Below are 57671 nucleotides of genomic sequence, written 5' to 3' on the forward strand. Positions count from 1 at the left end.
CAGGGCCATCCGGTAGGCGACCGCCGCCCCCTCGCCGCTGCCGACCAGGAAGATCCGCTCGGAATGGACGTGGAGGGCCTTGCGGGTCTGGCGGACGGCCGAGAAGATCCCGTCTTCCAGGGCGTCGATCGGGTCGGGCGTGGCGGACGACATCCGGCGGCGGAACGCCTCGGCGTCGGAGATCGTCGGGGCGGGGGCGGGCCGGTCGCGGTCGCGGCGGCCGAAGCCCGGGCCCCAGCCGTGGCCCACGGGGGTGCCGTGGCGGGTGACGACCTCGGGGCCGCGCAGGCTCAGGCCGACGTAGTTCCGCCAGCTCATCGCCGGCATGGACCTCACCATCTGCTGCTCGTCCCCGCCCCGTTGGTGGAGCAGGACCAGAAGCGGATAGGCATAGTTCGGCTCATACCGCTGGGGCACGAACCGAGCCTCGACGAGCGAGTCGGTCCCGGCGTGCGCGTCGGAAGGGGGGGCGTGTCGCCGGTCGATGGACATCCCGGGTGCTCCTGAATGACGGCGGGGCCAATCGGTGCAGATCCCGGGAGGGCCCGGGTCCGGGCCGGCCTGGCCCTGGGGGGGCGACCCCGGCCAGCCTCGGCTAGCGTCGGTCGCTCGTACGGCCAAGCATAGCCACGAATTTACCGATCTTCAACAAAACCCCCAAACAATTTCGATTTTCTCTCAAGTTTTCCCTTGCATCTTCGTCAATCTGGGCAAAATGACGCAAACTTGACCAGTACTGCGAATTATGACCGGCCCCAACATCCCCGAGCTTCGCCAATCCCATCCCGTCCTTGCCAATCGATGATTCCTGCCCAGCCCCCGCGACCGGCGTGGTTTTCGCCGGTCGCGTGTCGGGCGGGGCTCAGGTGTTCCTGGCGGCGGCGCGGGCGGCGGCGGCCTGCTTGGTGGCGAGGTTCAGGGCCTTGAGCTTGGCCTTGGCGACTTCGAGCTTGAGCTTCTGGGCGGCCTTGACCTGGGCCTTGGTCGGCTTGTTCGCCTTGCCGGCGTTGGAGTTCGACCCGGCCGGCTTGGGCTTGCCGATCTCGGGGTGGCGGCGGGCATAGTCGGCCTCGAACCGGGCCTGCTTGGCGGCCAGTTGCGCGGCCTTCTTGGCGGCGACCTTGGCGGCCTTGCCGGCGGCGATCTGGGCCTGCTTCTCGGCCTTGGCGGCGGCGGCGGCGGTGGCGGCGGTGTCGTAGACGTTGGCCGGGAAGGTGGGGACCCTGGAGCTGGGGTCGCCGTTGGCCACCGAGAGCAGCACCGGCGTCGACGAGGCCATGTTGTTGGTGCGGAGCGCCTGGTTGATCACGTCCTCGGGGTCGACGATGGCATAGACCCGGGCGTAGGTGGCGCCCCCGACCTTGGTGCCGTAGGGCAGCTTGGCGGGGAGGCGGACCGTGGAGAACACCGTGGTGGCGGCCCCGGCGGCCAGCCCGGTGACGGTGGCGTCGCCCAGGAAGAAGCCCTTGGAGACGTCGCCGGCGACCCCGGTGGCCACGAACCGGACGGTGAACGTCCCGGCGTCGGCGCGGCCCACGTTCTGGACCGTCGTGCTGACGTCGAAGGTCTGCCCCCAGTTCAGGGTGGTCGACGAGACGTTGACGGCGGCCGGCGCCAGGTTGGCCAGGGCGGGCACGGGGCTGTTGGCCTTGGGCCCGGGGGCGATGGCGATCGACAGCGTGTCCTTGCCCGTCCCCTGGGTGGCCACCCGGGGATAGATCGGCTGGGTCAGGAAGTCGCCGTCCTGGACCAGCGACAGGGTGTACTGGGTCGCCCCGCCCAGGGTGGCCGGCTGGATGTCGTCCAGGGCGAAGGTCTTGACCAGGTTGACCGACTGGAACGCCGGGATCGCCGGGACCTCGATGTTGGCGATCGTCACGTCGTTGTACGCGCCGGGCGTGGCCCCGAGCGGGGTCAGGACGACCCGGGCCCGGGTGGGCGGGGCGTTGCCCTGTCCATCATTCTTGACCTGGGCGGTGATCGTGATCGTGTCGCCCCAGGACAGGACGCCGGCCGTCGACTGCTCGATCGGCGTCAGGCCGAGCGACGTGCCGACCAGGTCGGCCGGCATCTGCGGGGCGGCCGTCATGACCGACGCGTCGACCCCGAGGCCGTTGCCCTCGTTGTTGGTCTCCGACAGCTCGGCCACGTCGTTGCTGGCGTCGACCCGCATGGCGATGTAGATCGGCTGCGCGGTCGAGCCAGGGATCGCCGAGGTCGGCATCCCGACCACCTGGTTGAAGTTGTACGAGGTCCCCGGGGCCAGCCCGGCCGGCACCTGGATCTCGCCCATCAGCACCGAGGTCGCGTTGATCCGCGGCTCGGTGGAGGCGTAGATGTCGACCGAGGTCGGCACCACGGTCGTGGCCGTCCCCTGGTTGCTGACCGTGCCGGAGGCGGTGACCCGATCGCCCCAGTTGGCCGTGTGCACCGTGTCGAACTTGACCGGGATCAGATCGGCCATCGGCGTGTCGGCCGAGAGGAGCTGGCGGCCCTCGAGCGGTTCGAAACGGAGGATCGCGGGACCTCGCCCCCAGGCGCGACGGCGGCCAGCCGCCCGACGGTCGTAGCTCGACATGGAGTTCTCCTCCTTGAGAACGCAATCGCGCCGTCGCTGGGCCGGACCGACCCCCTCCGACGCCGACGCCACACCTACCCATCCTTGGGAAGTACGGGGAACGATAATCATCACGACCCTCACGGTCAACCCCACCCGCAAGCGAATCCGCCCCGGCGGTGGGTTCGTTTCGCCCGCGGGCTGCCCCGGGCCGGGGTTCGCCCCGACCCTTCCCCAACCGATCCTCACCCCCGGCCGATCCGGGCGATGGGTTCGTTTGGCCCGCCTCCCTCCGGCGGGATCGCCGACCCCGGTGGGTTCGTTTTGCCCGGCACCTCGGGCGGAGCGACGACTCCGTCGGTTGGGTTCGTTTCGCCCGACCCACCGAGGGGGATCGCCGACCCCGGTGGGTTCGTTTCGGCGAGGCCGGGCGGCATGCCGCGTCCGGCCCGGTGGGCGACCCCGGCCGGATCCGGGATGCCTCGACGACGCGGGCGATGGGTTCGTTTTGCCTTCGGCCATCGCGACGAGAACTCCTCGGGTCCGGGACGCGGCTCAACCCCCGACGACCGGCCGTCGGCCCCCGTGCCGAACTTCGCGGCCGGGCCGCGTGTCGAACGGTGCCCCTATCCTTGCGAGAAGGCCGACGCGTGATGTTCGCCCGGGCCACCGGCCGGCGGGCCCCGACCCGGGCCGATCGGCCCTCCCGGCGACGATCGCGACCCGTTCGGCCCGCTCACTTTCCGGGGGGCCGGTCGGCCCGGGCGCGGGCGATCCGGCGAGTGCGGACATGCCAGGACGAGGCGGGAGGAAGCTGCGATGCCCCTGAGATTGGTGCCCATCGATCGGAGCCTGCTCGACGCCCATCGCCGCTCGGAGGCCGAACTGCAGGCGAGGCTCGGGGGCGACATCGGGCCGGCCGCGGAGGTCCTCGGACCGGTCCTGGAACAGGTCATCACCCTGATCGAGGCCCGGCCACGCGCCCCCGAGTGGGGCTGCTTCCTGGCGATCGACGTGGCCGGGCGGCGACTGGTGGGCACCTGCGGCTTCAAGGATGGCCCCGGCGCAGACGGCTCCGTTGAGCTGGCCTACTTCACGTTCCCACCGTACGAAGGCCGGGGCCACGCCACGGCGATGGCATCCGAACTCCGGGCCCGCGCCTGCGACCGCCCGGTCATCGCCCACACCCTCCCCGAGCGGAATGCCTCGTGCCGCGTGCTGGAGAAGGCCGGCTTCATCCACATCGGCACGTTCGACGACCCCGAGGACGGCCCGGTCTGGCGCTGGCGTGCGGAGGGGCGGGGATGACCTCGGCGATCGCACTCGGATCCGGCCATCCGAATGGTTCACGGTAGGGCCGGGCTACTGTCTCGCCAGGAAACGTGAGAGCCGCCCGTCGAGCCAATCATGGCTGACCCAGAAATCGGTCCGCTTCACCGCTTCGAAAGCCTCTCCCAGATCGAGAAGCCCCCGCTCGGCCGCGGCTTCGAGAACTCCAATCGTGCCGATGACATTCAGGCCCCGCTTCGGGTCGCTGGCGGCATTCCGAGCCCGTCTTTCGTCGAGGATGATCCGATCTGCCCCGATCTCTCGCGCGAGTGCGATGGCCCCCGTCTCGCCCGGGTGAAGCCCTTCGATGACCTCGACCGTCGCGGCATCGCGAACGACGAGCCAGGCCGGCCTCGTCGCGATGAAAGAGCGGACCTCAGGCGAACGCCTGCGGCTGGACAGTTCGGCTTCCACCTCGCTCGGGATGGCCTACCGTTCGAAGAGCGCCGGGAGGATTTCGACCCGGCCGACCTTGATCAGGACGACGAAGGGGGAACTGTCGGCGACGACGATCATGGAGACGGCGGCGTGAGGAGGGCGTTGATGCCCGTCACATCGGCATCGACTTCCTCGTCGCTCAAAGTCCGCTCGTCGACCCGGTGCCGCATGAGCAAGGCATTGGTTTCGAATCGGTCGAGTTCGAGGGCCTGTCCGAGTTCGTGGTGGCCGATCACGCCGCGGCGAAAGAGGTCGATGAGATAGACCTCCTTCGCCTGGCGGTTCAGGTCAACCCCGCTCGTGCGGGCCTGCTCCTCGATCTTGGCCGGCAACTCGAAGTGGATGATCATGGTGCCATCTTAACCGGCTGATCTCGGACTCGACAGGGGCGGCATCGCTCCCGCCCCGGAAGTGCGATCAGATGGCGGGGCCGAGGAGGTCCTTGACCGCGTCGCGCTCGGCGATGAGTTCCTGGGCCGAGGCGTCGATCTTGGCCTGGGCGTCGGCGTCGATGGGCAGGTCCTTGACGATCGACCAGGTCTTGCCGTCCTCGGTGCGGAGCGGGAACGAGTAGATCAGGCCGGCGGGGACGTTGTAGGAGCCGTCGGACACGACGCCGGCGCTGAACCAGTCGCCGGCCGGGGTCGGGACGACGCAGGAGCGGACGCCGTCCAGGGCGGCGTTGGCGGCCGAGGCGGCCGAGGAGGCGCCGCGGGCCTTGATCACGGCCGAGCCGCGCTTGGCGACGGTCGGGACGAAGGTGTCGGCGAACCACGAGGCGTCGGTGATGACCTCGGTGGCCGGCTTGCCGTTGATCCGGGCGTTCTTGTAGTCGGGGTACTGGGTGTCCGAGTGGTTGCCCCAGATCGTCACGCGGTCGACCTGGCCGACCGGCACGCCGGCCTTGGTGGCGAGCTGGGCGGCGGCGCGGTTCTGGTCGAGCCGGGTCATGGCGAACCAGCGGTCGGCCGGGACCTTGGGGGCGTGGGAGCGGGCGATCAGGGCGTTGGTGTTGCAGGGGTTGGCCACGGTCAGGACCCGGACGTCGGGGCCGGCCGCGTCGTTGATCGCCTTGCCCTGGGCGGTGAAGATCGGGCCGTTGGCCCGGATCAGGTCGGCGCGGGTCATGCCGTCCTTGCGCGGCATCCCGCCGACGAAGATGACCCAGTCGGCCCCTTCGAAGGCGACCTCGGCCTTGTCGCTGGCCTGGACGTCGGCCAGGAGCGGGAAGGCGCAGTCGTCCAGCTCCATCATCGTGCCGGTCAGGGCGGGCAGGGCGGGGGTGATCTCCAGCAGGCGGAGCGACACCGGCTGGTCGGGGCCGAACACGGCGCCGGAGGCCAGGCGGAAGATCAAGGCGTAGCCGATCTGGCCCCCGGCCCCGGTGACGGCGATGCGGACGGGCTTGCTGCTCATGGTCGGACGATCCCTTGCTTGGGCTGGACGGAGGACGGGTGAGTCGGAACGGCCATCATACCATTAATGAAGCGAGGGCTGGTCGGCGGGGGCGGCCTTGAGCTTGGCCCGCATCAGGTCCATCTCGCGCGACAGGTGCCGCGCCCCGGCGATCAGGACGATGCCGGAGAGCAGCAGCGCCGGCGTGATGAACAAAAGCCCGGCGACGAGGTTCTCCGGCTTCTGGCCGGGCAGCTGGGTCGGCACGGCCCCGACCGAGGCGAGGAATCGGCCGATGGCCGACTTCATCAGCTCGGGGTCGCCGAACATGTCGGCCGCCTTGCCGATCAGCCAGGGGGACCAGATGTCGCCGAGGAAGTGGATGGCGAACGTCGAGACCGCGAACGCGGCGGCCCTCAGGTTGGGCTGGACCACGTTGCCGATGATCGCGTTGCACGGCCCGGTGCTGACGAACATCAGCGCCTCGGCCGCGAAGATCGACGCGAAGATCACCGGCTCGGTCTTGGAGAACAGGCAGAGCAGGACGAACGGGATCGACAGGATCATGGCGACGCCCGGCACCACGAACAGGGCCCCGGGGCGCTTCTTGCCGAAGTGGTCGGCGAGCATCCCGCCCAGGGTCATGCCCACCAGGGCCGCCGCGAAGGTCATCACCCCCAGCAGGCCGCCGGACCGCACCTGGTCGAAGTTCCGCGTGCTCACCAGGTAGACCGGCACCCACACCAGCATCCCGCCGATGGCGAAGGTGTAGGCGGCCTGGCCGAACACGGAGTAGGTGTAGGACGAGTTGACCATCAGGTCGATGTAGTCTTCCTTGGTCGCCCCGGCCCGCTCGTGCTCGCGGAGCCGTTCCGGGTCCACCCCCTCGCTGGCCCCCCGGATCGGCTCGGGCAGGAACAGGGCGATGATCGCCGCGAACACCCCCGGCGCGCCGACGATGTAGAAGGCGTAATGCCAGTGGTAGCGGTCGGCGATGTACGACCCGAGGAAGATGCCGATCGCCGCGCCGATGGGCATGGCCAGGTAGAAGGTGGACATCAGCCGCGACCGGCTCTCTCGGGAGAACAGGTCGAACAGGATCGTGGGGGCGATCACGCCATAGGTCGCCTCGCCGATCCCCAGGACGCTGCGGGCCCAGACCAGGTGCTTGTAGTCGGTGGCCAGCCCGCTGGCCAGCGTGGCCAGGCTCCAGACGCCGACCCCGGCCGCCAGCAGCCAGGTGCGCTTGAAGCGGTCCCCGAGCCAGCCCATGACCGGGCTGAACACGGAGTAGCTGACCAGGAAGACGGTGGCCAGGAAGCCCCAGTCGGCGTTGTCGAACTTCATCTCCGCCTTGATCTGCTTCTGCATGTTGACCAGGATGTTCCGGTCCACATAATCGAGCAGATTCATGGCGAACAGGACGACGAAGGTCGTCATCGCCAGCCGCGAGGTGCGACCCGCGCCGATGCCCGCCAGCCCCGGCTTCGTCGCCGCATCGTCCCCGTAATCAACGTGAATCACCGGCACCCCTCCCGGACCGCTTCGCATCCCGGCCCGATGCTAATCGGTCGGGCGCGGCCCGTCCAGGGTCCGGGCGGCGGCCCGGGGATGGGCCGCGCGACCGGGATGGCACCGGGGGGGATCAGAAGGCGTCGGCGCTGATGATCTCGCCCCCCTGGGTCGAGGCCAGGGCGCGCCAGACGGACAGGGCGACCGTGTTCTTGAAGAACTTGACGCTGCCGTCGACCATCGCCGCGTTCACCCCGCCCGGGTGCCGGCTCCGCGAGGCGCTGGCCAGCAGGAGGGGGGTGGCCTGCTCGACGCAGGGGGGATTGGACCCCACGCCGTTGGCGCAGTAGCCCGCGCCCAGGACGTCGGGCTGGGGGCTGTTGGGGGCCAGGTAGGCGGTGAAGCCGGCGGCGTCGCCCCACCAGGTGTAGCCCCGGAGGTCGGTCTTCACCGGGGTGCCCCCCTTCTCGCCCTGGATGACCTCGGCGTACATCAGGGTGTTGCTGGTGCCGTCGGTGATGTCGGCGAAGCTGAACGTCTTGCCGGTGGGGGCCGCGGGCGGCAGCGTCCCGGCCGACACGTTCATGAACGGGGCGCCCAGGAAGGCCACGCCGTTGTACGGGGCGGTCGGCTGGGTGTAGGCGGAGCTGCCGAAGTTGGCGACGTAGTTGTGCGACTTGATCTCGTAGGTGACGCTGCCGATCGCGCTGCTGATCGGGGCCTTGGGGCTGTCGCTCGGGCAGGTCAGCGAGGAGATCCGGTTGGCGGCCGCCGTCAGGTTCGCCGCCCCGGCGTAGCGCAGGGTCCGGCCCGAGTCGGTCGTGCCCTCCGTCGCCTGGTTGCCCATGTAGTTGTAGGCATTGGCCATCGACCCCTGCTCCAGGTAGGGCAGCAGGAAGGTCTGCCAGGTGCCGAAGCAGCAGCCCTGCTTGCCCGGCGGCAGGGTGTTGGTCACGCCCACATAGTTGTGGGTGGCCAAACCCACCTGCTTCAGGTTGTTGACGCACTGGGCCCGCCGGGCGGCCTCGCGCGCCGCCTGCACGGCGGGCAGCAGCAGGGCGATCAACACGGCGATGATCGCGATCACCACCAGCAGCTCGATCAGGGTGAAGCCACGCCTCGATTTCGACATGCCAGGTGCTCCGGGACGGATGGAAGAGGGATCGGGGGACGATGACGACGGCCGGAGGGGCCGGGGAGGAGATGATTCGGCGGACTTGCCCCGCCGGCGAGACGGAGGGTCGAACGGGCCGATCAGGGGGCCAGTTCGAAGTCGAAGGTGTTGGCCTCGCCCGCCTTGACGTCGCGGGTTAGGGTCGTCTTGGTGTTGTACTTGGCGGGGATCGACTGGGGGGCGGGGCGGGGGGATTCGCCGGGCATCGCCTCGGGCGGCGGGCCGTCCACCGCCTCGGTCACGGAGACCGAGTATTTGCCCGGGACCGGGCCCTGGGCCTTGGCGACCTCGTATCGGCCGTCGGTGATTGGAGCGACGATCGGGGCGACCTGGCCCTGGCCGTCCGGGATGAACTGGATCAGGCCCTTGGCCAGCGGCTGGCCCTTCCAGGTCACCCGGCCCGAGACCGGCTCGCGGGGCAGGCCGTCGTCGGTGATCTCGCCCCCTCCGCACCCGGCCATGAGCCCGATCAGCAGCGATCCCAGGCCCCGTGCCCACCGGATCGAATCCGGACGCCGCATCGCGTTTCTCGGTGAGAACATCTCGAAATCTGGCCCTCGGTCCGCAGGCGATGAAGACATGCGCATGAACCGTTTTGCAAATCGCTTGCCGACGCCCCCGGCGGGGCTCGCCGCATTTTCACATTCTTTAACTCCTGCAAAATCAAGACTTAGGGCGTCGCCCATCGGGGCCTCCCGAGACGGCGCCGACGCACTCCGGCCGGGGCTGCCTCGAATCGAGGCAGCTTGCCCCGGCAGGGCCGGTGCATCGGGCAGGACGTTCGTGATGGATTTCGGAAAAAGTTGGACGAGAGGCCCCGCATCGTGACATCACTCTTGTCGGGAGGCAAGGGCTCGGGGTCATGGGAGGCCGAGATGATGATGGGTCGGCGGTGCGACGAGGTCATCCGGGGCGCATCGGCCCTGTTCCGGCAGGGACCGATCGGCGACCTCTCCGACCGCCAGTTGCTCGGCCGGTTCGCCTCGCTCGGCGGCGACGCGGCCGAGTCGGCGTTCGCCGCGCTGGTGGAGCGGCACGGGCCGATGGTCCTGCGCACCTGCCGGTCGATCCTCCGCGACGGCCACGACGCGCACGACGCCTTCCAGGCGACGTTCCTGGTGCTGGCCCGCCGCGCCGGGTCGGCGTGGTCGGGGGACTCGGTGGCGGCGTGGCTGCACCAGGTGGCCCGCCGCACCTCGCTGTGCGCCCGATCGGCGTCGGCCCGGAGGCGGAAGCACGAGGCCCGGGCCGCCGCCCTGGCCCCGACCAGCGTCCCCGACCCGCCGCGGGACGACCTCGGCGAGGCCCTGCACGCCGAGATCGCCCGGCTGCCCGACCGCTTCCGCGCGGCGGTCGTCCTGTGCCTGCTGGAAGGCTACACCCACGACCAGGCCGCGCGTCAGCTCGACGTGCCGGTCGGCACCCTGCAAAGCCGCCTGTCCCGGGGCCGCGAACGGCTCCGATCCCGGCTCACCCGCCGGGGCCTGGCCCCCTCGGTCGCCCCGTCGGCCCTGCTCGTCCCCCCGTCCTGGATCGACGGCGCGGCCCAGGCCGCGACCCGGTTCGCGACGGGCCAGATGAAGGTCGGGATGGTCCCGGCCACGGTCCTCTCCCTCGCCCAGGAGGTGTGCAACGCGATGATGACCTCGAAGCTGAAGCTGATCGGCGCGGCGGTGCTGGGCCTCGGCCTGGGGGTGTCCGGGGTGGGGGCCCTGGCCCAGCAGCAGGGAACCCCTCCCGGGGCCGAGGATCGCCCGGAGAGCCGAAAGCCCCCGGCGACCCGGCCCGTACCCGCCCCGGATCCATCTGCTATCCTCACGCCACCCCTCGAAGGATACGAGCGGATCACGATCCAGTACGAACGGGTCGACGGCTCGGGGCGCGTGTCCTACGTGCAGGTGGTCTCTTCGGAACTCGACGCTTCGGGGACGGTCCGGATCACCTCGGACGAGCGATCGGGCGATGACCGCCGGCAAAACAGAATTCAGGGCAAGTCGGCCTCCATCCAGATCACGAAAGACCAGGCGAGCGACCACTTCGACATCAAGATCGGGGCGAATGATTCCCCCTGGGCCATCCCGCGCCAGGGTCGGTCGACGACCGCTCCCCCCCCGGGCGAAGCCCAGGACGTCGAAATCCCCGGGCTGGCCAAGCCAGGGGACAGAAGGCCCGCACCGGCCGGGCTGCTCGAAACCAGCCCGGCCGCCGACCGGCCATCGCCCGATCCGACCACCGACGCCGACACGCCCCGGCGGAATGCCGACTATCGACGATCGGAACTCGACGCCCGCCCGATCCTCCCCCGACGCCATTCAAGCCGCATCCCCCGTCCTGAACCCGACATGCCCATCGTCATCCATCCGGGAGGTTCGGACCTCGCACCGATCTCCCCGGGCCCGGAGGACGGCAACCCGGATTCGCTCCCGAGTTCGGCAGTCGGGACGGCGCCCGAAGGCATGGAGTGGGTACGCGAGAAGATCGGCGGGGGTAAGACCCTGGACCGGCTGATACCGATCCGATCCCCCCGCCCGACGCGCACAGACGCCGACCCGGCCCCCGACCCCTTATTCGAGGCGGACCCGGCCCCTTTCGCTCCCGCGAACGACCGGACCAGCGAGATCCCGTCCAATCCCCAGGATGAGAATCATCGGGCCAGGCGGGCGCAGGATCGGCGGATGGACGAGATGGAGCGCAAGCTCGACCTGATCCTCCGGAGGCTGGACGGGCGGAAAAACGACTCGTACTGAACGACGCGAGCCCGGCCGAGGGGGCCGGGCTCGCCGAGGATTCGATGCATCGCGGGGGATCGCGGGGCTTATTCGGGGCGGGCCGGGCGGTCGGCGCCGTTGGTGCCGCGGCCGCCGGGGCGGTACTTGTCCATCACCTCGTCGAGCCGTTCGGGGGAGACGCCCAGGGCCTCGGACAAGGCCTTGCGGTTCTTCTGGCGCTGCTCGCGGGTCGGTTCCTCGCCGGGGCGGGCCGGGGTGACCTTGCGGAACGCGGCGCGGAACTGGTCGGGGGTCACGCCGAGCTCGCGGGCGACCGCCTCGACGGGCCGGCCCCGGTCCTCGTCCTCGCCCGCCGGGGGGCGGGGGACCTCAAGCTGCTCGCGCTGGGCGGGGGTGAGGATCCGCTCCAGCTTCGCCCGGACCTCGGCCTCCAGGTCGGCCAGCTGCTTGCCCTGGTCCTCGGTCAGCGTCAGGCGGTCGCGGACCTGGGGCGGCATCAGCTCGCCGAGCCGGTAGCGGGGCGGGGGAGGCGGCGGCGGGGGCGCCCCATCGCGGGGGCGTTGGGCGGAAGCGGACAGGGCCGCCGCCATCAGGGTCGCCAGCGTCAACGATCCAACCAGGGCACGCTTCATCGGGCGGATCTCCGGGACTCGGGGGGGAGGTTCGCAGCACGGAGGCCGATTCGCCCGCGGGCGGCGATTATTGTCGGCCGGGGGCCTGGGATGCGGGAGGGGACGGGATCGGCCCCGCCCCCTTCTCATAGGTCGCCGATCAGGCTTCGAGCTTCCAGGGCGAGCGCATTTCGCGGGAAAGCAGCTTGTTGCCGGCCTCGGCGTCGGCCCCGGTGAAGCGGTGGGCGGCCGGGTCCCAGGTGAGCTTCTTGCCGGTCATCAGGGCGATCACCCCGAGGTGGCAGACGATCACCGAACCGCCGCCGACCGTGACGTCGGCGATCGGCGTCCCGCGCGTCTTCACGCAGTCGAGGAAGTTGCCCATGTGGTCGGTCGGCCGCGACGGGTAGAGCATCGGGTCGTCCTTGAGCGGCTCGGACAGGATCTTCGCGTCGCTGGCCAGCAGCAGCGACCGGCCGACGAAGATCGTCCCGTTCTCGCCCTGGATCAGCAGGCCGTTCTCGTCGCCGTCGATCCCGTCGACCTCCTTGCCCTTCTCCTTGCGCTTGTTGCCGTTGGCGTCCACCAGCCCGCCCACGGTGGAACCGCCGCCGGACATGGCGAAGACCTCGGTCCCCTCGGGGTAGGTGTAGCGGACCTTGAAGTCGGGGTGGGTGTTGTAGCCGTCGGTGCCGTGGTGGGGCTCGGTGGCGGACACTTTCTCGACCCCGGTCGGGCCGCTGCCGTCCTTGCCCAGGCACCACTGGGCGATGTCCAGGTGGTGGGCGCCCCAGTCGGTCATCTTGCCGCCGCTGTACTCGTAGAACCAGCGGAATTCATAGTGGCAGTTGGTCTTCTTGTCGCTCTCGAAGCGATAGGGCACGGCGGCGGTCGGCCCGAGCCAGGCGTTCCAGTCCAGCTCGGCGGGCGGGGCCACTTCCTGGATCGGCCCGCTGACCGGGTTGGTGCCGACCCGGCACTCGATCGACTTGACCTTGCCGATCCGGCCGGAGCGGACCAGCTCGGCGGCCAGGCGGAACTTGCCGCCCATCTCGTCGCGCTGCTGGCTGCCGGTCTGGAGCACCCGGCCCGAGTCCTTGACCGCCTTCATCAGGACCAGGGCCTCCTGGACCGTCAGGGTCAGGGGCTTCTCGCAGTACACGTCCTTGCCGTTGCGGAGGGCTTCCAGGGCCATCAGGGCGTGCCAGTGGTCGGGCACGGCGATGATCAGGGCGTCCACGTCGGGGCGGGAGCAGATCTCGCGGAAATCCTTGTACGCCCGGACGTCGTAGCCGTCCTTGGTGTACTGCTTGGTGGCGTGGTCGAGGTGGCGGCCGTCGACGTCGCACACCCCGGTGAACTTGACGTGCTTGAACTTCTTGGCCGCGCCGTACAGGGCGTTGGAGCGGCGGGGGTTGGGGCCGACGCCGATCACGCCCATCTGGAGCTTCTCGTTCGCCCCGACCGGCTTGTCGTCGGCCGCGGCGGCCTCGGAGGCCCCGAAGAACTGGCCGGCGTACCAGGCCGGGAGCCCGGCGGCGGCCAGCCCCGCGAGCGAACGATCCATGAATCCACGGCGCGAGAGATTTCCGCGGCGAGACATCGCTGTTGCCTTTCGGTCGGGGATCGGAGTGGGTCGGGTGGGGCGCCGGGGGCGGCCTGCCGCCTCCATCGCGACGCGATCCTAGCCGATCCCGACGGGCGCCGATATGACCTACCCGGGGCGGGTCGTCGCCCGGGCGAACGGCACCACGGCCGCCACCGCCAGCGTCGCGGCGGCCAGCAGGACCGGCGGCAGCCGGAGGGCCAGGCCCGCCGCCGCGATCGGCACGGCCAGCGCCAGCATCAGGCGCCAGGGTCGATGGCGGACCCCCTGCCGGATGATCGTGGCCATGATCCGCAGCCCGTCCCGGGCGGCGCGGAGCTTGCTGGCCGTCCCGGCGATCCGGGGATGGTAGGAGACGGGGACCTCGGCCACGCGGAACCCGCGCCCGACCGCCTCGCCCGACAGCTCCGCCTCGATCTCGAACCCGGTCGACCGGGGTTGCACGGCCCGGAGGAACCGGGGGCCGAACGCGCGGTAGCCCGACAGGAGGTCCCGGCACCCCGGCCCGACCAGCAGGCCGAACGCGGCGGTGATCGCGAAGTTGCCCAGGGCATGGGTGGCGCTCATCGCCTTATCCTCGGCGACCGGCCGCCGGGCCCCGACCGTCATGTCGGCGCGGCCGTCCAGGATCGGGCCGAGCAGCGGCCGGACGGCCGATGCCGGATAGGTGCCGTCGCCGTCGGTCATCACCACGGCGGGGCGGCCGGCCAGCTCGCGGAAGATGGCCCGGACGGCGTTCCCCTTGCCCCGGTCGGGCACCTCCACCACCCGCACGCCCAGCCCCCGGGCGAGGTCGCCGGTGCCGTCGGTCGACCCGTTGTCGAAGATGATCACCTCGGCCTCGGGCAGCGCCTCGCGCCACGCCGCGACCACGGCCGCGATCGCGTTCGCCTCATTGAGGCACGGGATCGCCACCGCCACCTTCGCGGAGTCTGCCTGCTCGCCCGGTGTCGTCACGCCATCGGCCCGCCGCGAAGAATCCTCGGAGATTGATCCGGCCGGCCCGCCGGATCGCGACCGACCGAATTCTAGCGCACGAACCGCCTTCGTGTCGCCGCGAACTTCCCGAGGGGCGACCGCACCCCTTCGGCCGTGGCCCCGGATGGGCTCAGAACCAGAAGTGGGTTGCTTTCCAATGCTCGATCGCGGCCCGCGCCTCGGCCTCTTTGCGGGTCCAATCGGCGAGGTCGTTGCGGTGCCTGGCAAGGTCGAAGATCGGCGGAGGTTCGGGCCGAGCAAGATCCCCGATCGACCGAACCGCCGAGTCCCATTCCTCGGTGGCCGGGGAGCCATCCGTTCGACCCGATTCGTCGCCGGCGGGCTGCGCCGAGGTCGCGGCAAACCGACGGGCGATGTCCCGCTCGGAAGCCGCGAATTCTTCCATGATCTCGGCGACCTTCGCCGAATATTGCTTCATCATCTCCGCGGTCTTGTGCGTGTAGATCAAAGCCTGGAACTGCACCCGGTCGGCCCGATATTGGCGATAGATCCGAAAGGGCACGATGCAGGCCGCACAGACGGCGACCGCGATCATCAAGGCACGCAGGGTGATCCGCTTCGGCATGCCTCACCTCCTGCCGAGCCCGGTGTACTCACGATCGGTGGAAGGGCCGGGGGGCCTGCGATCGGCCCCCCGGCCTCGGTCGAGGAGATCAGGGCGTCACGGCGTCTTCGGGGCGGACTCGCCGGAGCGGAACTCCAGGGGCTTGGCGGCGACGAAGGTGGCGACCAGCCCGGGGGCGGTGCCGCCCGCGACGCGGACGACGAGGTCGTTGTCGCCCTTCGCCAGCGACAGGTCGACGGCGCGGGGCCGGTCGGCATCGGCGGCGGGGACGGGGATCTCCTTGCCGCCGAGCCAGACGCGGACGTCGGCCTTGGTGTCGAGCACCAGCTTCGCGGCCATCGCCTCGTGGGCGAGGACTGGGGCGTGGAGGAAGGCGGCCTTCGACGGGGCGGTGCCGGCCGTGGCGGACAGGTCGACGAGGCCCTCGGCATCCGCGTCGATCCGCCGCCACGAGAGCCTGGCCGGGGCGGCCATCCGAGGGGAGACGGGGCCGGCGTCGGCCATCGGCCCGGCGGCCTGGAACTGGCCGACGATGCTGACCGGCTGGCGGAGCGTGGACAGGTAGGCGAGCAGGTCGACGAGGTCGCCGTCGGTCATGGTCTCGGCCAGCCCTTCGGGCATCAGCGAGACCTCGCTCTGCTTGCGGTCCTCGACGTCGGCGGGGCGGGCCGAGGTCCGCTTGCCGTCGGCCATCTTGAGGACGATCCGGTCGGGGGCCTCCTCGACCACCAGCCCGGTCAGGACCCGGCCGTCATTCATCGCCAGGATCGTCGACCGGTAGTTGTAGCCGATCGCGGCGGAGGGGTTGAGGATCGACCGCAGCAGCTCGTCCTTGCCGTACTTGGTGCCGATGGTCGACAGGTCGGGCCCGACCCAGCGGCCCTGGCCCTGGACCCGGTGGCACCCGGCGCAGCTGTTGGCGGCCTCGCGGAAGAACACCGCCCGGCCCTTCGCGGCGTCGCCGTCGCGGCGGAGCAGCTCGCCCGGCGAGGGCAGGGGACGCCCGCCGGTGGTCTTCGGCAGCGGGAGGACGTCGGCCGCGTCGCGGCGCACGTTGCGGTCGGGGTCGGCGTAGACGATCGAGACGGCCTCGGACTTCAACTCCTCGGGGAGCTTGCCCGACCGGGCCAGTTCCAGGATCCGGTTCCCCCCGCCGCCCCGGGGACGGCCGTAGGTCCGCAGGGCCTCGCGGCGGACGGACAGCGAGTAGGCGGGATCGGTGGCCAGGGCCAGGAGCCGGGCGTTGGCGTCTTTCTTGGCATCCGGCAAGGTCCGGACGGCGGCCTCGGCCAGCGCCCCGGACGCGCCCTTGCCCCCCTTGGCGGCGGCGATCAGCGAGTCGAAGAACTCGTCGGACTTCGGCAGGCGGAGCCGGCCGATCGCCTCGACGGAGGCCACGCGGACGTCCTCGGGCACCTGCTCGTCGCGGGCGAAGGCCATCAGGGCGGGGCCGTACCGGCCGTCGGCGGCGGAGGAGGCCAGGGCGATGCCGGCGATCCGCCAGGCGGGATCATTGAGGCTGTCCTCGATCAGCCGGATCACCGGGGCCTCGGCCCGCGCCGGGAGCCAGTCGCCGCCGATCTTGCGGCCGAGCGTCTTCATGAGCGACTGCCGGCGTGCCGGCTCGACCGTCTTGAGGGCGAGGTCGGCCACGATCAGGGCGGCTTCCTTGTCCTTGAACTGGGTCAGCACGTCGTCGGCCGCCTGCTGGAGGTCGGTCGCGGCCAGTTCCGGCAGGATCCGGGCGAGCAGGGGCAGGGCCTCGGGGCGGTGGATCCGCCAGGCCAGGCCCAGGGTCTTCGCCACCGGCGAGGACGGGGCGTCGGCCGTGCCCGATGCGATGTACGCCTCGTTGCGGTCGGCCGGGAAGTAGGGCGGCACCGCCTGCCCCTCGGCCGCGCCGTCGCGGTCCAGATTGAGGGCGCCGAACAGGGTGCCGTCGAACAGGCTTTCCAGGTAGGGGGTTTCGCGATCCTGGAGCGCCAGGCCCAGGGCCTCCAGGTACCAGCGATCCTGCCCGTCCCAGCCGGCGGCCAGGGCCTTCAGGGCGTCGCCGACCTGCGCGGTGGAGAGCCAGCGGAGCGAGGTGATCAGCTCGCGGCGGACGCCGGGATCGGGGTCGTTGGCCAGCGGCAGGAGGTCGTTGAGGTGCGACTCGGCCCGGGGGGCGCGCCGGGCCTCGGGGTTGGTGAACTCGACATCGCCGTTGCGGGACAGGTCGCGGCCGAGGATCTTCACGGCCTGCTCGCGGATCCTGGGATCGGCCTCCTTCAACGCGGCGACGGCGACGGCGTCCCCCTCGATCGCGTGCCGCACCCACAGGGCGCGGGCCTTCTCGACGGGCGTGCCCTTGTCGGACAGGGCCTTCAGGGCGGGCGTGGCCTCGGCACCGCGTGCGATCAGGGACCGGCGGGCGGCGTCCTGGGTGGCGACCACCGGGGACCGGAGCGCCGCGATCAGGCCGGGCACGGTGCTGAAGTCCGCCGGGACCTTCTTGTAGGCCGCCCCCTTGGGGGCGACGCGGTAGATCCGCCCGGTGGTCTGGTCGCGGAACGAGTGACCGCCCACGCCGGAGTCGTACCAGTCGGCCACCAGCACCGAGCCGTCGGGCAGGGCGGCCACGTCGACCGGGCGGAACCAGTTGTCGTCGCTGCCCAGCAGGACCTTGTAGGTGGTGCGGAAGTGGGCGCCGTGGCGCTCGATCGGGAAGAAGTTGATCTGCCGGGAGCCGGCGTCGGCCTCGAACAGGCCCCCCTGGTAGTCGCCGGGCAGCAGCGAGCCTTCATACACGGCGATGCCGGTCGGGCTGCCGTTGCCGGTGCCGACCAGCTTGGGGGAGTTGCCGGGGACCTCCTCGCCCCAGTGCCGGGGGCTGCCGGGGGTGTGGTAGCCGTAGGTCCCCCCGTCCATCGCCCAGATCACCCGCGAGCCGCGGTTGCCGTCGTCGTCGTTGTCGCTGGTGAAGGGGTGGCCCCAGGCGTCCAGGGCGGTCTCGTAGTTGTTGCGCTGGCGGTCGGCGATCACCTCGAACTCGGTGCCGTCGCGGTTGACGCGGAGGGTGTTGGCCAGGTTCGACGACTTGACGTGGCGGCCCGAGCGGTCGACCACGTCGAAGTTCTGGGGCTTCTCGCTCTTGCGGTCCTCCTGGACCGAGCAGCAGCCGTCGCCGTGGGTGAAGTAGAGCTTGCCGTCCAGCCCCAGCGTCATCCCGTGGACGCCGTGGTCGGAGTCCACCCCGCCGAACCCGGTGAGCAGGGCGGACCGCTTGTCCGCCTTGTCGTCGCCGTCGGTGTCCTCGAAGACCAGCAGGTCGGGGCTGTTGCCCACGTAGACGCGGGCCCCCTTGTACTTGCCGGCCTTGTCGTAGACCTCCTCGACGGCGATCCCCATCGGCACCGGGAAGATCTTGTCGGCGAAGACGGTGACCTTGTCGGCCTTGCCGTCGCCGTCGGTGTCTTCCAGGATCTTGATCCGATCGGCGTCGGCGATCCTGGGGTGAGTCTTGTTGGCCCCGCGATGGAGCCGGTAGTTCAGCCCCTCGGTCACCCAGACCCGGCCGCGCGAGTCGATGTCCATGTTGGTCGGGTTCTCGACCATCGGCTCGGCTGCCCACAGGGTCGCCTCCAGCCCCTCGGCCGGCCGGAGCATCGCGGTCGCCCGCTCGGGCGGGGACTGCGCCGGGGCGACCGGGGCCCCGGCGATCAGGGCGATGGCAAAGAGCATCGCGCGGGGCCCCGTGCGGGCCCGGTCAGGGGACTTCATCGTCGTCGGCTCCTGGATGCGTCCATGGGAAGGCGGATGGGCTGCCATTCTGTCACGCCTGGCATGGGCCGTCCAGGGGCTGAGAGGGGGCGGCCCCCTTCGCGATATAAAGCCTTACGACAAAAGTAGGAACGATTGACAATCATCCGGGTCCGTTCATAATGGCAACCGTGCTCGAAGAGATCGAATTCAGATGGCAGCCCCTGACCCAAACTGCCTCTGCAATTAATCTTTCGACGCACGCCACATCTCAACCTATTCCCATCTGAACACAGTCATTCAATCGAAAGCGATTGCCGTATCGCCGCGCGCCCGTCCCCCCTCGCGCTTCCCGCATCGGCCACCGACTCGACTGGATCGGCGTCTCTCCCGGAAAGGGGTCCCGGTATGCGCAGGCACGTCCATCGCGGATTCACACTGATCGAGCTGCTGGTCGTCATCGCCATCATCGCGGTGCTGATCGCCCTCCTGCTGCCCGCCGTGCAGGCGGCGCGCGAGGCCGCCCGCCGCGCCCAGTGCACCAACAACCTGAAGCAGATGGGCCTGGCCCTGCACAACTACATCTCGGTGCAGAATTGCTTCCCGCCCCTCTGCGGCAACATGTGGCGGAGCGGCACGGCGACTCCGAATGGGGAAAAGGGCGACTGGCCGCTCGGCTGGGCCACCATGCTCCTGCCGATGATGGAGGGGCAGGCCCTGGCCAACGCCGCGAACTTTTCGTTCGGGGCGAACTCCGAGGTCAACTATCTCACGGTCTGCCGGGCTCAGGTGGCGTCGTTCCTGTGCCCGTCGGAGAGTCGCAGCGTGGGCCCCTGGCAGCCGCAGACGTGGATCAATTACGCCGCCAGCATCGGCGGGCCGGCGTCGATGGGGACCTGGAGCGGCATCATCGTCCCGATGCGGGAAGACTCCCAGGTGATGATCGCCACCAACTACCCGCAGAACGCCGGGACGGCCACCATCGCCTCCGCGACCGACGGCACGTCGAACACGGTGGCCTTCAGCGAGCGCCTCATCGGCCTGCCCAACGGCGACTACACGATCAATTCGCCGAACGCGAAGCGGGTCATGTTCGGCCCGGTCCCCGGCATCATGAAGGCGGACTCGGGCGGCGCCGCCACGGCGATGGCGTTCGTCCAGGCCTGTCGCGCCCTGCCCGGGACCAATTCCACGGCCGGGTCGCAGAACAATGTCTGGATCTCCGGGGCGGTGTGGGCGGGCTCGCACGGCAACACCCTGCGATTCAACTCCTACTCCCACGTCAACACGCCCAACGGGATCTCGTGCCGGGCCGAGGACTACCCGGTGGGGCAGGCCATCGACGCCATGTCGCCGAGCAGCAACCATCCGGGCGGCGTGAACGCCTGCATGGCGGACGGCTCGGTCCGCTACATCAAGGACACCATCAACCTGCCGACCTGGTGGGCCCTGGGCACCCGCGCCGGCGGCGAGGTGATCAGCTCCGACGCCTTCTGATGCCCGATCCCGGGCGGGGGGGATGGCGGCCCCGGCCACCTCCGCCCGCCATCGTTGGGGCTTTCCCGATCTCGACCCTATCCGAGGATATTCTCTCCATGTCCCTCGAACGCCATGCGAAGATTGTCGGCCTGTTGATGCTGGCGGGCCTCCTTTCCGGCTGCGGTGATGGCACGGGCGGCGCCCCGCAGGCCCCCGTCGCCAGCGACCAGGCCGATGGCGGCCAGGCCGCGGCCCAGTCGATCAAGAGCATGCAGCCCCCGCCCCCGCCGAAGTCCAATCGACGGTAGGCCCCGCCCCGGCCCCCGACCCCGCTCGATCGAAGCCCGCCGGCACCCGGCCCCCTGGGGATCCGGGCTCGCCGGCGATGGACTCGCGGGCGGGATGCCGGCATCTCCGGAATCGGGTGGGCAGCCCATCCCCGCGATCCCCGCGATCCCCGAGCATCGCCGGGCGACCCGCAGCCCGTCGCCGATCTTGCCCCGCCCGGTTCGGTGGGGTAGCTTCAATAAGAGGGGATCCGGAGACGAGCGGGCGAGCAGGGGATGGGCCGCGATGGCTGACACGAGGGGATTCGGCTCGCAGATCGCGATCGGGGTGGCCGCCATCGCCGTGGCGTTGGCCTGGTTCGGCGGGCAGGGGGGCCTCCCTCGCCTCCTGCCGGTGGCGCAGGTCCCGCGCCCGCCTGCGCCCGGCGCACGGGCCCGCCCCCCCGCCAACCCGGCCCCGCCGTTCGACTCCGGGGCGGTGCCGCCGGAGATCCCCGCCGACCTCGCCCGGGCCGCCGTGGTGGACGAGCAGATCAACGTCCGGATCTATGCCGGGGTGAACAAGAGCGTGGTGAACATCACCACGGCCGCCACGGCGGTGGGCCTGTTCGGCGACGAGTCGACGTCGAGCGGGTCGGGCTCGGGCTTCGTCCTGGACCGCGAGGGGCACATCCTGACCAACTTCCACGTCGTGGAGTCGGCCGACACGCTCCAGGTGACCTTCCACGACGGCACGACCATCCCGGCGCGGGTGGTCGGCGCCGACGCCTCCAACGACGTCGCGGTGATCCGCGTGGAGGCCGAACCGGGCCGGCTGTTCCCGGTCGCCCTGGGGGATTCGTCGCGGCTCCAGGTCGGCCTCAAGGTGCTGGCCATCGGCAACCCGTTCGGCCTGGAGCGAACGCTGACCACCGGGATCATCAGCAGCCTCGACCGCTCGATCCAGGCCAAGAACGGCCGGACCATCAAGGGGATCATCCAGACCGACGCGGCCATCAACCCCGGCAACTCGGGCGGGCCGCTGCTGAACGCCCGGGGCGAGGTGATCGGCATGAACACGGCCATCCTCAGCCAGGTCGGCCAGTCGGCCGGGATCGGCTTCGCCGTGCCGATCAGCACCATCCGCCGGCTCCTGCGGCCGCTGATCGATCACGGCCGGGTGATCCGGGCCGACCTGGGCCTGACCCGCGTGTTCCGGACCCGCGAGGGGCTGCTGATCCTCGGCGTGGCCGAGGGCGGGGCCGCCGACCAGGCCGGGCTCCGGCCGATCCAGGCCCGGCGCTATCGCGTCGGCAACCGGGTCGTCTCCCGGCTCGACCCCGAGTCGGCCGACCTGATCGTGGCCATCGACGGCAAGCCGGCCGCCGCCTACGACGACCTGCTCACCGAGGTCGAGTCCCACGCCCCCGGCGATTCGGTGGTGGTGACCGTGATCCGGGAGGGCCGCCGCCTGGACGTCCCGGTGACGCTCGGCCAAGATTGATCGTGAGCAACGGCGGTCGACGCCTGGGTGCCGGGGGGCCAGCGGGATGATCGGGACCTTCGCCTGCCCGGAGTGTGGCCGGGAACTCGAGGTCGAAGGGATGGCGCCGGGCGGCCTGGTCCGTTGCGAGGATTGCGCGACCTGGGTGGAGATCCCGTTCCTGCCCCGGGCCGCCCCCTCGAAGCGGTGGCGGTCCCCCCGCAGGCGGGCCCCCTGGGAGCGGACGGCCCTGCGGGCGGGCCTGGTCCTGATGGGCCTGGCCCTGGTCGCGGCGACCGCCAGCCGGATGGTCGGCGACCGGCTCCGCGCCGGTCGCGAGCGCGTCCTGGCCGAGCTGATCGCGTCGGCCGACGCCGCCGAGTCCGAGAACCGCCCCGATCGGGCGCTGATCGAGATCGAGGCGGCCGTGGCCCGGGCCCGCGCGATCCGTTCGGATCGGCTCGACGCCCTGCTGGAACGCCGCGACGCGGCCTCGCTGCGCGAGGCGAGGTCCCGGCTGGCGGCGCTCGCCTCCCTGGACCCCGCCAGGGCCGTCGGCGAGGCCCTGACGCTCCGCGATCGGGCGGCAACCGACCCGGCGCTCGCCCCGCTGGCCGGGGCGATCGCCGAGGCCCTGGACGACCAGCGGATGCGGCAGGCCGGGGCCGACCGCGACGCCGCCCGCGCCGCCCTGGACGCCGGCCGCGCCTCGGATGCGTTCCTCGCCGCGGCCCGGCTCCACGACCATGCCGGGCCACTCCCGCCGGGCGAGGCCCGCAAGGCCCGCGACGAGGCCGAGGCGCTGATGGACTCCGCCGTGTCGCGGTTCGGGGTGGCGCTCCCCCCGGCCTCGGGCCGGTTCCTGTTCGGGTCGATCGAAGCCTACAACGCCCGGCTGGACGGGCCCTGGTCGGAGGCGCTCCGGGCCAAGGGCTACCTGCCCCAACCCCGCCGCTCGCCCTGGCGAGACCTCTGGGATGCCCGGGCCCCGTTCCGCGCCACGACGGAGATCGTCGAGACCCCGGGCCCCCCGTTCCTCCAATCCAGGAACCTGACCACCGAGATCGACGGCACGTTGCAGCTGGAGCAGCTGGGCCGGGTCCTCTGGGCGAACCGCGTGGCGGTGACGGCCGACGCCTTCCCGCCCAGCTTGTCCGTCCACGGGGGGGCGGGCTCCGCCGCGTCCAACCGCCGCGACCCCGAGGTGGAGCGGAGGCTCCACGAGTCCACCCTCGCCCGGTTCGTGGAGCGGGCCTCGCGGAAGCTGACCGGGCTCCCGGATCGGGCGACCGTCTCGCCCGCCCCCTGAGCCCGCCCAAGGCCGATCAATGGCGGTCGACGGCCTCGTCGACGGCCCGGACCAGGCTCTCGCCCAGCCCCTTCTGGCGGATCGCCTCGACGTCGCCGCGACACGCGAAGAGGGCATCGACGACCCGAGGGTCCCACTGGGCCCCGGCCCCCTTGCGGAGGATCTCGTCGATGGCCATCGGGCCGAGGCGGCGGCGATAGGGCCGGGTGCTCGACATGGCGTCGAAGGCGTCGGCCACGGCCAGGATCCGGGCGGGCAGCGGGATCGACTCGCCCGATAGCCGGTTGGGGTAGCCCTTGCCGTCGTAGCTCTCGTGGTGGTGGGCCACGCCCGGCAGGAGGTGGTGCAGCTTCTTGAGGTCGGACAGGATGTGGACGCCGATCTCGACGTGCGACTGGACGATCAGGTACTCCTCGGGCGTCAGCCGCTCCGGCTTCTTCAGGACGTCGTCGTTGATGCCGATCTTGCCGACGTCGTGGAGCAGGCCCATCAGGTAGAGGTCGCTCCGGTGGTTGGCCGAGAGGCCCATCTCCTCGGCGATGCGCACGGCGATCCGGGCCACCCGCTCGGAGTGCCCCGAGGTGTAGGGATCCTTGGCGTCGATCGCCGAGGTCAGCGAGCGGATCACGCCGAACATCAGCTCCTTGAGCTCGCCGTAGAGCCTGCCGTTGGTCCTCTGGGTGCCGATCAGCGAGGCGACCGGCTGGATCATCTCGACCTCCCGGATGGCGAACGGGTGGTCATCGATCGGGTTGATCGCGATGATCCAGCCGCTCGGCGCCGGGGCGTCGGCGGCGACGGCCACCAGGCGCCGGATCGGGTCGGGCGTCGATGGCGACGGGGTGTTGACCAGGCAGACGCCGTCGCTGGCCCCACGCCAGGGGACCAGGTCGCGATAGGAGGACGTGGAGAGGCCGGCGATGGCGCCGTCGGCGACCACGGCCTCATCCTTCTGGGTCGGGACCCAGGCGACCGCGGCGACGCCGAGGGCCCCCCGGAGCGCGTGCAGGGCCAGGTCCTGGAATTTCTGGGGCGGGTCGGACACCCGGAGCCGGCGGATCAGCCGCGAGGTCAGCAGGCGATCCCCACCGTCGCCCCGGAACGGCGATGCCGCCTTGGGCCGGGGGAAGGCCTCGCCGCGGAGGGCGTCGGCCATCGATTGGCCCCAGGCGCGGAGCGCCCGCTCGGGGCAGGGGCGGCCCCAGCCCGGCCGGGACTCATCTTCGCCGGAGAATCCGACCAGCGCGACCACGTCGTCCCCGGCGGGCAGGGGGACCGGCAGGCAGAGCCAGGTCGGCCCCCGATCCCGGTCGGGCCGCCAGGGCGAGACCCTGCCGTGCCAGAGCAGCCCCGAGGCCAGCACGGCCGTGAGGCTCGCGTCCGCATCGGGGAATTCGTCGGGGTCGATCCCGACCCGGGCCCGCCAGATCAGGGTGGCCGGGTCGAGCAGCCCCACCGGGGCGGCGAACTCGCGGGCCAGTCGCAGGGCGAGGGCCCGGTCTCCGCCCGGGTTGCTCGATTCGCCCGATCGGCTCGGGACGACCTTGGCTTCGCTCTCCGCCGAATGTCTCGTCGCCATCCCGTCCCCCGCCGCGATCGCGGTCATCCCGCACCGTCCCGACCGCCCACCTTCCCGGCTTAACCTAGGACACGAATCCGAGTCGTGCAACCGGGACCGGCACCGGGCCCGACGCCGGATCGCCCCGCCCGGCGGGCCCGGCCCTCGGGAAAACTGGGGCCGGGCGCCGGCCCGGTTGGACAAGGCAGATGGCGTGCCCTATAGCCACGTGGAGGGCGCGAGCCATCCCCGCGATGAGGATCCGCGACCCGGCGTCGAAGTCGATCCAGCGTCCCGCCCGACCGGAAGGTGGCCCCAGTGAATCGGCCTCCGTCGAACGAACCGTTCCTGAACTGGAATCTCGTCGGGAGCGATGAGGCGTCCGGCACCTCGGCCGACCTGACGATGAACTGGCCGGGCCAGGCCCGCCCGACCGAGGATGGGGCCTGGGACGCAGCCTTCTCGGGCGGGCCGGGCCCCCGCCTGGCGGACCCCGCCGCCGACTTCACGCTCCACCCCGGGGCGATCGCCGAGGATCCCCCGACGCTCGCCCGGCCCTCGGACGCCGAGACGCTCGGGCCCCCGGCCTTCGACGAGGCCGTGACGGTCGACCGGGCGCGGATCGGGGCATCCGAGGGGGGCGAGGCGATCGCGTTCCCCCGCAAGGGCGACGGGATCGGCGGCTTCCGGCTGATCTCGGAGTTGGGCCGGGGTGCATTCGGCCGGGTCTTCCTGGCCGAGGAGTCCGGCCTGGGCAACCGCGCCGTGGCCCTCAAGGTCTCGCTGGCCGAAGGGGACGAGCCGCGGATCCTGGCCCGGCTCCAGCACACCCACATCGTCCCGATCTACTCGGTGCAGGACGACCCGACCACCGGCCTCCGGCTGATGTGCATGCCGTACTACGGGGGGGCCAACCTCGCCCAGGTCCTGGAAGCCGCCGGCACCTCGACGGCGGAATCGGGGCCGACGGCATTCGGCGTCGAACGGAGCCTGATCGAGGCGCTCGACCTGGTCGGCCACCCGGCCGCGGCCGAGCCGGGCCGGTCGGTCATGGCCGGCGCGGCCCCGCCCGGCGGCGACGACGCCGGGCCGGGCGCGGCCCCGCCCGGCCCGACGGCCGCCGGCGAGGACGAGGTGGGCCCGGCCCAGCCGGCCCGGCAGTTCCTCCGCCAGGCCAGCTCGATCCGCGCCGCCGTGTGGATCGCGGCGCGGCTGGCCGAGGGGCTGGAACACGCCCACTCGCGCGGCCTGCTCCATCGCGACCTCAAGCCGTCCAACATCCTCATCGCCGCCGACGGCACGCCGATGCTGCTCGACTTCAACCTGGCCACCGACGCCCCCGGCCCGGACGGGGCGAATAAGGCGATGATGGGCGGGACGCTCCCCTACATGTCGCCGGAGCACCTCGACGCCTTCAACCCCCGGGGCTCGACCCGGCCGGAGGCCGTCGACGAGCGATCCGACCTGTATGGGCTGGGGCTGATCCTCTTCGAGATGATCGCCGGCCGCCCGCCCTTCTCCGGGGCCCCGCCCGACATGAAGCTGATCGACGCGGTCGCCGCGATGACCGAGGAGCGGCGGAAGCCGGCCCCGTCGCTCCGGTCGATGAACCCCGACGTCCCGTGGAGCCTGGATTCGATCGTCTCCAGGTGCCTGTGCCCCGACCCCCAGGGCCGCTATCAGCGGGCGGGCGAGCTGGCCGAGGACCTCCGCCGGTTCCTGGACGACCAGCCCTTGCGGTTCGCCCCCGAGCCCAGCCTCCGCGAGCGGGCGGCGAAGTGGGCGCGGCGCAACCCGAAGCTCGTCGGGGCGACGCCGGTGGCACTCCTCTCGGTCATCCTGCTGGCCCTGGCCGGCGGGTCCGCCTGGTCGCTGTCCCGCCACCTCCAGCGGGCCTCGGCGCGGCTGGGGCACGACGAGTTCCGGTCCCGATTCCAGGAGTGCCAGTTCCTGCTCAACACGACGGCGGGCTCGACGGGCTACATTCATCGGGGGATCGAGCGGGCCGAGGAGGCCCTGGCCCTGGCCGGGGTCGAGGACCGGGGCCGGGGCCGGGGCCGGTCCTGGGTCGACGCCCTGGATGCGGAAGAGCGCGAGGAAGCCCGCCGCGACCTCACCGAGTTGATCCTGCTAGTCTGCCGGGCGCGGGTCGTCCGCGCGGAGAAGACCCGCTCCGAGGCCCAACTCCGCGCCGCCCTGGAGACGGCCATCGCCCGGCTGGATGCCGCCGAGCGGCGCGACCCCAGCCCGCCCCGGGCCCTGTTCGCCGACCGGGCCCGCTATCATGCCTCGCTGGGCAACGCCGGATTGGCGGACCGGGATCGGCGGCGTCGCGACCAGATCCTGCCGGCCTCCGGCCGCGACTTCTACATGATCGGCACCGCCTGGCTGGCCGAGGGGCGCCTGGACCGCGCCGAGGAGGCCCTGGATCGGGCGGTCCGGGCCGATTCGCGGCGGTTCTGGTCCTGGTTCTCGCTGGGCCTGTGCCACTACGAGCAGCGGCGCTTCCCGGCCGCCGCGGGCGACTTCGCGGTCTGCACCGTGCTGGCGCCCAAGTTCGCCTGGCCGTGGATGAACCGGGGCCTGGCCCTGGCCCATGACGGCCGGCTGGTGGAGGCCCGCGAGGCCTACGGCCAGGCCCTCAAGGTGGACCCCGACTTCGCCGAGGCCCTGGTCAATCGCGGGCTCGCCCACCTGGAGTTGGGCGACCCGGCCGCCATCGACGACTTCAAACGCGCCATGGAGCTGGGCCGGCGCGAGGCGTCCGTCCGCTCCGCCCTGGGCGAGGCCCTGGCCCGCCACGGCCGCCACGAGGAGGCGCAGAGCCTGTTCGCGAAGCTGATCGAGGAGAATCCCGACGCGCCGAGCTTCCGCGCGGTCCGGGGCATGGCCCTCCTCAAGACCGACCTCCAGGGGGCCGAGGCGGACTTCGCCCATGTCCTGCGGCATCACCCGGGCCATCCCCTGGCCCAGCTCGGCATGGCGCGGTTCCACCATCGGAAGGAGGATTACCGCGCCGCCCTGGACGCGGTCGAGGCCGCGCTCCGGGCCGACCCCTCTCGGATCGATGCCGTGGAACTCCGCGCCTGGCTCCGGGGCCGGCTCGGCATCCCGTCGGCGGTGGACGACGTCGACCGCCTGGTCGCCCGCCCCACCCGCGACCGCCTGTATAATGCCGCGTGTTCGCTGGCCCTGCTGGCGCAGGCCCAGCCGGGCCCGGCCCTGACCGATCGGGCCATCGAGCTGCTCCGCCGGGCCATCGACCTGGACTTCCCGCTCGAAAAGATCCGCAACGACCCCGACCTGGAAATCCTCCGCACGACGCAGGCCTATCGGGCGTTGATCGGCCCGAGGCATCACGCGGTCCCCTTGCCCTGATGGCGGGGGTGATCCCCCCGGGGCGGGGACGAAGTCGAACGCGATCGACCGATCGCGTCACGCGGCCAGGGCGCCGAACATCGCCTCGCGCGAGGCCGCGACGACCGAGGAGATCCCCACCCGGGGGGCCCCCTCGGCGTAGGCGATCAGGAGCGACAGGTCGGCCAGGCGGTTGAGCCGGCGGGGCAGGCCGTCGGCGGCCCGGTGCAGCTCCGCCAGGGACTCGTCGTCGAACAGGGGGACCGTCGCCCCGGCCGCCTCGACCCGGCCCGCGATGTAGGCCGACGACTCGGCGGCGGTGAGCGGGCCGAGCAGGCATCGCGCCGTCATCCGATCGGCGAGGGCGTGGGGCAGGCGGAGCAGGATCTCGGGGCCGCCCACCAGCAGGAGCGACAGGTCGGACGGCCCGAGCGTGGCGAAGTTCAGCACCAGCCGGAGCGTCTCGAACGTGGCGGGGTCGTCGATGAGGTGGGCCTCGTCGACGATCAGGAGCGGGCGTTCCCCCCGCCGGGCCGAGGCCGCCAGGCCGTCGCGGAGCCGAGCGACCGACCCGCCCAGGCCGGGGCCCCGCGCCGCCGGGGCGCGCAGCTCGTCGGCGATGTAGGCCATCAGGTCGGCGGCGGGCATGGCCGGGAACGCCAGGTGGGCCCAGGGGCCGCCCAGGTCGCGGGCCAGGGCGCGGGCCAGCGTCGTCTTGCCGGTGCCCGGGGCCCCGAACAGGAGGGCCGGGCCCTGGCCGTGTTCGAGGCCGTAGCGCAGCCGCCGACGCGCGGCCTCGCGGCTCGCCAGGGGGACCAACCCCGACGGGCCTCCCCCTTCTCCGAACGGCCGGGGGCGGAGGCCGAAATGCTCCTCGTACAACGGCGAGACCTCCCGATCCCTGGGATGGACGGCGGCGGGGCGGGCGCTCCGGCCGGCCCCTCAGCCTCAGACGAACGTCTCGGCCAGCCCCAGCAGGGGGATGCCGCCGGCTTCCAGCACCTGCCGCGCCCGGTACACGGCGCGATCGCCGGTCAGGGCCCGGTTGTGCACCAGGACGGCGGCGTCGACCGATCGGTGGAGGATCGCGGCGCCCAGCCCGGCGAACAGGGGGCTGCCGTCGATCAGGATCAGGTCGTATTCGCGCCGGAGGCGGCCCATCACGGTCGGCCAGGCCGGGTTGGCCAGGAACTCGCGGGGCCGGGCCACGGGGGCGCGGAGCGGGAGGATCGACAGGTGGTCGTCGGGGGCTTCCAGGATCGCGTCGGAGGCGGCCAGCCCGTCCTCGATCACGTCGTCCAGGCCGAGCCGGGGGCGGAGGCCGAGCGATCGGGCCATCATCGGCCCGGACAGGTCGGCATCCACCAGCAGGGTCCGGCCGCCGCGGCGGGCCAGTGAGCGGGCCAGGGTCAGCAGGAGCGTGGTCCGCCCCTCCGCCCGATGGCAGCTGGTGAAGAGCAGGGCCTTGGCCTGGCGCTGGTCGCGGGCCTGGATCAGGGCATCGGCCAGGAGGTCGAACCGCTCGCCGTGCTCGCGCTCCAGGGCGCGGATGATGGCGGGCCATTCGAGCTGGACCGCCGACCCGGCCGAGTTCGGGCCGGGCTCGACGGGGAAGTGCGGGGCGGGCGGGGTGCCCGCCGCGTCGGAGGGCCCGCGCCGGGCGTAGGCGCGGGCCAGGGCTTGATCAATGTCCGCCATCGCTCGTCTCCTCGTTCACTTCGGCGGGCAGGAGATAGCCGGGCAAGACCACCGGGACGTCCCGGTCGAGGATCGGCGCCGCGGTCGAGACGATCGGCTCAAGGCGGAGCGACAGGCACTGGATCGGGGGTTCGTCGCACTCGATGTCCAGCGTCGTCGTCGCCGCGATGGCCAGGGCCTCGGCGCGGTCGCCGCTCGCCAGGAAGAGGCCGAGGGAGACGGGGAATGCGGTGAGCAGGGCGAGGGCCGCGAAACGGACTTCGCGGCGGAGGCGGCGTCGGCGCGGACGATGGCGGGGGCCGCGGGCGACACCGGCGACCATCGGCACGCGGATCAGCACCGGCACGGCCGGCAATTCCCGGCGGGCCGCCGGGATCAAGAGTGTCGGTTTGTCCTGGGTCTGGGTCATGATCTGGGCCCCCTCGTTCGCCGTCGTGGCGGAACGGGTCGGCTTCGGCGGTCGCAACACATCGCTCGGGGCGATCCCACGTCGGATGGGCCGACGTCATCGACCACCCAGTTTTACTAATCGGCCAGGTCGCCCGCGAAACTTGAACGGCCGTGACGGAAATTCCGGGCGCGTTGACCCGGACGGTGGGGCAAGGTTCGCGCCTCCCTCCCAGGGCAGGGCGGGGGAGTTGGGGTCGTCCCGGATCTCCCGGATGTGCCGCCCGGCCAACGAGCCGACCCGAGGAGTCCCTTCCGGGGTCCTCGGGTCGGTTCGATTCGCATCGGCTCGGGTTATCGCCGGGGCAGGGGGGCCGATTAACGGCCGAAGATGCGGAACAGGCCGCGACGGGGGGAGGCCCCGCTGGCGTCGCCGTTGCTGGTCGGGGCTCCCGACGCGAACATCGGGGCGCGGCCGGCTTCGTAGTTGCCGACGGGGCGCCAGGTCGGCGGGGTGGATCGGGCCAGGCGGCTGCCGGCCCCGCCGTTGGCCATGTCGGCCGAGCGGATGTTGGCCTCGGTGATGTAGGGGTTGTGGCCGGCCCAGCGGGTGTTGACCACTTCCAGGAGGTTCAGCGGGCAGAACATCGCCTCGCCGCCCACGGCGATCCAGTCCGGGGCGTAGGTGCCGCTGACGTCGACGTTCCCCTCGGGGGTATAGCGGATGACATACTCGTACTTCGTGATCCGCGGCTTGGGATCCTCGTTGTTGAGGTTCGAGCCCGAGTTGGCGTGGACCTCGACCTCGAGCCGCACCGTCCGCTCGCCCTTGCCGGGCACGGCATGGTAGGTGGCGATGTACTTGCCGATGCCGTGGTTCCAGACCTCGTTGGCCGTGCCGCGGGGCGGGAAGGCGCGGAGGTTGGCCAGCAGGTTCTGCCGGTTGCCGCGGATGTGCGACTCCAGCATGTTGTGGAACCGGGGGGCGTGGTAGTCGGTGGCGTCGAAGCCGAGGCGGGGCGGCCCGGCGGGGATGTCGTTGGCGAAGTCGCCGATCTGGTGGTTGTAGTGGTTCTCGCCGAGTTCGGCCCACAGGGCCTTCAACTCATCCTGGGTCATGCCCGAGCCGGGGGCCGGCTGGGGCTCGGCCAGCATGATCGAGGCCACGGCACCGCCCAGGCAGTGGCCCGGCCAGCGCTGGATGTCCTGGTTCTGGCTGTTGGCCGCCTCCCAGTTGCGGGCGCTGGTCCCGAACAGCTGGTCGTACTTGAGCATCGGCGACGGCGTGGAGAACAGGTTGCCGTCGGCCCCGCGGAAGGTCAGGTCATCGTAGAGGTTGGGGAACCAGGTGATCGTATCGCCGGGGGCGGCGGGGGTTTCCAGCAGGCCATTCGGGCCGGCGCGGATGATGTCCTGCCCCGGGGCGATGTATCCGCCCGGCGTGGCGACCATGATGTCGTCGCCCATGGGATGCATGGTGTCGACCCGGCCGTTGCCGCCGGCCCACGGCTCGTGGACCGCGTCGGACTTGGTCGGCCAGTAGTAATAATTCCAGGGCAGGCGGCTGCTCAACGCCGTCTGGACGAACTGGGTCTCGACGGTGTAGCGGGCATCCTTCTCCGGGACGGTCACCTTGAAGGTGTACCAGCCCTGGGAGTTGCTGGTGCCGACGTCCTCGCCATTCTTCCTCGCCTTACCATCGGGGCCGGTGATCGACTCGACCGTGCCCGCCGAGGCCTTGATGGTCAGATTCCCGCCGAATTTGGTCGGCACGAACACCCCGTAATAGCGGTCTCCCACCTGGCCCGTCAGCGAACCGCCCAGGGGGACGTGTCGGACCTCTTCTTCGGCCCGAGCGCCCTGGGCCACCATCGCCGCCATCGCGATGACTATGGCTCTGGACAGTAGGCTGACGTGGCTGATGCCGATACGCATGCTGCCTCCCGATAACCGATGGAATGTCGCCACGGCTCTATTCCCCTCATCGTACCGGCAAGGTTACCAGTTCGAGGAGAGACCTCCCTGTTGATACCCCCAATGGTTCGGCAGGGCATCATTCGGAGATCGACTCAATTTGATCTCGATGTCTTCTCCAGATCCCCAGGCGACTCCATATCCCCTAGAATCCGTCGAACTCGCCTTTCCTCGGTTTTATCCGTCCTGACGTGAGCGCGGCGTCTCGCCGTGCCGATGAATAGGGTGGCCACCCCTGGGGTGTGACGTCCGATAGGCCATGATGACCTTTCGGGGCTTCACCTCCATCGTCCTCAGGCCAACGTGTGACGGGTAAGCCGTTGCGTGTCGGAGATCTGACACTCCTGCCTCGGGCGGGGGCATCACGCCGAGGGTCTTCCGACCGGGACGTTGGTGTCGGGCGAGGCGAACGGATTCACGTCCGGAGCCGACCGAGCCGAACCTATAGGGGCCTGTTTGATTACCCGCACGATCGATCGATCAGGCAACTCTACCAATCCTTCGAGGACATCGCGATGATCAGCGCGCTTTTGCTTTTGGCCGCGAGCACCGTGGGCGACCATTCCAAAGTCCTGCCCGCCGCCCAGGCTCCGGCCAAGTACACCCCGGCCCCCGTGGCCCCGGCCAAGGTGATGCCCGCCCCGCAGGCCCCGGTCAAGGTCCTGCCGGCCCCCCAGGCCCCGGTCAAGGTGATGCCCGCCCCGCAGGCCCCGGTCAAGGTCCTGCCGGCCCCCCAGGCCCCGGTCAAGGTCATGCCCGCCCCGCAGGCCCCGGTCAAGGTCCTGCCGGCCCCCCAGGCCCCGGTCAAGGTCATGCCCGCCCCGCAGGCCCCGGCCAAGGTGATGCCCGCCCCGACCAAGGTCCTGCCCGCCCCGCAGGCCCCGGTCAAGGTCATGCCCGCCCCGCAGGCCCCGGCCAAGGTGATGCCCGCCCCGACCAAGGTCCTGCCGGCCCCCCAGGCCCCGGTTAAGGTCATGCCCGCCCCGCAGGCCCCGGTCAAGGTCCTGCCGGCCCCCCAGGCCCCGGTCAAGGTGATGCCCGCCCCGCAGGCCCCGGTCAAGGTCCTGCCGGCCCCCCAGGCCCCGGTCAAGGTGATGCCCGCCCCGCAGGCCCCCAGCAAGGTCTACCCGGCCCTGCAGGCCCCGGCGAAGGCCGCCCCGCAGTCCTGATCCGACGCGGGACCGGGCTCGCCCGATCCCGCGACGATTGAAGGCCAAACGGACGCCCAACCCTGGAAACGGGGTGGGGCGTCCGTCTTCGTTTGCGCCTCGGCGAGATTCATCCATGCCCGGCCGGGAGGGGAGGGGCCTCGCTCAGGCGTTCATCACCTTGCGGAAGGCCTCGCGGAACTTCGCCATCTCCTCGCGGGTCCCGATCGAGACCCGGACGTGCTCGGGCATCGAGGCCCAGGTCCGGCCGATGGCGACCTTGTGGTCGAGCAGGGCGCGGAAGACATCGCCGCCCGGGCGGCGGACGGAGACCATCAGCATGTTGGCCTCGGACGGCAGGCACGGATAGCCCTGCTTGTCGAGCCACTCGGCGGTCTCCTCGCGGATCTCGGCGATGACCTTGCGGCGGTGCTCGACCAGCCCCTTCACCTTGAGGCTGGCGGTGGCCCCCACCATGCCCGTGACCGGCATCGCCCCGGCGCCGAAGGACTTGATCTGGTCGAGCAGGTCGGGCCGGGCCAGCGCCGCCCCGGCGCGGAGGCCCGCCATCCCGTATAATTTGGAGAAGGTCCGCAGGATCACCACGTCCTTGCCGGCGGCCACGTGGGGCGAGCCCGGCTCGGCGGTCTTCGCCAGGTGGATGTACGCCTCGTCCAGCAGGACCACCGCCCCGTTGGGCTTGTTGGCGACCAGGAAGTCGATGTCATCCTTGCGGGTGACCGACCCCGTGGGGTTGTTGGGGTTGCAGACGTAGATCAGACCGGCCCCGGGGTCGGCCGCGGCCATCGCGCGGACGTCGTGCGACCCGTCGGCACGAAGCGGCACCCGGGCCACCTTCGCCCCGACGAACCGTGCGGCCCGCTCGCCGGCCTCGTAGCCCGGATCGGCGATCACCAGGCTTTTGCCCGGCCCGGTGAACGCCAGGACCGAGCGATGGAGCGGGTCGCTCGAACCCGCGAACGCCTGGACGTGGTCCTTCGAGAGCCCCTCGATACCGGCCAACGTCTCGGCGAATTCGAAGGTCTCGTTGTAAAGGTAGCGTCCCCCCCGGGCGACGACGGCATGGATCGCCTCGGCGGCCTCGGGGCAGGGGCCCATCGGGTTCTCGTTGGCGTTGATCCGGACGGCGTCGGCCGGCAGGCCGGGCAGGGCCGAAAGCCCCTGCGCCAGCGCCGCCTCGTTGTAGAACGGCAGGGACGCGCCGGCGGCCAGCAGGGCCGCGGCCCGCCCGAAGGCGCGGCGGGACACGGCTCGGCGGACGCGCTCGGCGGCGGGATGGTCGTTCATCGCTGCTCCTCCGGGATGTCGGGTCGGGGCTCGATGGGGCCGGGCGGGAAACCGACTCGGTCGAAGGAGAGGCCGACGCGAGGACCGTGGCCGGTCGGTCGCCATTGTATTCCCCCTGGCGACCGGCGTAAACGCTCGAACCCACCCAGGGCGACCAGTCGACGCACGTCACGGGACCCGTCGCCGACTCGGCATGCGGGAGCCGACCGATTCCAGCAAGGGCACCGGCGTCCCGACGGTGGACGAGGCCCGTGCCATCCGGGCGTCCGAAGGGCTCGCCCTGGAACGCCGCCCCAGGATCGGCGATGATCCGGGGGTCCGACCTCCCCTCCCGGAGCCAGCGATGAACCGAAGACTTCCCGCCGGGCTGACCGCGGCCGGGCTCGCCCTGACACTCTTCGGCGCCGCGGCGGTCGGCCCCGACGACTCCGCCGAGGCACCCGCCCCGCCCCCTTCCGTGGAGGAAGCCCGGCAGCGGGCACGGCTGCTCCACGGGACCATCCACGACACGCTCCAGATCGTCCACGCCCGGTATTACCGGGAGGACGAGGGGCTCATGATCCCGGCGGCCAGCTTCAAGCAGGTGTTCCAGGAGGTGGAAGAACGAGACGGCGTCAAGCTCCGCTGGCTGGTCGTCGACGGGAGGGCGATGAACATCGACCACAACCCGAAGGATGACTTCGAGAAGGGGGCGGCGAAGGCCCTGGCCTCGGGCCGGGTGCAGCACGAACTCGTCGCCGACGGCGTCTATCGCTACGCCGGCCCGATCACGCTGCGGGCCGAATGCCTGAAGTGCCATGCGCCGGGCCGGTCGAGCAACAAGAGCCGCACGGCGGGCCTCCTGATCTCGATCCCGATCGCCAAGAAATAGGGAATCGCCCCTCCCCCGGCCCTCATCTCTCCGCGATGCCCGGGCCCCACCCCAGAACAGGAACGATGATGAACATCGGCCGATCCCTCCTCGTGGCCCTGGCCCTCCTCCCGACCCGATCGCCGGCCGACGACAGGTTCGCGGACGGGGATTTCACCATCGGCCCCGAATACGCGAACGCCCCGGAATTGACCGTCAAGGAAGGGGTGCCCCGGGGCGTGGTCACGCGGTTCGTCATGAACTCCGAAGACTCGAAGATCTACTCGGGCATCGCGAAACGGCAGAGCGGCGTCGTCCCCTACAAGCGGAAGGTCTGGGTCTACGTGCCGAGGCAGCACGTCGCGGGGGCGGAGTTGCCGTTCATCATCGCCCAGGACGGGGGCGGATATGTGAGGACCCTGATCCCGGCCCTCGACACCCTGATCCATGAGGGGCGGGTGCCGGTCATGGCGGCGATCCTGGTCGACTCGGGCGGGGGCGACGCCCAGGGCAGCCAGCGGGGCCTGGAGTACGACACCGTGTCGGGCCTCTACGCCGAATTCGTCGAGAAGGAGGTGCTCCCTCGGGCCGAGAAGGAAGCGGGGGTCAAGTTCACCAGGGACCCGGACCTCCGGGCGACGATGGGCGGGAGTTCCGGCGGGGCGGCCGCGTTGACCATGGCCTGGTTCCGCCCCGACCTCTACCGCCGCGTGCTGACCTATTCCGGGACTTATGTGAACCAGCAGTCGCCGAGGAACCCGGAGTCGCCGCATGGGGCGTGGGAATACCACGAGAATCTGATCCCGAAGGCCGACCCCAAGCCGCTGCGGGTCTGGCTGGAAGTGAGCGAGAACGACAACGGGTCGAAGCGGGACGAGGCCAGCCTGCACAACTGGGTCATGGCGAACCGGCGGATGGCCGCCGCGTTGAAGGCGAAGGGCTATCACTACCGATTCGTCTTCGCCAGGGAGGCCGGTCACACGGACGGCAGGGTCACGCGCCAGACGCTGCCCGAGGCGCTGGAGTGGCTCTGGCAGGACGCCCCCAAGCCGAAGGCGGGTTCCTGATGGGCGGCGAGGACCCCACGACCCCGGCCTACTTCGAGACGCCCGCCGAGTTCCGGGCCTGGCTCGAACAGAACCACGCCGGGGCCCAGGCCCTGCTCGTGGGCTTCCACAAGAAGGGGACCGGGCGGCCGAGCCTGACCTGGCCGGAGTCGGTCGACGAGGCGCTCTGCTTCGGCTGGATCGACGGCGTCCGGAAGGGGGTCGATGCCGACCGGTACACGATCCGGTTCACCCCGAGGAAGCCGGGGAGCATCTGGAGCACGGTCAACGTCGCCAAGGTCCAACTGCTCATCGAACAGGGCCGGATGACGCCCGCCGGCCTCGCCGCCTTCCAGGCCCGGACGGAGGGCCGATCCGGCATCTATTCCCACGAGCAGGGGGAGGTCGAGATGCCCGAGCCGTACCTGACGCTCCTGCGCGGGGACGCCGCGGCGTGGGACTTCTTCGGCAAGCAGCCCGCGTCCTACCGGAAGGCGGTCCACTGGTGGATCGCGGGCGCCAAGCAGGAGGCCACCCGGCGGAAGCGCCTGGAGAAGCTGATCGAGCACTCGGCCCGGGCCGAGCGGGTGCCCCAGTTCACCTGGAAGAAGTCGTCGGGTTGACCCCGGGGCGTCCCCACCCCTCGGGGGTTTGCCGGCGCCGGGACGTTCGGCGATCATGGGCGTGGTGAAATCGCCATCGTCGCCACGCAACCGGGGACGCCCATGGAACGAGAGCAATTGCAGGCGGTGTTCGACCAGAAATGCGCGTCGGGCTACGACCAGCAATGGTCGAAGATCGCCCCTCTGCGGGAGGCATTGCACCTGCTCATGGGGGCCGTCCTCTCCGACCTGAGGGCCGACGCGCGGATCCTCTGCGTCGGCGCGGGGACGGGGCCGGAGGTGATCGACCTCGCCGAGAGATTCCCGGGCTGGCGATTCGTCGCGGTCGAGCCCTCGGCCCCGATGCTCGACGTCTGCCGCCGGAAGGCCGAGGAGCGAGGGATCGCCGCCCGCTGCGTGTTCCACGAGGGCTATCTCGAATCGCTCCCGCCGTGCGAGGAGTTCGACGCAGCCACCTCGCTGCTCGTCTCCCAGTTCATCCTGGATCGGGCCGAACGGTCCGGCTTCTTCCGGGGCATCGCCGATCGCCTCCGCCCCGGGGGCCTCCTGGTGAACGCGGACCTGTCGTCCGACGCGGACCCGGAGGCCTACGAACGCCTGCGAGGGGCCTGGTTCCGGATGATGCGGGACGGGGTCCTCACCGCCGAGGCCGTCGAGAAGATGCGGGCGGCGCACGACCGCGACGTGGCCCTGCTGCCGCCCGGGGAGGTCGCCGCGATCATCTCGGCCGGCGGCTTCGATGCCCCGGTCCAGTTCCTCCAGACCGGCCTGATCCGGGCCTGGGTGGCGCGACGGGCCTGACTTGGCGCGGCGGATCTTGCCTGTACCCCGATCCGGGACGATGCGATGATGGCGGTCCGATCGCGAGCGGACGCCCTGCGCCATCCCACGGACTCCCCCGAAGGACCATCGCCCATGCCCCTCCACCTCGTCGGCGACGACTCCGGTCCGCCCGCGGAGAATCCCCTGGAGGCCCTCGTGCTCGACGACCTCATCCGGGCCGCCGGGCTGGCCAGTTCGGCCCGGATCGCCGAGCGCCTCGGCGTCGCGTCCGCGCAGGTCGAGCGCGTCCTGAAGACCCTGGTCCGCAAGGGCCGGGCCAGGACGTGCCGGTGGGCGGACGGCGTCTTCTACGAGGCGATCGAGAAGCCGGCGGACTGAAGGGGCCGGGGCGGGGGCTCACCCCGCCTTCTGGGCGATCGCCGCGAGGTTCCCGGCCGGGAGCGGTACGACCCACCCCCCGGCGCGGCTGGACGCCAGGCCATCGATCACCATCGGCTTGATCCGGGCGGGGAAGGGGAACAGCCGGGCCCAGTAATTCAGCGGGTAGGCGTTGAACGTCGGGCGGACCCGCACGGTTTCGAAGCCGGCCTCGTTGAGAAGGCGGCGCAGGCTGGCGGGCGAGAAAAGCTGGAGGTGTTCGACGTCGAAGATCGGCGACTTCCGGCCGAGGACCTTCGCCGAGAAGGCGCGGCGGTTGTGGCCGATCAGGAACAGGATGCCGCCCGGCTTGAGGGCGACGAACGCGGCGCGGCAGAATTCGAGCACGTCGCTCAGGTGCTCGATGGTCTGGAAGCAGGAGACCAGGCTGAGCGAGCCGGGGGGAAAGGTGTCCGGCCGGAAGACTTCCTTCAGGATCAGCGGGCGGATCGAGGGATCGGCCTGCTCGATCGGCGCCGCGGAGGGCTCGACGCCGCGGACCTCGGTGAACCCGGCCGCGATCAACTCGTGCAGGAAGGCGCCATCGCCCGTGCCGATGTCCGCCGCGCCGACCTGGTCCGGCAGGGCGCGGGCGATCTCGGGGAGGAACCGGGCGTAGGACCGGCTGGCGAGCCGGGCCTGATCCCCGCTGTCGAAGGCCGCGTCGCGGTAGAGGTCGGCGAGCGCATCGGGGCCGGGGGCGGGGTCGGCATAGAGCAGGTCGCACCGCCGGCATTCGGTGAGCCGCCAGTGCATGTACTCGGGCAACTTCCGCGAGGCGAAGGCGAACCGGTCGAGCCTCTCGGGGTCGACGTTCGCCTCGGCGAAGAGTCGCCCCGCGTCGTCGCGGCCGCAGAGCGGGCAGGCCCTGGCTTCGAGCTGAAACGTCTGCATGCCGATATCCTCAGGCTCGTGTTTCCGCGACCACCGTGTACCCCAGGCAATCGTCGCCGCCCCGGCCGCCCATCGAGGCGGCCGCGATCGCGGCCAGCGCGACGAGGGCCGGCATCGACAGCAGGCCCATCGCCCGGGACGCGACCGACGCCACCCCCTTCGACTTCGGGAAGAGCAGCGGCAGCACCAGGGCCATCGTCTTGTAGCAGGCCACCGTCAGGGCATTGCCCCGAGCATAGACCGCGATCCCCGTGAAGCCCGCCTTGCCGAGCAGGGCGTCCAGCGACGACGGGGTGAATCGCCAGTAATCGTGGGGGATGTAGTGCCAGCGGGCCGCGAACGGCACCGTCATGACCAGCCGGCCCCCGGGCTTCAGGCAGCGGGCCCCCTCGGCCAGGAAGGTCGCGGGGTCGGCGACGTGTTCGAGCGTCTCGGTGCAGAGCACCACGTCGACCGAGCGATCCTCGACCGGCCAGCGATCCCCCTCGTAATAGGTCGTGTCGGGGATCGAGTAGCCGAAGTTGCTCAGGGCCCGAGCGTCGTCGATGGCCCGGTAGGTCGCGGCCGGGCCGACGAGCGACCGGTAGGGCTGCGCCCCGGCCCCGACGTCGAGGACCACGCCCCGGCACGCCGGGAGCAGCCGCGCCAGGTCGCGCCAGATCGACCCGGCCTGGAGGTCGAGGAACCGCCGGGCCGCGGCGATCGCCCGGTCGCGGAGGCTCGCCGTCGGGGTGAAGGTGGGCGGGCACCAGGCCTCGTCCCGGCTCCCGATCAGGTTGCGGCGGGGCAGCATCTCATTCATCGGTCGATCCCCAGCGTCGCGAGGCGGCCTCGGCGGCGGGTCGGACCTCGCCGTCGCGGATCACGCTCTTGCGGATGAACAGGGGGCGACGCTTGACCTCCTCGAAGATCTTCGAGATGTACTCGCCGATCACCGAGATGGCGAACAGGTTCACCGCCCCGAAGAACAGGACCAGCACCAGCAGGGTCGTGAAGCTCGGCGGCACGCGCGACGGGAACAGCAGCCGGCCCAGCACCTGGAGCGCGACCAGGGCGCAGGAGATCCCGAACAGCACGGTCGCCACGGCCGACAGGATGTTCAGCGGCGTGTTGCTGAAGCTCAGGATCCCCTTCTTGGCCCACCCGATGTTCTTCAGCAGGCTGTTGGTCGTCCGGCCGAACATCCGCTCGGGCCGCACGTAGTCGACGCCGGTCTGGCGGAACCCGGCGAAGGCACGCACGCCCCTCAGAAAGAGGTCGCGCTCCGGGAAGGCCAGGATCGCCCGCACCACGCGCCGGTCCATCAGCGAGAAGTCGCCCGCGTCGTGGGGGATCTTCAGGTAGGAGAACGCGTCGAAGACCCGGTAGAAGGCCTTGTAGGCGAACTGCATGAACAGGCTGGCCTCGCGCTTCACCCGCCGCCCGTAGACGATGTCGTACCCCTCGCGCCAGAGGGTGACGAACCGCTCAATCAGCTCGGGCGGGTCCTGGAGGTCGCCGTCCAGCAGCACGCACGAGTTCTTCGAGGCGATCTCCATGCCGCTCATGAAGGCCGATTGCGAGCCGAAGTTCCGCGAATGCGTGATCCCGACCACCCGACGATCCCCGAGCGAGATCGCGCGGATGACCTCCTCGGCGTCGTCCGGGCTGGAGTCGTTCACGAAGATGATCTCGAAATCGATGCACAGCTTGGTGAACACCGCCTTGAGGCGTTCATACATGATCGGGATGGCGGGCCCATCCTTGTAGCAGGCGACGATGGCGGTGACGCTGTAGACGGTGTCGAGGCCGTATTCCTTGGACGACTGGGCATAGCTCGACTTGTCGGGCATCTGGCGATACCAGTCGGCGGTCCGCTCCAGGCCCTCGCGGAAGTCCGTCCGGGGCTCCCAGCCCAGGCTGTCCCGGGCCTTGTCGATCAGGGCGTACCAGTCCCGGACGTCCCACCGGCGCTCGGGCATGGTGAACGCGGGCTCGGCGTCGATCCCGAACAGGTCGCGGGCGACCGTCGCGACCTCCCCGATGCTGGTCTTGCGGCCGGTGCCGATGTTGAACGACTCGCCGTAAAGGGCCGGGTCGAGGTTCAGCGCCGTGTCGACGAACGCCTCGGTCACGTCGTCGACGTAGACGAAGTCGCGCGAGATGGAGGGGTCGACGAACTGCGGGTAACGCCCCTCGACCCCGTGGCGCACCACGCCCGGGATCAGCCGCGCCGCATCCTCCAGCGGGCCGTACACCGAGTAGAGCCGGAGGTTGGCGCAGGGGAACTGCTTCCGCTTGCCGTAGTAGTGGAGCAGGTTCGCGGTGGCGACCTTGGAGACGGCGTAGTCGCTGTTGGGCGAGGGCGGGGCCGACTCGTCCGGGCCGGCGGCGTTGTCGCCGTATTCCGAGGAGCTGCCGGCGTGGACGAACATCGCGATCGACCGCGACTCCAGCCGGGCCAGCAACCTCGTGATGAAGTGGAAGTTGGTCCGGTAGATCAGCTCGCTGTCGGTTTCGAACGAATACGCGCCATAGGCCACGCAGTGGAAGATGGTCCGGGGCCGCACCTCGTCGAGCAGGGCGTCCAGGTTCTTGTCGACCAGCAGGTCGACGACGCGGACGTTCTCGGCGGGGAGCCCCGCCAGCCGCCAGGCGGGTGAGCGCGAGGTCGTCCCGTAGACGTCCCGGCGCGACCGGGAGAGCGTCCTCATCAGGTTCGCCCCGACGAACCCGCTCGCGCCCAGCACGAGGATCGGCCCCTGGAGCCGGCCGATCTTCTCGGACAGGGGGACGCGGGATGCCGGCAGGGGCCTTGCGATCGTCTGCATCACGAATCCTCGGCGTCGAGGAAGCGGAAGATGGCCGCAGCATCCAGGCCGCACTCGGCGCGGTGGAATCGCTGCGACCCGTACAATCCCGAGGGATAACCGAGGGCATTCCGGGCGGCGAACCGGGCCGGGGTGCGGCCGATCGCGGCCAGTTCCGAGGCGACCATCTGGGCGACGCCGCCCTGCGCGACGTGCTCCTCGACCACGAGCAGCCGGCCCGACCGCGCGAGGTCGTCCAGGAACGCGGCGGGGAACGGGCCGATGGGAAGCTCGCCCAGGAGCCACAGGGAGGGGCGTCGCTCGGGATCGAGCCGCCGCAGCGCATCCCAGATCCCGCCGGCCAGGGGGCCGGCGACCAGCACCACCCAGCCCGGCCCGTCCATCAGCCTCCGCCAGGGGGCATACGCCGGCTCGGGCAGGTCCTTCGGCGGCTCGGCGAGCCCGAGGCGGAGGTAGGCCGGCCCGCTCGACGCGAACAGGCGATCCGCGATCGGGCCCATGTCGCCGTCAAAGGCCGGCAGGTATGCCCTCATGCCCGGCAGGCACATCAAGGCCCCGTAATCCTCCAGCGCGTGGTGGGTCGCGCCCATCACGCCGTACCCGTAGCCGCCCCCGTTGCCGACGATCACGACCGGCAGCCGGTGGAAGCAGACGTCGTTGCGGATCTGCTCGTAGGCCCGGGCGTAGAGGAACGGCGCGATGCTGTAGACCCAGGGCCTCAGCCCCTCGCGGGCCATGCCCGCGGCGATCGACACCATGTTCTGCTCGGCGACCCCGGCGTTCAGGAAGCGATCGCCGAGCGCGTCGCGCAGCGGTTCGAGCGCCCGGAACCCCAGGTCGCCCGACAGGAAGACGAACTCGGGGCGGCCCGCGGCCGCGACCATCGATCGCGAGAAGACGTCACGCATGATGACGGGCCATCCCATACCCGTGGAGGCGATCCACCTCTTCGAGGGCCTGGAGGTACTGGGGGTCGGACATCGCCAGGTAGTGCGAATCCATCCGCCCCTCCATGAACGAGACGCCTTTCCCCTTGATCGTCCGGCCGACGAGAGCGACCGGGCCTTGCCCGTCCGCGTCGAGGCCCGCGACGATCGCCCCGCGCGAGTGGCCGTCGACCTCCCGGGTCGTCGCCCCGAAGGCCCGGAACTTATCGGCGAGCGGCCCCAGGTCGGCCACCTCGGCGGTCGTGCCGAAGCCCTGGAGGCCGTTCAGGTCGACCAGGATCGCCAGGTTCGAGAGCCTTTGGTGACTGGCGAAGATCAGGGCCTCCCAGCAAGAACCCTCGTCCCACTCCCCGTCGCTCATCAGGCAGAAGACCCGCCCCGGCTCCCCCTTGAGCCGCTTGGCCATCGCCAGCCCGGCGGCCAGGGACAGCCCGTGCCCCAGGCTCCCCGTCGCGAACAGGACATCCTCGATCCCCGAGGCGGGGGGATGCCCGCTCAGGCGGGTGCCCTCGCCGTGGAACTGGCGCAGGTCGTCGTCGCCCAGGCGGCCCAGCGTCCAGAGGGTGACGTAGTACGCCCCGGCCGAGTGGCCCTTGGACAGCACGAAACGGTCGTCCGGCCCGAGGACGTCGTGGTGCAGCGCCAGCAGCATGTCGAGGCAGGAGAGGTTCCCGCCGATGTGCCCGACCCGGCTCTCGTGGTGCATCCGCAGGAGCCGGCGCACGGCCTGGTGGCGGAGGTCGGACCAGGACTGCGCCCGCGCGTCGATGGGCGGGCGGGGCTCCGCGTCGGGGCCCGGGACCAGGCGGAAGTGCGGCCCGGCGAAGATCCGCCGGACGCCGCGGAGTGTCGCCCGCCAGCGTCGGCTCGCCGGGCGGATCGCGGGATCAGCCATGACGTTCCTCCTCCCCGTGAGAGGCCAGGGCGGCGCCGCGCTCGTCGGCGTCCCGCCCGCTTCGCTCCGCCTTCATGCCGAGCAGGATCGAGGATGGGGCCGGGCCGCCCCGCCTCGGGATGAGCGGCAGCAGCGGGACGCCGACCGACAGGATCAGCCCCGCCAGGGTCAGCCAGGCGCCGACCCGGCGGCCCTCCGAGTGGAACCGGAACAGGACGCGATGCGCCCCTTTGGGGACGACGCAGGAGAGGAAATCCCCGTAGGCCCGGCCGAGGCGGGCCGGCCGGCCGTCGATCTCGGCCTCCCAGCCGTCGTGGAAGCTCTCGGACACGACCAGCAGCTGCCGCGTCGGCGCCTCGGTCCGGACGTCGATCTTGCCGGGCCGTTCGTGGGCGATCCGGGCCTGCCCCGGCGCGGCCGGCGGCAGGTTCAGCGCCCGATCGGTCAGGGCGATCGCCCCGGGATCGATCGTCTCGATGTCCCGCTTCGGGTCGGTGCTGACCTGCGTCCGGGTCACCAGCCGGGCCTTCGGCAAGGGAGGGGCCGGTGCCTTCGCCCAGGACTGCCCCCTCTCGGTGGCGTCCTCCAGGATCCAGCCGACGCCGGCCACCCTCATGCTATTCGGGGTGTCGTAGGTGAGGGCCCGCCTGGGCACGAGCGACACGTACCCCGTCATCGTGCTCATGCCCTTCATGGTGAAGGGATCCTGCCAGATCGGGTGGAGCAGGGCGAAGCCGACGCGGCCCGGTTCCGCCGGGGCGGGGAGCGACTTGCGGCCGTCCACGTAGGACGACAGGGATTCGGGGGGGATCAGCAGGGTCACGTGGATCGCATAGGCCGCCTGGTCGATGCCCGTCAATATGACGAGGAGCGGCAGCGCCAAACGCCAACCGCGGGCGGACAGGGCCACCAGGACCGCGGCCACGGCCAGCAGGAGCGGCCCGATGGCCCGCACCGGAAGCGGCGAGACCACTTCGCCCCGCAGGTACGCCGGCCACATCCCCTCGGGCAGCCCGGGCGCCAAGCAGAGGAACAGGCCCAGCATCAGCGGAAGCCCCAGCGGCCAGAGCCGTCGCCAGGGGATCCGTTGATGCCTGGCGGAGGCCTCGGCGAGCGTCGCGTATGCCAGGGCCGCCAGCATCGCGCCCGCCAGTTGGTAGAGGATCAGGTAACGCGCCGAGATCCGGAATCGCCCGATCACCGGCACCTTGACCATGAGCCGGAACAGCGGGGTGAAGTCGCCGAAGGCCAGCAGCAGGCCGATCGCGGCCAATCCCAGCGCGAAGGCCGCCAGCACCCGCGACGAGCCCGCCAGCGACCGCCGCGAGATGATCAGCCAGGCCAGCAGGACCGGGATCGACGCGCCGAGGTAGGTCGAGAAGGCGTGGACCCGCCAGTCGTACATCGAGGTGGGCGGTTCGAGCACCCCCTCGTCGGTGGCCATCGGCGGCGTCACGGCCCGCGAATGGGTCAGGTAGGGCGAGAACGATTGCAGCAGGTTGGCCGGCGGGAGCGACCCGGTCGCGATGTAGGTCAAGGTCGGCCGCTCGCGGCGCGACTCGCGGAACGCCTCCCAGCTCGGCAGGAGCTGGATCGACCCGGCCAGGATCCCGAGCCCCAGCGAAACCCCCAGCCCGGCCACCCTCCGCCGCGACCCGGGCATCCGCCAGGCGAGGAACAGGGCGTAGAGCCCCTCGCCGAACATCGAGATCCACAGGAACTGGACGTGCCCGATCAGCAGCTGCGACGCGGTCAGCAGGGACAGGGCGATCTTCGCCGCCGCCGCCCGCCTCCGGTCCTCGGATCGGAGCGCCACGTCGATGGACAGCAGGGCCCAGGGCAGGTGCCCCAGCAGGCTCGACACGCTCGTGTGGATGTATTGGAGGAGGTTCTGGCCGCCGAAGGTGAAGACCAGCGCTCCGAACAGGCAGGCGTCGCGCCGGAGGCCCCAGCGGGCGAGCAGGAGGGCGAACCCGACGAACATCACCGGGTAGGGCCAGATCACATCCAGGTTCAGCGCCAGGTCGAGCGGCAGGGTGCCGTACAACCCATGGATCAGCGGATGGGCGAACCCGCCCCCCTCGCCGTAGAGCGAGAACCCCCCGAACAGGGCGGGGCACCAGGACGGGTCCGTCCCATTGGCGAGGCACCCGGCGAAGAAGGACCGCAACGGGATCGAGTAATAGGCGATATCGTCATTGATGTAGACTTTGCCCAGCGCGATCGGCAACGCCATGAGGAGGGCCATCGAGGCCGCGACCGCCAGCAGGGTGCGGGATCGCACCACCTCCCCGTCGTTGGACACAGAGCACCTCCATGCGCATGGCCGAGTCACGCCCGGCCGCCCCTCCGATCCATCGGGACTCATGGGACACCCGCACGGCATTCGCACGCCCCGCGGGTCGCAGGCGGCGGTAGGATATGAACTGTTGCCGGATCGAGGAAGGCCAAACGAGCGGGATTCGCCGGGCCCGAAGGCCCGCCGCCCCGGGGCCCGACGGGCGTCCGCGATGCCCGGCATCTCCCGGGCGAGAGCCCGGCGAAATCGGGCCGCGCCCGCGGAGCAAGATCCTCCCGCCCTCGCCGGCCGACGTCCCCGGGCGCGTCACGATTGGGCGATCGGCCCCATAGGCGGGCCCCGACCCGGCCGTTAGAGTATTCCGGTGCAAGCGGCGACAACATCGCGAGGGCATCGACACGCCCGCATCCGGACGCTCTCCGGGGCGTGACGATTGCCGACGTCTTCCTGGGGTGGTGGCATGAGGATTTCCTGGGTGTTCCCGTTCGTTCTGGCGATCCTCCCATCGGCCCGGGCCGACGGCCCACCGGCCGCGCATTCGGCGCCGTTGCCTCCGCTGGAGGCCGCCAAAGGGATGGCGCTGCCGGAGGGATTCCGGGCCACGCTCTTCGCCGCCGAGCCCGACGTGCGCCAGCCGATCGCGATGGCGACCGACGAGCGCGGCCGGCTCTGGATCGCCGAGAACTTCTCCTACCCCGGCTGGCTCCAGCCGGCCCAGGAGAAGGACCGGATCCTGATCCTGGAGGATCAGGACGGCGACGGCCGCATGGACCGCCGGACGGTCTTCTGGGACCAGGGGACCACCGTCTCGGGGCTGGTCCCGGGCTTCGGGGGCGTCTACGTCGCCGCCACGCCCCACCTCCTGTTCATCCCCGACCGCAACGGCGACGACGTGCCCGACGGCCCGGCCGAGGTGATCCTGGACGGCTGGGACGTGAAGGCCCAGCATAACCTGTTCAACGCCCTGAACTGGGGGCCCGACGGCTGGCTCTACGGCTGCAACGGGATCCTGTCCAACTCCCGGGTCGGCCGCCCCGGCACACCCGAGCAGGACCGCGTGCCGATCAACTGCGGGGTCTGGCGTTATCACCCGACGACGCATGCGTTCGAGGCCGTCGCCCACGGGACGACCAACCCCTGGGGGCTCGACTTCGACGACGTCGGACAGATGTTCGTCACCAACTGCGTGATCCCCCACCTCTACCACGTCATCCCCGGCGCCCGGATGGAGCGGATGTTCGGCGAGGACTTCAACAAGAACACCTACCAGCGCATGGCCACGTGCGCCGACCACGTCCACTGGAACACCGCCGAGGCCTGGAGCGACATCCGCAACCTCGGCGTGACGGCCACCACCGACCGGGCCGGCGGGGGCCACGCCCACACCGGGGCGATGTTCTACCTGGGCGACAACTGGCCGGATCGCTATCGGAATACGGTGTTCACCAATAACATCCACGGCCATCGGATCAACAACGATCGGCTCGAACGGTCCGGCAGCGGGTACGTCGCCCGCCACCAAACCGACTTCCTCCGGTCCAACGACCCCTGGTATCGCGGCATGGAGCTGCGCTACGGGCCCGACGGCGGGGTGTACCTCACCGACTGGTCGGACGTCGGCGAATGCCACGAGACCGACGCCGACCACGCCCACCGCGAGAACGGGCGGATCTTCAAGATCACCCACGGCGACGTGAAGCCGGTGCGGGTCGACCTCGCGAAGCTGGACGACTTGGCCCTGGCGAAGCTCCAGACCCACCGCAACGACTGGTACGTCCGGCACGCCCGCCGGCTCCTCCAGGAGCGGGCGGCGGCCCGCCCGATCGACGCCGCCGCCCTGGCGGAGCTGGCCCGACTGTTCCGCGACGGGGCCGGGGCCCCGCTCAAACTGCGGGCGCTCTGGGCCCTCCACGTCGTCAACGGCCTGGACCGGGCGAAGCTCCTGGAGGCGACCCGGCACCCCGAGGAGGAAGTCCGGGTCTGGGCCGTCCGCCTGCTCGCCGAGCCGGGCAAGCTCTCCGATCCCGAGCGGACGCGGTTCGAGCAGATGGCCCGAGATGACGCCTCCCCCCGGGCCCGCCTGTCCCTGGCCTCGGCCCTGCAACGCCTGCCGGTCGCGGATCGATGGGGCATCGGCGTCGGGCTGCTCGGGCACGCCGAGGACGCCGCCGACGCGAACCTCCCCCTGATGACCTGGTACGGGATCGAGCCGCTGGGCGGGGCCGACCCGGTCCGGGCGGCCGGGCTGATCCCCGCGTCCCGGATCCCGCTCCACCGCCGGTTCCTCGCGCGGCGGGCCGTGCAGTCCGGCGAGGGGGCCGGCGCGCTGGTCGCCCTGCTCGGGCGTGAGGCCGACCCGGCGATCCAGCGGGACGTCCTGACCGGGATGGGCGAGGCCCTCCGGGGCCGCCAGAAGTCGGAGCAGCCGCCCGGATGGGCCGGGGTGTTCGACCGGCTCACCGCGTCCTCGGATGCGGGGGTCCGGATGCAGGCCGCGAAGCTGTCGCTGCTCTACGGCGACCCCCGCGGGGCCGAACTCCTGAAGGCGAAGCTCGTCGATGCCTCGGCCCCCGCCCCGGAGCGCCGCGAGGCCCTGGATGCCCTGGCCAGCCGCAAGGTCCCCGGGCTCGCCCGGACGCTCCAGGGCCTGATCGACGACCCGGCCGTGCGCGGCCCGGCGATCCGGGCCCTGGCGGCGTTCGACGATCGGGACACGCCGGCGGCCGTGCTCGGGCGCTACCGGGCCTTCGCCGAGGCCGATCGGGAAGATGCGATCAACATGCTGGCCGCCAGGGCCTCCTCGGCCCGAGCGCTCCTGGACGCGGTGGCCGCGGGCACCGTCCCCCGCCGCGACCTCTCCGTGACGGCGGCGCGGCAGATCCTGGCCCTGGGCGATGCCGAGGTTTCGGCGAAGCTGGAATCGGCCTGGGGCTCGATCCGCCCCACCTCCGGGGCGAAGGCCGACCTGATGAAGAAGTACAAGGCGGCGCTCTCGCCGGAGGCCCTCAAGGCCGCCGACCTGCAAAGCGGCCGTTCCGTCTTCAATCGGACCTGCGCCGCGTGCCACAAGCTCTACGATGCGGGCGGGGACGTCGGGCCCGAGCTGACGGGCTCGGACCGGGGCAACCTCGACTACATCCTGGAGAACGTCCTGGACCCCAGCGCCACCGTCGGCCGGGACTACAAGCTGAACACCTTCGGGCTGAATGACGGCCGGATCATCTCCGGGATCCTCCGCGCCCAGGACGAGCGGACCGTGACCGTGCAGACGGCCAACGAACGCCTGACCATCGACCGGGGCGAGATCGAGGCCTTCAAGCCCTCCGAGCAGTCCATGATGCCCGAAGGCCTGTTCGAGACGCTTTCGGCCGAGGAGCTCCGCGACCTCGTCGCCTACCTGGCCTCGAAGTCCCAGGTCCCCGCGCCCGCCCGGCCCGGATCCCCCTGACCCCGGGCCGACGATGAAGCCCGCCCCGTCGCCCCATCCCGGAGGGCGACGGGCCCGGCCGGGGCGGCATACCGAGGCGATCGACCATGAAGCTATCCCACCGGATGAGGATCCACGCCCGCTACGCCCGCTATCTTCTGTGGGAATTCCGGTGGTCGCTGGCCGTCTTCTGGACGCTGGTGCTCGGCGGCGGCGTCGTCCTGCTCCACACCTCGAACGGCCAGCACCTCGGGTACGCCGAGGCCTGCTACGGAATCTTCCTGCTGATCTTCCTGGAATCCGCCCTCGACTTCCCCCGCGAATGGTACCTGCAGCCGTTCTTCTTCCTGCTGCCGATCCTCGGCCTGGGGGCGGTGGCCGACTCGCTGGTCCGGCTCGCCTACCTGACCTTCACCAAGAAGAACAACCTCCCGGAGTGGCAGCGCATGGCGGCCTCGTTGCACCGAGACCACGTCGTGATCGTCGGCATCGGCAAGGTCGGCTACCAGACGCTGAAAGGGATCCTCGCCCTGAACGAGGCGGTGGTCGCCGTCGAGCGGCCCGGCGCGGATTCGGAGTTGCTCGACGAACTGGTCGACCTCGGCGTGCCGCTGATCCGGGGGGATGGCCGCACGGTCAAGACGCTCGAACAGGCGGGCGTCCGGCACGCCAAGGCGGTCATCCTGGTCACCAGCGACGACCTGACCAACCTGGACGCCGGCCTCACGGCGCGCGACCTGAATCCCAACGCCCGCATCGTGCTCCGCCTGTTCGATGAATCGCTGGCGGTGAAGGTGCGGGGGGCCTTCGCCATGCCCGCCATCTCCACCGCACTGGTCTCCGCCCCGGCGTTCATCGCGGCGGCCACCGGGCGGCACGTCTACCAGGAGTTCCAGCTCGGGGGCGAGCCGCTCCACCTGACCGACCTGACAGTCGACGCCGGCGGCAAGCTGGTGGGCCAGACCGTGGGTGCGCTGCAGGCGGGGAGCAAGGTCAACGTCGTCATGTATCGCGGGCGCGGGGGCGTGGACGTCAACCCGGCCCACGGCGTGACGCTGCACGCCGGGGACGAGATCCTGGTGATCGCCAGGATCGAGCGGCTGATCGAGCTGGATTCCCTGAACGGCAGCCGGGGCGACCGCCCGGCGATCGTCGCCGGCGCGGCGAAGGAGAAATGAGGCCGGCCCGCCGCGACTCCGCCCCCATCGGATCGACGTCGCGGCGGGCCGGGGTCGCCCGAATCCTCCCCTGAGATGACGGTGGGATCATGCACTATCAGGAACTGGGCCGGACGGGCTTGCGGATCTCGCGACTCTCCCTGGGCGGCTCCGCGATCGGGCAGCAGCACGGCCCGGTGAGCGTCGCGGAGGTGGACGAGACGGTCCGCCTCGCCATCGACTCGGGGATGAACTTCGTCGACACCTCCGCCTACTACGGCGAGGGCCGCTCGGAGGAAATCCTCGGCGAGGTGCTGTCGGGCGGCCTGCGCGACCGGGTACTGCTCGGGACCAAGGCCGGACGGCTGGCCAGGGACGTGTTCGACTTCTCCCCGGCCGGGTTTCGCCGATGCTTCGAGGCGTCGCTGAAGCGGCTCCGGACCGATTCGGTCGACATCTTGCTCGCCCACGACATCGAGTTCGCCGGCAACCTCGAACGGGTCTTCACCGAGACCGCGGACACGCTCCACCGCCTGAAGGCCGAGGGGAAGGCGCGGTTCGTCGGCATGTCCGGCCTGCCCCTGGCCGTCCTGCGGGAGGCCGTCGAGCGCTGCCGCCTCGATGTGGTCATGAGCTACTGCCATTACAATCTCCAGGATCAGACGTTGATCGGGGACCTGCTCCCGGCGGCGGACGCCCACGGCGTCGGCGTCCTCAACGGCAGCCCGCTGGGGATGGGATTGCTGACCGACGGCGGCCCCCCGGCCTGGCACCCGGCCGACGAGGAAATCAAGGCGGCCTGCCGGGAGGCGGCGCGATATTGCCGCGACCGCGGCCAGGACATCAGCCTGCTGGGCATGCAGTTCTGCGTCGCCGAAGCGCGGATCGCCTCGACCCTCACCGGCACGGCGAAGCGGGACGAGCTGGAACGCAACCTCGCTGCCATCGAACGGCCGATCGATCCCGAGTTGCTCGCCTCTGTGCAGGCCATCCTCGCGAAGGTCCGCGACCGGAGTTGGCCGAGCGGCCACGACCCAGGCAACTGACGGAAAGGGATGGGGCCGAGGCCGCGCGTCGAGGGGGACGGGTACGACCGCCTTCTCGCCGGCCGACCTGCTAGAATCGGCCCCGTCGGCCCGCCGGGGCCGTCGCTCTCGCGGTGGACACGAAGACGACGATTCGGGGTGGATTCATGGTAAAGCTCCTGCGCCGGGCCTTGTTGTTCAGCATCCCCATCGCCGGGCTCGCGGCGGCCCCGGGCCGCGCCGAGGAGCCTGCCCCGCCGGAAGGATTCCGCGCCCTCTTCAACGGCCGGGACCTCGCCGGCTGGCACGGGCTGAACCCCCACGGCGTCGAGAAGCTGGCGGGCGAGAAGAAGGAAGCCGCGCTCGCGCAGCAACGGGCCGAATTCCCCAAGCACTGGTCCGTCGAGGGCGGCGAACTGGTGAACGGGGGCACCGGCCCTTATGCGACGACCGACGAGGAATTCGGCGACATCGAGCTGCGGGTCGACTACAAGACCGTGCCGAAGGCCGACAGCGGCGTCTACCTGCGCGGCACGCCCCAGGTCCAGATCTGGGACCTGAACCAGGTCTTCGACCCGAAGAAGCCCACGCGCCGGCCGCACCTGGGATCCGGCGGCCTGTTCAACAACACGCCGGGCGCGCCCGGGCGCGACCCCCTGGTGAAGGCCGACCTCCCGTTCGGCGAGTGGAACCGGCTCCGCATCCGCCAGATCGGCGACGTCACATGGGTCTGGCTGAACGACAAGCTCGTCGTCGACGGCGCCGTCATGGAGAACTACTGGGACCGCAAGAAGCCGCTCCCCGCCCGGGGGCCGATCATGCTCCAGACCCACGGCGGCGAGATCCGCTGGCGGAACCTCTTCGTCCGCGAGATCGGCGCCGAGGAGGCGAAGCGCGTCCTCGAAGCGGCCGATGCGGAGGCCCGATCGAACCTGGCCCGGTCCCTGACCCTGCACGCGTCGTTCGACAAGGGCCTGGAGGCCGACTTCGCCTCGGGCGACAAGGCGTGCTACTTCCAGCGGGGCAAGGATCTCGCGGCGGCCACGCCGACGGACGGGGTCCGGATCGCGCCCGAGGCCGGCCGATTCGGCGGGGCGCTCCACTTCCCGAAGAAGGGCCTTGATCGCCCGGCCTACAAGGACGCCGGCACGCTGGGGTACAACGCCAAGGACTGGAACGCCACCGTCTCCGTCTGGCTGCGGCTGACCCCGGATCAGGACCTCGAACCCGGCTATTGCGACCCCGTGCAGATCGTGGGCGACGACACCAAGAAGGGCTACATCTTCCTGGAGTGGTCGAAGGACGAGACGCCCCGGTACTTCCGCTACGCCATCCGCCCCCTGTTCCACATCTGGAACCCGACCAATGTCGCGTGGGCGGACATCCCGTTCGAGAAGCGGCCGATGGTGCAGGTGGAACGCGCCCCGTTCTCGCGCGACGCCTGGACCCACGTCGCCTTCACGGTCGAGGACGTCAATGACAAATCCCGGCCGAACGTCGGACGGCTCTACCTGAATGGCAAGGAGCAGGGCGCCATCGAGAACTGGGACCTCAAGTTCGACTGGGACCCGTCGCAGGTGTTCCTGGTGCTGGGCGCCGCCTACGTGGGCCACATGGACGACCTCGCCGTCTTCAACCGTGCGCTCACCCCGGGCGAGGTGCGGCGGCTCTTCGAGCTGAAGCGGGGGGTCGCCGAGTTGAGGGACTGAGCCCCCCACCGGGGCCCATCGGCCCGCCCCATCCGAGGCGGGCCGTCGCCCCACACCCCGGCTCCTTCATCAATCGCCGGCGGCCGAGGCTTTCGGCAACTTGCTTTCGAGCGCCGCATACCGCTCGCGTGCCTTCCGGAACGACGCCCCATCGTCGATGAACTTCCGCTGCTGACGCTGCTCGTCGGCCACCGCGAACATCCGGCGCACCAGCGCGGGGCTGTTCTCGTTGGCCGCCTCGCTGCGGCTGCTCTCCTTGTCCGGCCGGTAGTTCTCGATCAGCTCGGGGACGACCTCCATCAGGAGCTTCACGCGGATGGCGCGGGCGAGCTTCGGGTCTTCGAGCTTCGCCAGGACCTGGGCCGGGGTCTTCTGGGCGGTCCCGGAGACCGTCTTCACGTGGGCGTCGTCGATCGGGGTCGGCGCGAGCGCCGCGCGGGCGTAGGGCTGGAGCGAGACCTTCTCCGCCTTGAGCGGGTCGCGGTCAAGCACCCCCGCCTTGTACGCGAGCACTTCCTCCAGCACGCCCCGCAGGGCGGCGGCGAGTTGGGTCCGGGACTCGGGCCGGGCCGGGTCGATGGAGAACCTGAGGAGGTTGGCGAGGTGCTCGTTCTGGAGCTTCCGGTCGCTCGGGTGGCGTTCCGCGGCCTGCATCAGGAGCCCGCTGGCCCACCTTGCCTGGCCCGCCTTGGCTTCGATCAGCGCCCGGAGGGAGGCCGCCTCGGCCGCGGCCAGCGCCCGCACGCCCGGCCCGGCCTGCGGGGCGGGCGCGGCCCCCACCGGCTTCGGGGCGACCGGCATCGCGGCCGGGCCGCGCGGCGCCGGCTCGGGGGCCGCCGGGGCCTTCGGCGTGACGGCCGCCGCCTGGGCGGCCTCTTCGACCTGCCGGAGCGGCCCGGTCGGCATCCGACGCTCCCGGACCGGCCGGACCGGCTCCGGTTCCGGCTCGACCTCGACGGTCGGCCGCGATGACTCGCCGTCGAGTTCGGCCAGCAGGAGGTCGTGGAGCCGATCCTCGTCGTCGCCGTCATCCTCCGGCTCGTCGGCGCGGGGGACGGCCAGGGGCAGGTCCTTCACCTTGGCCCCGGTCGCATCCTCGAACTCGGTCAGGACGAGCGCATCGCCCTCCACCTTGCAGAAGATCTCCCGGACGCCGACCTCACGCCGCGTGCCATCGGCCTCGGTATAGGTGATCCGGATCGAGGACGCCGAAGGACGCTTGGTCATCCCGTCCCTGAACCTGGGCTCGGCTTCCGCGGTCGCCAGGAATTGCCGGGCGGCGTAGGCGCCATAGGTGGCCGGATCGTCCTGATCGATCCGCATGCGTCCCCGATCATCCTTGACGATCCGGATCTCCGGGATCGACCAGGATGTCGTCCGAGGGGCGTCGACCGGCGCCCCCGCCTCCCTCCGTCCCCCCTGATTGGTCGCTCCTGCCACCTCGCCCCCTGTCGATTGTCTGGAGGTTGTGTTACGGCCCCGGCGTCACCGGATCGGGGACGCCACGCGGGCCGGCGCCCCCGATCCGGAGCTATAATCGCACTTCAACTCGAACTGTCATACGGGAGAGTCGGCCGAGGACGTGCTTCTGTCTCTTTGACGCATCATCGGCCCCGGGAGTTCCCGGCGCCGGCCTCGCCCCCCGCTCAAACGGCCGCCACCTCGGGGGATTCGAACCCATCGAACAGGGGCATCGGCTCCTCCGCCAGCAGCCTCGGCGATGGCGGCGGCACCTTCCCGGTGAGGATGTCGAGCTTGCGACGCAGCCGGGCCGCCACGCCCGCGTGCGCGGCATGGCTCTGGAGCGTGTGATAATAAAGCGAGCCGAACTCCTCGCCATACTTGCGAACGTAGTTTTCTCGACGACGCATGGATCACCATTCTCCCGATCGAAATCGGCCCCATCGGGCCGCCAGTTACGCCACTCGTCTTGTCCTTTAAATACGTTCGAGAGAAGGAGTTGGTTCGACAATCCGCCCCGACTCCGGGCGTCCGAACTCCCGCATCCGGAGGGCTTTCGGCACTCTCCGCGCGGGCATCGTCGGAGGGATGACGGGGGCGTCTCGGGATGGGCCCCGGCGGGTCGCCTCCTCGATCGGCGGCGACTCCGGTCGGGCCGGGGAGATCCGGATCGAGCCTCAGGGCCGGAGGCGCAGGAGCTTCCCGCCGCCGCCCGGCAGCCGAAGCTCGACCCGGTTCCCGGCGGCCGTCCATTCGCCGGTCGCGGCGTCGAAGGTCTCGATCGGCGAGGGTCCGACGATGACCGCGGTCCTCTCGGCGCGATAGTCGAGGTTCACCGCCAGGAGGTGCGACCCCTCGCCAGAGGGGCCGAACCGGCCGAGCAGGATGCCCAGGACGCGATCTCCGGGCTGGTACTCCTCATCGGGCACGGGCCCTTCCAGGGTGAACGCCAGGCCGGCCGGGAGCCGGGCCGCACCGGGCGGCTGCATCCCGGCCTGATGCACCGCGAGGGACCGGAGCGGCTGCAATTCCCGGGCGATCGCCGCGAACTCCCGGTTCAGCGTCCGGGCCTCCTTGCCGAGCGGGGTCGGCGTGCCGTCGTCGCCCAGCATGCCGCCCTCGTGGCCGGGATAGCGGTAGACGTAGTAGGAGATCCCCTGGGCGCCGTAGGCCAGTGTCGTGTAGGCGAGGAAGCGCAGCTCATCCGGGCCAGGAACGCGGGGGCTCGTGGGGGAGGCGGCCGAGCCGGGCACCCAGGAGCTGGCCTGGACGATGTTCATGAACGGCACGCCCGAGGCGAGCGCCTGCTCGCGGACCATGGCCAGGTTGAGGAAATACTGGGGGCCGTCGTCCTTCCGGGTGAACTGGTAGTGGTCGTAGCTGAGCAGGGCGGGGCGGACCACCTCGGAGAAGCGCCGCAGGTGCTCCGCATACGCCTGCACCGGGGGGCCCTCGATGCCGAGCTGCTGGTTATTGGCATAGATGGGCAGGAGGTTGATGCTGGCCAGGTGCGCCGGATCCCGCTCGCGGAGGAAGGCGACCAATTTGCCGAGGGCCGGGAAGGCGGCCGCGCCCGGCTCGTCGATCAAGTGGTAGGCGTACAGGGCGGGATGGCCCTTCACCCGGTCGACGAGGGCGGCCAACGCCTCGCGACGCTTCGGATCCTTGAGGGACTCGGGGACGAGGAGCGGGTCGGAGAGCAGCCCGCGCAGGCGATGGCGGCTGGCCACGTCCAATTCCCCCTCGTGGCACCAGGCGAGGTTCCAACCGCCATCGGCGAGCCGGGCCGCGGAGGCGTCGTCGAGCGGCCCCCCGCCCGGGAACCCCGGCCCGGCCCAGTAGGCGACGATCGGCTCGCCGACCTTCCAGTCATCCGCGGAGGCGAGCGGGGTCCAGGTCAGGGCCATGACGGCGAAGATGAGCCGGTTTCGCATGGAGAGGTCCGTGTCGTCGGCGGGGGTCGGGTCCGACCGGCCAGACTACCCGAGGGCCGGGATCGAAGCGACCGGCGAGGCGGCCCGGTTCGGCGCGCGGCCGGGGAGTCCCCGGAATGCCAACCCCGCCCCGCGATCCGCCGCGAGCCCGGCGATTTCCGCGGCCATTTGGTGTAGGATGCACTGCGTCCGAGGGGTCTCCCGATGGCCTGGGAATCGCATGGGTTCCCAGCGGCCCGAAGCGGGGCCGACGCTCCGGCATGGATTTGGGGGGGCAAACGTGCGATGTGGTCCTTCGCCTGGCGAAATCTGATCACCCGACCAACGCGGACGACGCTCGCCGTGGTGGGCTTGACGATCCCGGTGCTGGCCTTCCTGGGCCTGTTCAGCATCACCGCCGGGATCCGTCAGCTGATGGGCAGCACCCTCGGCACGATGCACAACCTGATGGTGCTGCGGGAGAACTCCCCGGCCCCGGTCTTCAGCGACCTGCCCGCGGACCTGGGCCCGAAGCTCCGCGCGATGCCGGGCGTCCGGGTGGCCGCGCCCGAGGTCTGGCGGATCGCCCCGGCGATCGACGGCAAGGGCGGGCTCGCCTCGGGCGCGCTCGGCCTGCTCACCCGGCCCCGCGACCAGGGATTGAAGGGCCTGATCACCTCCCTGGCGGTCCAGGGCCAGGACATCCCTGAGCACCTCAAGCTCCGCAACACCACCATCCCCAACTCGATCCTCCCCCAGGATCGCGGCGGCGGCCGCTTCCTCGAACTCTCC

The 57671-nt window shown here is 71.1% G+C and carries 46 protein-coding genes (2 of these 46 cut by a window edge); 18 read left to right on the top strand and 28 right to left on the bottom strand.

Features of this window, described 5'->3' with window-relative positions; translation table 11 throughout:
* Positions 1-492 carry the 5' portion of an alpha/beta hydrolase gene (locus tag TA3x_RS07500; RefSeq protein WP_435019827.1) on the bottom strand. The gene continues 288 nt to the left of window position 1, outside the view, so only the first 492 of its 780 coding nucleotides appear in the window; it begins with the start codon at positions 490-492; its stop codon lies off the left edge, out of view.
* A 370-nt stretch (positions 493-862) separates the two neighbouring features.
* A complete protein-coding gene (locus TA3x_RS07505) occupies positions 863-2578 on the bottom strand; it encodes a CARDB domain-containing protein (protein ID WP_435019829.1) in 1716 nt (571 codons plus the stop codon).
* A 798-nt stretch (positions 2579-3376) separates the two neighbouring features.
* Between TA3x_RS07505 and TA3x_RS07510 the strand changes: the two genes are divergently transcribed.
* A complete protein-coding gene (locus tag TA3x_RS07510; protein WP_435019831.1) occupies positions 3377-3865 on the top strand; it encodes a GNAT family N-acetyltransferase in 489 nt (162 codons plus the stop codon).
* 54 nt (positions 3866-3919) lie between these two features.
* Here TA3x_RS07510 and TA3x_RS07515 read toward each other — a convergent pair whose 3' ends face one another.
* From TA3x_RS07515 to TA3x_RS07540, 6 genes are all read right to left on the bottom strand, one after another.
* Entirely contained in the window at positions 3920-4300 is a 381-nt protein-coding gene (locus TA3x_RS07515) for a DUF3368 domain-containing protein (RefSeq protein ID WP_435019833.1), read from the bottom strand.
* A 98-nt stretch (positions 4301-4398) separates the two neighbouring features.
* Positions 4399-4674 (bottom strand): UPF0175 family protein, encoded by a 276-nt coding sequence (locus TA3x_RS07520; RefSeq protein ID WP_435019835.1) that lies wholly within the window; start codon positions 4672-4674, stop codon positions 4399-4401.
* A 67-nt stretch (positions 4675-4741) separates the two neighbouring features.
* Entirely contained in the window at positions 4742-5740 is a 999-nt protein-coding gene (locus TA3x_RS07525; protein WP_435019837.1) for a malate dehydrogenase, read from the bottom strand.
* Positions 5741-5803: 63 nt separating this feature from the next.
* Positions 5804-7243: a spinster family MFS transporter gene (locus TA3x_RS07530; protein WP_435019839.1), complete on the bottom strand. Its 1440-nt coding sequence runs from the start codon at positions 7241-7243 to the stop codon at positions 5804-5806.
* 121 nt (positions 7244-7364) lie between these two features.
* On the bottom strand, positions 7365-8363 hold the full coding sequence (locus tag TA3x_RS07535) for a DUF1559 domain-containing protein (protein ID WP_435019841.1): 999 nt from the start codon (positions 8361-8363) through the stop codon (positions 7365-7367).
* A gap of 122 nt (positions 8364-8485) precedes the next feature.
* On the bottom strand, positions 8486-8926 hold the full coding sequence (locus TA3x_RS07540) for a hypothetical protein (protein ID WP_435019843.1): 441 nt from the start codon (positions 8924-8926) through the stop codon (positions 8486-8488).
* Between the two features lie 354 nt (positions 8927-9280).
* Between TA3x_RS07540 and TA3x_RS07545 the strand changes: the two genes are divergently transcribed.
* Positions 9281-11152, top strand: a complete 1872-nt coding sequence (locus TA3x_RS07545; protein WP_435019845.1) for a sigma-70 family RNA polymerase sigma factor — start codon at positions 9281-9283, stop codon at positions 11150-11152.
* A 68-nt stretch (positions 11153-11220) separates the two neighbouring features.
* Here the strand turns inward: TA3x_RS07545 and TA3x_RS07550 are convergent, their stop codons facing one another.
* The 5 genes from TA3x_RS07550 to TA3x_RS07570 form a co-directional block, all read right to left on the bottom strand.
* Positions 11221-11766, bottom strand: coding sequence for a hypothetical protein (locus tag TA3x_RS07550; protein ID WP_435019847.1), 546 nt, complete (start codon positions 11764-11766; stop codon positions 11221-11223).
* A gap of 139 nt (positions 11767-11905) precedes the next feature.
* Positions 11906-13312: a Gfo/Idh/MocA family protein gene (locus TA3x_RS07555; RefSeq protein WP_435019849.1), complete on the bottom strand. Its 1407-nt coding sequence runs from the start codon at positions 13310-13312 to the stop codon at positions 11906-11908.
* A gap of 147 nt (positions 13313-13459) precedes the next feature.
* Positions 13460-14308, bottom strand: coding sequence for a glycosyltransferase (locus TA3x_RS07560; RefSeq protein ID WP_435019851.1), 849 nt, complete (start codon positions 14306-14308; stop codon positions 13460-13462).
* A 151-nt stretch (positions 14309-14459) separates the two neighbouring features.
* Positions 14460-14915 (bottom strand): hypothetical protein, encoded by a 456-nt coding sequence (locus TA3x_RS07565; protein WP_435019853.1) that lies wholly within the window; start codon positions 14913-14915, stop codon positions 14460-14462.
* A gap of 96 nt (positions 14916-15011) precedes the next feature.
* Positions 15012-18677 (bottom strand): PVC-type heme-binding CxxCH protein, encoded by a 3666-nt coding sequence (locus TA3x_RS07570; protein ID WP_435019854.1) that lies wholly within the window; start codon positions 18675-18677, stop codon positions 15012-15014.
* A gap of 387 nt (positions 18678-19064) precedes the next feature.
* Here TA3x_RS07570 and TA3x_RS07575 point away from each other — a divergent pair, with 387 nt between their 5' ends.
* The 4 genes from TA3x_RS07575 to TA3x_RS07590 all read left to right on the top strand — a co-directional run bounded on the left by TA3x_RS07575 (position 19065) and on the right by TA3x_RS07590 (position 23193).
* Positions 19065-20153: a DUF1559 domain-containing protein gene (locus tag TA3x_RS07575; RefSeq protein ID WP_435019855.1), complete on the top strand. Its 1089-nt coding sequence runs from the start codon at positions 19065-19067 to the stop codon at positions 20151-20153.
* A gap of 98 nt (positions 20154-20251) precedes the next feature.
* The gene (locus TA3x_RS07580; protein ID WP_435019857.1) at positions 20252-20443 is read left to right on the top strand and encodes a hypothetical protein; all 192 of its coding nucleotides are present in this window, start codon (positions 20252-20254) and stop codon (positions 20441-20443) included.
* 265 nt (positions 20444-20708) lie between these two features.
* Positions 20709-21905: a S1C family serine protease gene (locus TA3x_RS07585; protein ID WP_435019859.1), complete on the top strand. Its 1197-nt coding sequence runs from the start codon at positions 20709-20711 to the stop codon at positions 21903-21905.
* 46 nt (positions 21906-21951) lie between these two features.
* The gene (locus tag TA3x_RS07590; RefSeq protein WP_435019861.1) at positions 21952-23193 is read left to right on the top strand and encodes a hypothetical protein; all 1242 of its coding nucleotides are present in this window, start codon (positions 21952-21954) and stop codon (positions 23191-23193) included.
* A 16-nt stretch (positions 23194-23209) separates the two neighbouring features.
* On the opposite strand, the gene TA3x_RS07595 is transcribed toward TA3x_RS07590, so the two are convergent.
* On the bottom strand, positions 23210-24799 hold the full coding sequence (locus TA3x_RS07595; RefSeq protein ID WP_435019863.1) for an HD-GYP domain-containing protein: 1590 nt from the start codon (positions 24797-24799) through the stop codon (positions 23210-23212).
* A gap of 270 nt (positions 24800-25069) precedes the next feature.
* On the opposite strand from TA3x_RS07595, the gene TA3x_RS07600 reads away from it, so the two are divergent.
* Positions 25070-28129, top strand: coding sequence for a protein kinase domain-containing protein (locus TA3x_RS07600; RefSeq protein WP_435019865.1), 3060 nt, complete (start codon positions 25070-25072; stop codon positions 28127-28129).
* Between the two features lie 57 nt (positions 28130-28186).
* Here the strand turns inward: TA3x_RS07600 and TA3x_RS07605 are convergent, their stop codons facing one another.
* The 4 genes from TA3x_RS07605 to TA3x_RS07620 all read right to left on the bottom strand — a co-directional run bounded on the left by TA3x_RS07605 (position 28187) and on the right by TA3x_RS07620 (position 32128).
* A complete protein-coding gene (locus TA3x_RS07605) occupies positions 28187-28990 on the bottom strand; it encodes an ExeA family protein (protein WP_435019867.1) in 804 nt (267 codons plus the stop codon).
* Positions 28991-29056: 66 nt separating this feature from the next.
* On the bottom strand, positions 29057-29806 hold the full coding sequence (locus TA3x_RS07610) for a CpsD/CapB family tyrosine-protein kinase (RefSeq protein ID WP_435019869.1): 750 nt from the start codon (positions 29804-29806) through the stop codon (positions 29057-29059).
* The gene (locus TA3x_RS07615; protein WP_435019871.1) at positions 29793-30215 is read right to left on the bottom strand and encodes a hypothetical protein; all 423 of its coding nucleotides are present in this window, start codon (positions 30213-30215) and stop codon (positions 29793-29795) included. Before TA3x_RS07615 ends, TA3x_RS07610 begins: the two co-directional genes overlap by 14 nt.
* A gap of 356 nt (positions 30216-30571) precedes the next feature.
* Entirely contained in the window at positions 30572-32128 is a 1557-nt protein-coding gene (locus tag TA3x_RS07620) for a hypothetical protein (RefSeq protein WP_435019873.1), read from the bottom strand.
* 554 nt (positions 32129-32682) lie between these two features.
* Here TA3x_RS07620 and TA3x_RS07625 point away from each other — a divergent pair.
* A complete protein-coding gene (locus tag TA3x_RS07625; RefSeq protein ID WP_435019875.1) occupies positions 32683-33336 on the top strand; it encodes a hypothetical protein in 654 nt (217 codons plus the stop codon).
* Positions 33337-33480: 144 nt separating this feature from the next.
* Here the strand turns inward: TA3x_RS07625 and TA3x_RS07630 are convergent, their stop codons facing one another.
* Entirely contained in the window at positions 33481-34623 is a 1143-nt protein-coding gene (locus TA3x_RS07630) for a pyridoxal phosphate-dependent aminotransferase (protein WP_435019877.1), read from the bottom strand.
* A gap of 343 nt (positions 34624-34966) precedes the next feature.
* On the opposite strand from TA3x_RS07630, the gene TA3x_RS07635 reads away from it, so the two are divergent.
* From TA3x_RS07635 to TA3x_RS07655, 5 genes are all read left to right on the top strand, one after another.
* Positions 34967-35494, top strand: coding sequence for a c-type heme family protein (locus TA3x_RS07635; protein WP_435019879.1), 528 nt, complete (start codon positions 34967-34969; stop codon positions 35492-35494).
* Between the two features lie 65 nt (positions 35495-35559).
* Positions 35560-36540, top strand: coding sequence for an alpha/beta hydrolase (locus TA3x_RS07640; protein ID WP_435019881.1), 981 nt, complete (start codon positions 35560-35562; stop codon positions 36538-36540).
* A complete protein-coding gene (locus TA3x_RS07645; protein ID WP_435019883.1) occupies positions 36540-37142 on the top strand; it encodes a YdeI/OmpD-associated family protein in 603 nt (200 codons plus the stop codon). The genes TA3x_RS07640 and TA3x_RS07645 overlap by 1 nt, the downstream gene beginning before the upstream one ends.
* Positions 37143-37244: 102 nt before the next feature.
* On the top strand, positions 37245-37943 hold the full coding sequence (locus TA3x_RS07650; RefSeq protein ID WP_435019885.1) for a class I SAM-dependent methyltransferase: 699 nt from the start codon (positions 37245-37247) through the stop codon (positions 37941-37943).
* 114 nt (positions 37944-38057) lie between these two features.
* Positions 38058-38303 (top strand): hypothetical protein, encoded by a 246-nt coding sequence (locus TA3x_RS07655; protein WP_435019887.1) that lies wholly within the window; start codon positions 38058-38060, stop codon positions 38301-38303.
* A gap of 18 nt (positions 38304-38321) precedes the next feature.
* Here TA3x_RS07655 and TA3x_RS07660 read toward each other — a convergent pair whose 3' ends face one another.
* From TA3x_RS07660 to TA3x_RS07685, 6 genes are read right to left on the bottom strand one after another with little or no spacing between them, the layout of a single operon-like run.
* Positions 38322-39236: a class I SAM-dependent methyltransferase gene (locus tag TA3x_RS07660; RefSeq protein ID WP_435019888.1), complete on the bottom strand. Its 915-nt coding sequence runs from the start codon at positions 39234-39236 to the stop codon at positions 38322-38324.
* A gap of 10 nt (positions 39237-39246) precedes the next feature.
* Positions 39247-40038: a class I SAM-dependent methyltransferase gene (locus tag TA3x_RS07665; RefSeq protein WP_435019890.1), complete on the bottom strand. Its 792-nt coding sequence runs from the start codon at positions 40036-40038 to the stop codon at positions 39247-39249.
* Positions 40031-42046: an NAD-dependent epimerase/dehydratase family protein gene (locus tag TA3x_RS07670; protein WP_435019892.1), complete on the bottom strand. Its 2016-nt coding sequence runs from the start codon at positions 42044-42046 to the stop codon at positions 40031-40033. Before TA3x_RS07670 ends, TA3x_RS07665 begins: the two co-directional genes overlap by 8 nt.
* On the bottom strand, positions 42046-42954 hold the full coding sequence (locus tag TA3x_RS07675; protein WP_435019894.1) for a transketolase: 909 nt from the start codon (positions 42952-42954) through the stop codon (positions 42046-42048). The genes TA3x_RS07670 and TA3x_RS07675 overlap by 1 nt, the downstream gene beginning before the upstream one ends.
* Complete coding sequence (locus TA3x_RS07680; RefSeq protein WP_435019896.1) at positions 42947-43888, bottom strand: transketolase; 942 nt, start codon at positions 43886-43888, stop codon at positions 42947-42949. Before TA3x_RS07680 ends, TA3x_RS07675 begins: the two co-directional genes overlap by 8 nt.
* A complete protein-coding gene (locus tag TA3x_RS07685) occupies positions 43881-46193 on the bottom strand; it encodes a YfhO family protein (protein ID WP_435019898.1) in 2313 nt (770 codons plus the stop codon). The genes TA3x_RS07680 and TA3x_RS07685 overlap by 8 nt, the downstream gene beginning before the upstream one ends.
* Before the next feature lie 469 nt (positions 46194-46662).
* Here TA3x_RS07685 and TA3x_RS07690 point away from each other — a divergent pair, with 469 nt between their 5' ends.
* The 4 genes from TA3x_RS07690 (at position 46663) to TA3x_RS07705 (ending at position 53505) form a co-directional block, all read left to right on the top strand.
* The gene (locus TA3x_RS07690) at positions 46663-49635 is read left to right on the top strand and encodes a PVC-type heme-binding CxxCH protein (protein WP_435019900.1); all 2973 of its coding nucleotides are present in this window, start codon (positions 46663-46665) and stop codon (positions 49633-49635) included.
* An 86-nt stretch (positions 49636-49721) separates the two neighbouring features.
* Positions 49722-50792 (top strand): potassium channel family protein, encoded by a 1071-nt coding sequence (locus TA3x_RS07695; RefSeq protein ID WP_435019902.1) that lies wholly within the window; start codon positions 49722-49724, stop codon positions 50790-50792.
* An 89-nt stretch (positions 50793-50881) separates the two neighbouring features.
* Complete coding sequence (locus TA3x_RS07700; protein WP_435019905.1) at positions 50882-51817, top strand: aldo/keto reductase; 936 nt, start codon at positions 50882-50884, stop codon at positions 51815-51817.
* Between the two features lie 146 nt (positions 51818-51963).
* The gene (locus TA3x_RS07705; RefSeq protein ID WP_435019907.1) at positions 51964-53505 is read left to right on the top strand and encodes a family 16 glycoside hydrolase; all 1542 of its coding nucleotides are present in this window, start codon (positions 51964-51966) and stop codon (positions 53503-53505) included.
* Positions 53506-53574: 69 nt separating this feature from the next.
* On the opposite strand, the gene TA3x_RS07710 is transcribed toward TA3x_RS07705, so the two are convergent.
* The 3 genes from TA3x_RS07710 to TA3x_RS07720 all read right to left on the bottom strand — a co-directional run bounded on the left by TA3x_RS07710 (position 53575) and on the right by TA3x_RS07720 (position 56900).
* Positions 53575-54828, bottom strand: a complete 1254-nt coding sequence (locus TA3x_RS07710) for a hypothetical protein (RefSeq protein WP_435019909.1) — start codon at positions 54826-54828, stop codon at positions 53575-53577.
* Between the two features lie 323 nt (positions 54829-55151).
* Positions 55152-55376 (bottom strand): hypothetical protein, encoded by a 225-nt coding sequence (locus TA3x_RS07715; protein WP_435019911.1) that lies wholly within the window; start codon positions 55374-55376, stop codon positions 55152-55154.
* Positions 55377-55643: 267 nt separating this feature from the next.
* Positions 55644-56900: a hypothetical protein gene (locus tag TA3x_RS07720; protein ID WP_435019913.1), complete on the bottom strand. Its 1257-nt coding sequence runs from the start codon at positions 56898-56900 to the stop codon at positions 55644-55646.
* A gap of 285 nt (positions 56901-57185) precedes the next feature.
* On the opposite strand from TA3x_RS07720, the gene TA3x_RS07725 reads away from it, so the two are divergent.
* A protein-coding gene (locus TA3x_RS07725; protein WP_435019915.1) for an ABC transporter permease crosses the window boundary here: on the top strand, positions 57186-57671 show its beginning. It continues 750 nt past the right edge of the window; the window shows 486 of its 1236 coding nt (coding positions 1-486); its start codon is at positions 57186-57188; the stop codon falls past the right edge of the window.

The sequence above is a fragment of the Tundrisphaera macrotermitis genome, assembly GCF_051175315.1.
Taxonomy (GTDB): domain Bacteria; phylum Planctomycetota; class Planctomycetia; order Isosphaerales; family Isosphaeraceae; genus Tundrisphaera.

Excerpts from the sequence above, each read along its gene's own strand:
- TA3x_RS07505 (WP_435019829.1), bottom strand. The coding sequence starts at position 2,578 with ATGTCGAGCTACGACCGTCGGGCGGCTGGCCGCCGTCGCGCCTGGGGG.
- TA3x_RS07510 (WP_435019831.1), top strand. The coding sequence starts at position 3,377 with ATGCCCCTGAGATTGGTGCCCATCGATCGGAGCCTGCTCGACGCCCAT.
- TA3x_RS07520 (WP_435019835.1), bottom strand. The coding sequence starts at position 4,674 with ATGATCATCCACTTCGAGTTGCCGGCCAAGATCGAGGAGCAGGCCCGC.
- TA3x_RS07525 (WP_435019837.1), bottom strand. The coding sequence starts at position 5,740 with ATGAGCAGCAAGCCCGTCCGCATCGCCGTCACCGGGGCCGGGGGCCAG.
- TA3x_RS07535 (WP_435019841.1), bottom strand. The coding sequence starts at position 8,363 with ATGTCGAAATCGAGGCGTGGCTTCACCCTGATCGAGCTGCTGGTGGTG.
- TA3x_RS07540 (WP_435019843.1), bottom strand. The coding sequence starts at position 8,926 with ATGCGGCGTCCGGATTCGATCCGGTGGGCACGGGGCCTGGGATCGCTG.
- TA3x_RS07545 (WP_435019845.1), top strand. The coding sequence starts at position 9,281 with ATGATGATGGGTCGGCGGTGCGACGAGGTCATCCGGGGCGCATCGGCC.
- TA3x_RS07550 (WP_435019847.1), bottom strand. The coding sequence starts at position 11,766 with ATGAAGCGTGCCCTGGTTGGATCGTTGACGCTGGCGACCCTGATGGCG.
- TA3x_RS07555 (WP_435019849.1), bottom strand. The coding sequence starts at position 13,312 with ATGGATCGTTCGCTCGCGGGGCTGGCCGCCGCCGGGCTCCCGGCCTGG.
- TA3x_RS07565 (WP_435019853.1), bottom strand. The coding sequence starts at position 14,915 with ATGCCGAAGCGGATCACCCTGCGTGCCTTGATGATCGCGGTCGCCGTC.
- TA3x_RS07570 (WP_435019854.1), bottom strand. The coding sequence starts at position 18,677 with ATGAAGTCCCCTGACCGGGCCCGCACGGGGCCCCGCGCGATGCTCTTT.
- TA3x_RS07575 (WP_435019855.1), top strand. The coding sequence starts at position 19,065 with ATGCGCAGGCACGTCCATCGCGGATTCACACTGATCGAGCTGCTGGTC.
- TA3x_RS07580 (WP_435019857.1), top strand. The coding sequence starts at position 20,252 with ATGTCCCTCGAACGCCATGCGAAGATTGTCGGCCTGTTGATGCTGGCG.
- TA3x_RS07585 (WP_435019859.1), top strand. The coding sequence starts at position 20,709 with ATGGCTGACACGAGGGGATTCGGCTCGCAGATCGCGATCGGGGTGGCC.
- TA3x_RS07590 (WP_435019861.1), top strand. The coding sequence starts at position 21,952 with ATGATCGGGACCTTCGCCTGCCCGGAGTGTGGCCGGGAACTCGAGGTC.
- TA3x_RS07595 (WP_435019863.1), bottom strand. The coding sequence starts at position 24,799 with ATGACCGCGATCGCGGCGGGGGACGGGATGGCGACGAGACATTCGGCG.
- TA3x_RS07610 (WP_435019869.1), bottom strand. The coding sequence starts at position 29,806 with ATGGCGGACATTGATCAAGCCCTGGCCCGCGCCTACGCCCGGCGCGGG.
- TA3x_RS07615 (WP_435019871.1), bottom strand. The coding sequence starts at position 30,215 with ATGACCCAGACCCAGGACAAACCGACACTCTTGATCCCGGCGGCCCGC.
- TA3x_RS07620 (WP_435019873.1), bottom strand. The coding sequence starts at position 32,128 with ATGCGTATCGGCATCAGCCACGTCAGCCTACTGTCCAGAGCCATAGTC.
- TA3x_RS07625 (WP_435019875.1), top strand. The coding sequence starts at position 32,683 with ATGATCAGCGCGCTTTTGCTTTTGGCCGCGAGCACCGTGGGCGACCAT.
- TA3x_RS07630 (WP_435019877.1), bottom strand. The coding sequence starts at position 34,623 with ATGAACGACCATCCCGCCGCCGAGCGCGTCCGCCGAGCCGTGTCCCGC.
- TA3x_RS07635 (WP_435019879.1), top strand. The coding sequence starts at position 34,967 with ATGAACCGAAGACTTCCCGCCGGGCTGACCGCGGCCGGGCTCGCCCTG.
- TA3x_RS07640 (WP_435019881.1), top strand. The coding sequence starts at position 35,560 with ATGATGAACATCGGCCGATCCCTCCTCGTGGCCCTGGCCCTCCTCCCG.
- TA3x_RS07645 (WP_435019883.1), top strand. The coding sequence starts at position 36,540 with ATGGGCGGCGAGGACCCCACGACCCCGGCCTACTTCGAGACGCCCGCC.
- TA3x_RS07650 (WP_435019885.1), top strand. The coding sequence starts at position 37,245 with ATGGAACGAGAGCAATTGCAGGCGGTGTTCGACCAGAAATGCGCGTCG.
- TA3x_RS07655 (WP_435019887.1), top strand. The coding sequence starts at position 38,058 with ATGCCCCTCCACCTCGTCGGCGACGACTCCGGTCCGCCCGCGGAGAAT.
- TA3x_RS07660 (WP_435019888.1), bottom strand. The coding sequence starts at position 39,236 with ATGCAGACGTTTCAGCTCGAAGCCAGGGCCTGCCCGCTCTGCGGCCGC.
- TA3x_RS07665 (WP_435019890.1), bottom strand. The coding sequence starts at position 40,038 with ATGAATGAGATGCTGCCCCGCCGCAACCTGATCGGGAGCCGGGACGAG.
- TA3x_RS07670 (WP_435019892.1), bottom strand. The coding sequence starts at position 42,046 with ATGCAGACGATCGCAAGGCCCCTGCCGGCATCCCGCGTCCCCCTGTCC.
- TA3x_RS07675 (WP_435019894.1), bottom strand. The coding sequence starts at position 42,954 with ATGCGTGACGTCTTCTCGCGATCGATGGTCGCGGCCGCGGGCCGCCCC.
- TA3x_RS07680 (WP_435019896.1), bottom strand. The coding sequence starts at position 43,888 with ATGGCTGATCCCGCGATCCGCCCGGCGAGCCGACGCTGGCGGGCGACA.
- TA3x_RS07695 (WP_435019902.1), top strand. The coding sequence starts at position 49,722 with ATGAAGCTATCCCACCGGATGAGGATCCACGCCCGCTACGCCCGCTAT.
- TA3x_RS07700 (WP_435019905.1), top strand. The coding sequence starts at position 50,882 with ATGCACTATCAGGAACTGGGCCGGACGGGCTTGCGGATCTCGCGACTC.
- TA3x_RS07705 (WP_435019907.1), top strand. The coding sequence starts at position 51,964 with ATGGTAAAGCTCCTGCGCCGGGCCTTGTTGTTCAGCATCCCCATCGCC.
- TA3x_RS07710 (WP_435019909.1), bottom strand. The coding sequence starts at position 54,828 with ATGCGGATCGATCAGGACGATCCGGCCACCTATGGCGCCTACGCCGCC.
- TA3x_RS07715 (WP_435019911.1), bottom strand. The coding sequence starts at position 55,376 with ATGCGTCGTCGAGAAAACTACGTTCGCAAGTATGGCGAGGAGTTCGGC.
- TA3x_RS07720 (WP_435019913.1), bottom strand. The coding sequence starts at position 56,900 with ATGCGAAACCGGCTCATCTTCGCCGTCATGGCCCTGACCTGGACCCCG.